We start from the raw sequence: 57,671 nt of genomic DNA on the forward strand, positions 1-57,671 counted from the left end.
AGACCTGAATCAGATTGAAAAATGCTGGTCTTGGTTAAAAAGTCGAATCCGCAAAAAGTTAGACCAGTTTAATTGTTTACGAGATGCCATTGAGGATGTCTTGCATTTTGCGTCCTAACCTCCTTGGCGATTGCTATAGTTAAGTAATTAAGTTTTATGAAGACTTTTGAGTGTAAAGGTCTTTTTTATGCTACGTTAATCGTTGTGTATATAAACACTCTAACTATAATGTTAGTAATTAAACTATCAGGTGAGATGAAAAGCCTAACATTTCAACCCCGTGATAGTGATAGCGTGGTTGAGCCATAAATTAAGTTAAAATCGCCCCACCCATTAACCGCTCATAGCGATACTTCAACTCAGCTTTCATCAGATCCCAACGCTCCAGAGTGACATCTATTTCTATCACCTTCTCCGCCGCTTGTCTAGCTAACAGTAAAACCTCCTCATCTTCCACCAAGCTGGCTAAAGTAAAATCAGCTACACCAGATTGACGAGTTCCCAGCACTTCCCCCGGACCGCGTAACCGCATATCCATCTCCGCAATAAAAAAGCCATCCTGGGACTGTTCCAACACCTTTAACCGTTGTTGAGCATCAGGACTGCGAGAACTACTCATTAACAAACAAAAGGACTTTGCTGCCCCCCGACCCACACGCCCCCGTAATTGGTGCAGTTGTGACAAGCCAAATCTCTCCGCATTTTCTATGAGCATAACGGTTGCATTAGGGACATCAACACCCACTTCTACAACGGTGGTAGAAACTAAAATCTGGGTTTGGCGATCGCGGAATTTAGTAATTGCCGCTTCCTTTTGTGCCGCACTCATGCGACCATGCAACAATCCCACCTGAAACTCTGGGAAAACAGTTTCCTGTAACTTTTGATGCTCCTCCACCGCCGAACGCAAATCTAACTTTTCCGACTCTTCCACAAGTGGTAAAACTATATACACCTGTCTTCCTTGGGCAACTTCCCTGCGGATTAAATCATAAGCTTGGCGGCGTTGTTGACCCGTTAATACAGTAGTCTGAATTTTTTGCCGTCCCGGTGGTAACTCATCAATCTGACTAACATTCATATCCCCATGTATAGTTAACGCCAAAGTCCGAGGAATGGGGGTCGCCGTCATAGTTAACACATGGGGTTGCTCACCTTTTTGCTGTAACAGCGCCCTTTGTTTCACCCCAAAACGGTGCTGTTCATCAATTACCACCAGCCCCAGGTGCTGGAAGTTAACAGTATCTTGAATTAAGGCGTGAGTACCCACCAACAGAGGTAATTCACCGGTTCCTAGCTGCGAGTGAATTTCCCGGCGTTTAGGAATTTTAGTGGAACCTGTGAGTAATTCTACTGGTAAATGCAACAAGTTAAACCAGCTAACTAACTTACGATAATGCTGTTCTGCTAAAACCTCCGTAGGAGCCATTAACGCAGCTTGATAGCCAGACTGAATCGCCGCCAAGATAGCAATTACCGCCACCACAGTTTTACCCGAACCCACATCCCCCTGTACTAAACGATTCATGGGTGTGGATTGTTGTAAATCCTTGAGAATATCATTAATTACCCGTTGCTGCGCCCCTGTGAGTTGAAAAGGCAAAATTTCCGAGAACTTCTCAATTAGCTGACCTTTAGGGGCGATAATAGCACTAGTTTGGATAGCCTTAGCTTGCTGCTGACGTTGTAGTAAGCCCAGTTGCAGGTAGAAAAATTCATCAAAAACTAGACGACGACGGGCAACTTGTAAACTGGCACTCTCATCAGGAAAATGGATATTAGCGATCGCATCCTTCAACTCCATTAAACCATACTTTTCCCGTAACCCCTTAGGTAAAGGGTCTTTCAGGTTAACCACAGCAGGCAAAGCAGCCCTAACCGCCTGTCTGACAGTATTGGCCACCACACCCTCAGTGAGAGGATAAATGGGCACTACCCGACCAATAGTAAGAGAATCAATGGTATCCCCAGGATGTGCTAATACTTCCAGTTCTGGGTTATCGAGAGTCAAACCATATTTACTTTCCTTCACCAACCCGCAAGCCGCCAAAATACTACCCACAGGGTAGCGGCGTTTTAAACCTTCTTGCCAACCGCGACTAGCAAAACGCGCACCAGCAGCAAAGCGACTAATTTTAATTTCGCCTGTCTGATCCTTGAGGACTAATTCTAAAATGGATAATTTCTTATTTTTGGGGCTAGTAAAACAGTTACAACGCTTGACGCTGGCAATTATGGTAACTGTTTCACCCCCCTGTAAGTCTCGGATATTCACCTGACGACCATAGTCAATGTGGTCACGGGGATAGTAGTAAAGTAAATCACGCACCGTGTACAAATTCAGCGCTGCCAATTTTTCAGCATTGCGGATGCCTATTTCTGGTAAATCACTGAGTTTTTGGTCAATCTTAGGCGCTAACCGCCGAGACACCTCTGCTACAATTGGGGTTTTAGGTTGAGGATTTTGGCTTTGGTATTTCTGCTGTGGCTGTGTGGTAGTTTCCTTTGGTTCTTGCTGTAGTTGGTAGAGATACCGGCGAGTTTCAGCCACTAAGTGCTGTCTTTCCTCTAGTTCCAGATGGGGATAATTAGCAAACCTCGCCGCTAGTTCTTCCCAACGGCTACGTTCTGATCGCGATAGGGTGGTAGTTTGTTCCGTAGAGGGCGAAACTGCGGGGAATTTCCCAAAAGTCAAGCACAGAAATTCACTGAAGCGGTATTGTTTGCCCATCAAGTCTGTAAAGCCCTGGTCTGCTTCTATTGCCAAGGCTTTCTGCAATCTTACCCAATCTGGTTGGTCATTGGTCATTGGTCACTGGTCATGGGGAATGGGGTAAATGGGAATATCTCTACTCAAACCAACTCGCGCGCCATGCAGACTCAGCTTGAGCAACTGAGCGCTCCCGTTGCTTTTTTTGATAATCTCGTCCTACGCTCTGAAGTTGAACTAGAATAGGGCGAATTTGTTTACGATCAGATGAAAGTTTTGTATCAGCAAATTCCATTTCTGCCAATCGGAGATTAATCGCCATAACCTGTGTGAGTTTTGAGTTTTCCGGACTTTGTTCATTTTCAATTTCCACCACCAAGTTTAACAGGTTGGGTAGCCCTGGTATAACCTGAGCAGATGCTTCTGATAGCGATAGCGTGGCATTTGGTTCCATAACAGCCGCAGCTGCTTCTAAAAGAGGTTCAGGTATTTTTTCGCTTATAATACAAAATTTTTGTAATAAAAGATTTGTCTCACGGGAGATATTTTTCAGTACACCTTGGATGAATTCTTCTATGCTCTCTTGCCATTCTAATATTTCCATGGGGTTGGATAAATCAGGCGGGGAATTTTTTTTAGTTACATTGCTCATAGGTAAGTCTGATGACTCAGATAACATCTCCCTGACTTCCTCATCTACTTGATCTACTTGATCAGAGCTTATCCCTTGAGCTTGGAGATAAGAACTTAATAACTCTGCACCTTGGGTACCCAAATTGCGGATACCTTGCTGCAACTTTTGGCGCTGGTTCAGGGATAAATTGAGAAACTTTTCGGGATACCCTTGAGTACATAGATAGTAACTTGCCAAAATCAACTGCTTGGTGCAAGCTGTCCCCAAACTATGACAATAACTAGCATAAGCATTTTGGAGCGACCTGGCGATCGCCCGGATAGCCTCTTGTAAAGCTGTAATATCCCGTTCAATTAGCTCAATTGCTCTGGCCATATCTTCCTTACTTATCTGTGTACCCTAGGTCAAGCCGCTAACTTCGACAACCCACCACTACCCCAAAAAAACACAGGCCAGTTAATTATCACTGACCTGTTATTACAGAACCAAAGAGTTATCAAAATAACTCATAACCACCGGTCAAGTTACTTAGCACCCATTTGTGCAGCAACTTCTTCGGCAAAATTACTTTCTTGCTTCTCAATACCTTCACCCAGGATGTAGCGCACAAAGCGACTCACCTTAATAGGTTCCCCTACTTTGCCTTTAACTTGTTTTACCAAGTCTTCCACAGAAATACCCTGGTCGCGAATGAAAGGCTGATCCAACAAAGTCATTTCTTTCAGGCGTTTCTCAATGCGACCTTGAACAATTTTCTCTTTGATGTTATCCGGCTTATTAGCCAAATCATCCCGCCCCATTTCAATCGCCTTTTCCTTTTGAGCAATTTCCGCTGGGATTTCCTCGATGCTAACATACTCAACATTGGGACAAGCAGCCACTTGCATAGCAGCATTCTTCGCCAATGTTTGAAACTCTTCATTCTTAGCTGCTGAATCAGTTTCGGCGTTAAGCTCTACTAAAACCCCAACTCGACCACCAGTGTGAATGTAGCTGTCTACGATACCTTCTTTACCTTCTGGGATGGCAAAATTGACAAAGCGACGTACCTGGATATTTTCACCAAGCTGGGCAATGGTTTGCTTGATAAACTGGTCTACCGTGACGCTTTGATCTTCAAGATAGGGCTGAGTCAATAAAGACTCTACACTATCAGCTGTGGCTGCTTGCCGGGCTAGGTTTTTCACGAGAGCTTTAAACGCTTCGTTACGGGCGACGAAATCGGTTTGGCAGTTAACTTCTATCAGTACACCAACCTCACCACTGGGTTGAATGTAGGTCTCTACTAGACCTTCTGCCGCAATGCGATCGCTTTTTTTCCCTGCCGAAGCAATGCCTTTTTGTCGCAGCCATTCTATAGATTTTTCTATGTCGCCTTCATTTTCCTTGAGGGCTTTTTTGCAGTCCATCATGCCTGCACCAGTTTTTTGGCGTAGCTCTTGGACAAGTTTTGCCGATATTTCCGCCATGTTGCCTTAATTCCTAACTTTACCTTGAGTTGTTATCGCTCACGGGTGTTGAGTATTTCTATCTTACTCAGGGCTGGGGAAGAAAAAGCTGTGAAATCTGATAGAGATGGTGAAAGAAGAACCCCACCCCCACCACCCCCTCCCCTTAAGAGAGGAGGGGTAATCATAATATACTTATTCTCATTAGCATGGCGTTAGCCATACTTGTTTCTTCCCCTTTGAACACTCAGCAACGCCAGATGCTGATTGATGATGATTATTCCTCGTCCTCAGAGGTGGAGTCAGCATCTTCGTACTCCTCGTACTCCTCGTCATACTCAGAACCATCATAATCTTCGTATTCGTCAGTTTCTAGCTGACCGTGACGACCTTCATAAATTGCATCCGCCAATTTGCCAACTATCAATTTAATTGATCTGATGGCATCATCGTTAGCTGGTATGGGAATATCTACTACGTCTGGGTCGCAGTTTGTATCTAACATAGACACAATAGGCAGTCCCAGTTTTTGGCATTCTTGAACTGCATTATATTCCCGCCGTTGGTCTACAATCACCACCACATCGGGGACTTTGCGCATGTTCTTAATCCCACCCAGGTATTTCTGAAGCTTCACCATCTCGCGACGTAACATAGAAGCTTCTTTTTTGGGTAGTAAATCTAGAGCGCCGTTTTCTTCCCGGCGTTCCAAATCTTTGAGACGGTCTGCTCTGGTTTTGATGGTTGCCCAATTGGTCAGCATTCCACCCAACCAACGCTGATTAATGTAGAAAGAGCCACAACGTGCCGCTTCTTGGGCAACGATTCCGGCTGCTTGGCGTTTTGTCCCAACGAACAGGAATTTCTTACCTTGTTCAGACTGCGATCGCATATAGCTATAAGCATCTTCCATCAACTGGGCAGTTTGCACCAAGTCAATGATGTGTACGCCATTGCGGGAAGTATAAATGTAGGGAGACATTTTTGGGTTCCAACGCCGGGTTTGATGCCCAAAATGTACCCCTGACTCCATCATCTGAGCCAATGAAACTACTGGCATATTTTTTTTACTCCTATTCGGGTTCAACCTCCATCCAGTTGTATTTCCCAGGTGAGGAAACACCCGAATTACTGGATGTGCGAGTTTAGACAACCCTCCGAGCATATCACAATAAATGTACTATTTCAACTCAATTTTACTGGTTTCTGACTTGGGCGTAAGCAGCATAAACTCCCTTAACGTTGTACCAATTAAGGAAAATTCGGGCAACTTCCAAGGCTAACTGGGGTTTACCTAAGTTAATTAGCCACCGCAACAAAGGCGCCATAGTCCGCTCATTCAGTAAGCCATTCAGGGAGAGAATACCCCACAGTAAACGATGTAACCAGGTCATTTGAATCATCATTCGCACTTCCCAACAGGGATGCTTTTGATAAAATAAAACTCCCATGCGTCCGCGTTGAATTTCTTGGTCAATCAAACGGGGAATTTGTTCTAAGTTAAATGGTGGATGCCAATGATAGCCCACTGCTGCAGGACATTTAATTAGTTTTAGCCCCAATTTTTTCAGTCTCACACCTAATTCTAAATCTTCCCAACCATACAGTTGGAAGCTATTATCGAACATTCCCGCCTTCTCTAGCCAATGCTTGGGGATGGCTACGTTACCTGTAGCAAAAAAAGCCGCAGAAAAATCTGTGATTTTATAGGGTTCAGCCGTGGGTTCATGGAAATTGCAAGTATTAATTACTGCACCATATGTAAAAAACCGATCTGCTTCCTGTAGCCTTTCCCTATCGCTTCCTAGTTTTTTGCGCCCCTGCACCAGCGCCTCCCCATGGGCTTGCAGAAAATTCTTCACCACCACCAAATCACTATCAATAAAAACTATGATATCTCCCCGTGCTTGGGAAATCCCCAAATTCCGAGCCGCCGCGGGTCCGGCGTGGTCTTGCTCAACCCATCGCACATGGGGAAATTCTTCCTTATGTGCTTTCAACCAGTCCAATGTGCCATCAGTAGAGCCATCATCTACTAAAACAACTTCGTATGCACTTGATCCACTCAACTCTTGCACCTCCAAAGCGCGGAGGCACTTTTCTAGAATTGGTCGGCGATTATAAGTCGGTATAACAACACTGAAAAACACAGTCTCACCCACAACAGAATTACCCATCTCCAGGATAAGACAACAACAGACCAAGATAACTGCGGCGAGCCAGCCCCTGGCTTTAATCAAAAATAGGGGTGTTCAGTTGGAGTCACACAGTTTTGCCTAGTTACTCCAAATCATAAATTAAATAATAAATCAAGTATAGTTTTAGCAGTTTATAGAATAATTTTACTAATATTTATTTAGAGTATTTTTCTATGCACAGAAATTATTCTTAATCAAGATATCTAAATAAATGTTTATCAGTAAAAATTAAATGAGAATTATTTTCAATAAATTAGAAAATATTCATCAATTAAGATAAATGTCAACAAAGGTTAAATACCTAAATTATAAGCCTGTAGCTAAAATTTAGCTGCTGTAATAGCAGTATTTTAATTGATAAATAAAACATAAGTATTCTCAAATATAGCTACTTAATAAACTTAAATTAATCAGTTTATAACCATATTTTAATCTTTATTGCATAAATTGAGGACAAAATATTGGTGCTTATGTTCAGTGAGGAAAATATCTTATTTTCCAATTTCCTCACCTATGGGTAATTGGTTATCACAAGAGTAAAAACCACTCAATGGATATTGCAATTATCCCCTTCAAGTCTTGTTTGAGTGTGCCAACTAAATTGCTTTGGTTATAAAGATTAAACGGAGTCACTATAAATGAAAAGTCATCTTCATCCGAAGAACAACATAACCATCAACCCATCCGGTAATGAGTCAATTCTCGACGTAATTGGACGGGTGAGCATGAAGCGCCGGCGCTTTGTGGTAACAGCAGCCAGTACATCTATATTGGCAGTTCTAGGTGATACCACTGTCAGCGGCTTGCTGCAAACAGCAACTGCTTCCACATCCACAGTACCTGGTGGGCTTGGCTTTGCTGGTATAGGCTTCCAAAGTATTGAACCAAATCTCCGCAACGCAGAAACTGGACTGTTAGAGAAAGATTTAGTTAGTGTTCCCCCGGGTTACACAGCGCGGATTTTATCGGCTTGGGGAGACCCCATCATGCCTGGTGCCCCTGACTGGCTACCCGATGCTTCTCAGGATGCAGCAGCCCAAGAAAAACAAGTGGGGGAGAACCATGACGGGATGCACTTCTTCCCTCTACCAGGAAAAAGCTATTACAACCGGACATCGGGGTTAGATGTCCCTGTAGAAGGTCAGGCTTACAATCGTAGGGGAATACTGTGTATTAACCATGAGTATACCCAAGAACACTTCTTGCATACTGACGGTAATACTGTAATGACCATTGAGAAAGCCAGAAAATCTCAGGCTGCTCATGGTGTATCCATCCAAGAGATATCTAAGGATAGATTTGGCGGTGGTTGGAGTGTTGATCGCAATTCCCGCTATGGTCGCCGCATTACTGGGAATACAGAGATGCGCGTTTCTGGGCCTGCGGCTGGCGATGCGTTAATGAGGTCTAAGAAATTCTCTATTCAACCCAATGGATCAATTGAAATTGGGGTGAATGACGGTTTCACTGCCTATGGTACTCTCAACAACTGCGCCCATGGCATTACACCCTGGGGTACTTACCTCACCTGTGAAGAGAACTTCCAAGGTTATTTCGCTAACAGCACATTTGGATCTGGGCAAACTGCGGATATAGTTAATATTCCAGGTCTGGAGGGTAAAAAGGCTGATATCATCAATGGACAAAGACGTTATGGTATCCCCGCAGCCTCTAGCTACTATCGCTGGGCTGAGGTTGATCCCCGCTTTGACGCTTTTAATAATCCCCTGGAACCCCATTTATTCGGCTGGGTAGTGGAAATTGACCCCTACGAACCCAACAGCAGGCCAGTTAAGCGTACTTCCATGGGTCGCATCAGACACGAGAGCGCTCAATATGTTGTTGATGACAACAATCGTCTAGCTTTCTATACAGGTGACGATAATGTCAACGAATATATCTATAAGTTCGTTTGTTCTCGTACCTACGATCCTAAAGTGCGTGCCAATAACCGTGATATCCTTGATAACGGTACTCTTTACGTTGCCAAGTTCAATGACAATGGTACTGGTGAATGGCTACCTCTAGTGTGGGGTCAACGGGGACTGACACCAGAAAATGGATTTAATAACCAAGCAGAGGTGCTGATTAAAACCAGACAGGCTGCGGACAGAGTTGGCGCTACTATGATGGACCGCCCAGAGTGGATTGCTGTGCGTCCTCGCATTCGTGGATTCAATGAAGTTGAAGTTTACTGCACGTTAACTAATAACTCTCGTCGCGGTACAGGAACCCCATCTGTTAATAATCCAAATGGCACAACCCCTGGAGGTTCTGCTCGTCCTCCTGTGGATGCGGCTAACCCCCGACCAGATAATCGTTACGGTCACATTATCCGTTGGCGGGAGACTGGACGCAGCGTTGCAGCTACCACCTTTAACTGGGATATTTATGTCTTAGCTGGTGATAGCCAAAGACCTGAAGCTAATCTGGTGGGTAATATTAACGGTGATGACTTTAGTTCACCGGATGGTCTGTGGTTTGACTACTATGGTCGTCTGTGGATTCAAACTGACCACGCCGGTGATGGTACTGGTAATTTAGTTAACATTGGTAGTAACACCATGTTATGTGCTAACCCTAATGATCCTAGACAGGTCAAGCTCTTCCTTACCAGCCCCACCGAGTGTGAAGTCACCGGTGTGACTACTACACCGGATCATAGAACCATGTTTATCAATATTCAGCATCCAGGTGATGGTGGTACTACTGCAGAACCCAACAAGGTTAGCAACTGGCCACATAGTCAAGGTCATGGCCCATCCGGTCGCCCCCGTTCTGCTACCGTGGTAATTACCAAGAATGACGACGGTATTATTGGTACTTAAATCCTAGACAGGTGACAAGCGTCAAGATTATTTTCCTATCCTCGACTTAATAATAGTCGGGGATATTTTTTAATGGGTTACAGGTTGGATATCTGACCCTGAGTAAAAGAGATATTTAATTATTTATTTCCTAAATTTTATTCTGGACTTTACCTATTCTTAAATTAAGCAGAAAATTTTCAACATAAATTAAATATATGTTCTTATGTTCAAGAGTTTGAATTATTCAAACTGATTTTTAGTTGAGTTTTGATTGGGCGAACATATGGCGTTGCGCTATTAGTTGGGTTGGGATAATGCTTTCACTTGAATGGTGTAGATGTGGTTGTAATGATGCTTCTCAAACAGTGCCAATAGGTGAGCAAAAAACTAAAGTTCTCCTGGTAACAGCAGCCTTGCTGGGTTTTTTCTTTGTGGCTGAGTGGACTGTCGGGCTGTGGAGTCAAAGTTTATCTTTACAGGCAGATGCTGGACATATGTTTTCTGATGTCACCGCCCTGGGAATATCACTATTTGCTAGTTACCTAGCCCAGCAACCAGCCAGGGGGAAAGCAACTTTTGGGTATGAACGTATTGAAGTTTTAGCGGCGTTGTTAAATGGTTTGAGTTTGTTGGCTATTGCCTCCTTTATTACTTGGGAAGCTGTTCAAAGATGGCAAAATCCGGGGAATATTTTAGGTTTACCGATGTTGGCAATTGCCATTGTCGGTTTAATTGTCAATCTAATTAATATTAGCTTTTTACATCCCCATACTCACAATGACTTAAACCTGAAAGGGGCTTTACTACATATCATGGCTGATACTGCTAGTTCTGTGGGTGTGATTGCTGCGGCTGTGGTTATCCATCTGTGGAATTGGTGGTGGGCTGATGTGGCTATTAGTTTAGTTGTGGCAACTTTTACCGGTGTGAGTGCATTGCCTTTAATCCAAGAAAGTTTAAAGATTTTTCTGGAATATGCACCTAAATCTATTGATCCGGTGGAGGTGAAAAAGTTCATTGAATGTTTCCCAGGAATTGTGGAAATAGAGAGGCTGCATATTTGGACAATTAGCAGCAGAAAAGTCATGCTTTGTGCCAATTTGACGGTGGAATGTGCCACGAATATAGAACGCGATCGCCTACTTGAGAAATTACATACTCACCTCCAGGACAATTTTCAAATTACAGATATAACTTTGCAGTTGGCTAGTCCCGCAAAACCAGGAAAAGTCCGTTTACATCCCTTATTTAATCAAGATTTATCTTTAATGTTAGCCGCAAAAAAATCTGGTTAACCCCATTAAATTTACCTTTACACATGATGCTTATAGCCAGGATTATCAGCATAATCATCACCCATTTATTCGTCCACAATAGGAAGTAAAATGAAGGATTTCTCGGGATTCGGGTCTGTTTGGACTCGATGGCAAACAGCATTAGTAGCAATGCTATTAATGATATTCTACTGGTCATTTACCATAGTACCGGCTCATTCCCAATCCCTAGGGGCTGAACAGGTGAGGATTTGGCCTACTAATAACTCCACTCTGTTAGTAGACCAGCGTTTTGATTTGCGGGTAGAAAGTATCTTCCCTGCGGAAACTCAACAGGAACCGACTTTAACCTCTATTAGAATCAATGGGGTAGACTTTACCAATTCCTTTAGAGAAGGTATTAACCAACAGCTACAATTACCAGGGGGCGAACTGGAAATCGGTAAGCCATCAGACTCTAAACTGTTTGGTCAAACACTGCGGAACTACTCCTTTGATACCCCCGGCGTTTACGAGGTAGAGGCTACGGTCAATATTGATGGTAGAGATGTTTTCGCCCGTAACACCTACAAGGTGCAGCGCTTCCAAACCAGCGGAAACCTCAACCGAATTATCTTCTACGTCGGTGATGGTATGGGGGTTCCTCTGCGCACTGCAGCCCGGATCATGGAATATGGAGTTAAGGATGGTCAACCTGGTGGTTATTTGCAAATTGAGCAGATGCCAGAATTAGGTTTAGTATCTACCCATTCTTTAAATAGTATTATCCCTGACTCTGCCAATACTGCGGCAGCTTGGGCTTCGGGGACTAAAACCGTCAATAATGCGATGAACGCTTTCCCGGATAATACCCCCGGGAATCCCTTTGACAATCCCCGTGCGGAAACTCTACCTCAGTACATGAAGCGGAAATACAACTGGGGAATTGGGTTAGTTACCACTGCGTTCACCACCGACGCTACACCGGGAGCATTTGGTACTAATATTATCGCTCGCGCTCAAAACCCGGCGATCGCTCAAACTTATTTAGACTTCTTTAGTGACGATGGATACTCACTACCTGCGACTGGCTACCAGGGTTGGAAGGAACTAGCCCAACCTGTGGATGTGATTTTAGGACCCGGCGCACGGAACTATGTACCCCAATCACGGATTGCTGAATTTAAAGATACTGCATTCCGCCAGGATGGCAAAGACCTAACGGAAGTGGCTACAAATTTAGGTTACAGCATTGTCAAAGATGTTAACCAGTTAAATAGCGCCCCCAACAATCGCCCTATTTTAGGCCTATTTTTGGGAGATTTCCGTCAGGGTTCGGCTTTGGGAGCTTCTAATATTCCTTCGGAACTAGACCTGTTAATTGCTAGAGGTCGGGCGACAATTGAAGGACGGGGTGCTAGTCAACTTGATCCCCCTATCCCCCCAGAATTTGCTAGTATACCTACTCTGGCACAAATGCACCAAAAGGCGATTGCCGTTTTGGATCAACTGCATCCCGAAGGCTGGATTTTGCTTGTAGAATCTTCTCAAGTTGACAAATTAGCCCATCCTCTGGATACTGACCGCACATTGTACGAAGTTTTGGCGCTGGATGAAGCTGTAGGTCGCGGTAGGGAATATGCTAGACGCTCAGGTAATACCCTGTTAGTGGTAACTTCTGACCACGCCCAAGGTCAAACCGTTGCTGGTACTGTGGATAGCGTTGCTATCCGCGAAGGTAGAGTAGACCTGAGAGATGCTATGCGTTCCTTTGGTAATGCTGGTTTTACTAACTATGTGGATGCTGATCGCAACGGTTTCCCTGATGATGCGACTCCCAGCAGCAAGTTAGCTATTGGTGTTTCCGCTCGTCCGGTGTTCCGCACTGACTTTTTGACCGATGACCTCAACCGCAATCCAGCTACCGGGGTGGATGGTACTCAAGTTAATCCTCTGCGTGACCCCGATGGATTACTGCTTACTGCTGACTTGCAACGCGCCACTACGGTTGCTAACCACACCGCTGATGATGTGGCTATCGCCTCAGAGGGACCTGGTAGCAGATTATTTAACGGTGTGATCGATAATATCGAAGTCTTCCAGCGCATGGGGGCGGCTATTTCTGGTGTTCGCGATCGCAATGACTTAGCTCAGTTGTTAAGCGATGTGAGACCCACTCCCCCCATTCGCTCAATTCGTCCTGTGCGTCCTGTGCGTCCTGTGCGTCCACTTCGTTAATTTAACTAAATTGTCAGGTATCAAATATGTTGAAACTCTTGCGGAATCAAGTTGGGAAATTGCGAGTCAAGCAAGTGCGACGATTTCTGGGTGGTTTGTTGGTGATGGTAACTGCAATGGCGGCGATCGCTATTCAGCCACCTGCTATGGGTTTGTGGAACGCACCCCAAGGGGATAGCGTCATTTACGGTAAGCTCGCGGATACACATCTGTGGAACGGTATACCAGGTAAAGACTTGGTACACAACGCTAAAGTTAGCATCAATACCCTACCTCCCCAGACTACTCGCACTGATGAACAAGGTAATTTCTGGTTTAACAATTTACCAGATGCTGAGTATATCCTCAAGGTACAGTTACCTTATGAGTCTAAGAAGGACTACATTTTTAGAACTCAGGTACATGGTAAGACTGGTACCTTCCTAGATGTAGCCATGGATGAGGCACATAACCTCAAGGAAATCGATTACTAACTGCTCAACGCTAATTTATCAATTGAAACACTAGGGGGTGTTAATCGCAATACACCCCTATTTTTGTTTTTTGATCCTGGATTCCCAGAAGGTGCAATCTGCTGTATTATTTATTTTATAAATCTTAAACTTCTATATAAATAAGTTTTCTCTATTATTAATTTACAATTAACCCAAGTTTTTACGTTTTATATTATAAAGTCGCAGGGCATATAATTAGTTTTGATTTATTATTGATTCATGCAAAGAATGTAGAGACCTTCATGGAAGGTCTCTATAGCTCAATTCACGCACATTTAATTATCGCTCCAGGCAAAGCCTTCTTCTATCATACTTTATTAGCCGTATTTACAAGATATTGATTGACATAACATTTAGAAGTTGTCATTACTTTAAGTAATGGTTAACTAAAGATTATTATCTCTCACAATCAGCCTAGCTTCGACTTAATTGATAATTACTTGACCAAGTAATTGCTTTGGCATAATGTATCTATCTCTGTCATAAGATTTATGCAAGGAAAAACTTAACTTAAAATTAACCTTAAGTAAGCTAAAGTATAACCTCTTTTTTAATCAGATCCTAAATAGTGATGATGGTAGTCATACACAAAATTGATCAAATTTTGTGAGCTAACCCTGTGGTACTAAAAGTAACTAATAGTGAAAATTAGCAAACTACAGACGTTAATGTGCATACATTGCAAGTAGATCAAAGTTGAAATAAGAGGAGTGCAAGTTGATGAAATTCCACAAACAAGTAGCGATCGCCTTAGTTGCAGTTTCCGCTAGTGTATTTGGCTTTGGTTCTATCGCCTCTGCTGGGGAAGGCGCTGCTGCTGGAGCTGTAGCAGCTACACTTGACGAAAATGGTTTAGTAGTTGAAATGACTGCTGCTGGAGCTATTGGTAAAAACGATGCTGCTGCTTTAGCCACCTCTAACTTTGGTGTGATTTCCGCAACTGCTTTAGGAAGCGCTGGCGTGATTGAAATCATCAGCGATACAGGTAATTATACCTTCAGTGAAGGTGGTCAGTCTGAGAGCGAATTTTACAACAATGTTACCATGACAGGTGGTGTTGATTCTGCTTTAGAAACCGCCCAAGCTAACAGCATTGCTACCTTTACAGAACTTCCCATTGGAACCATAGAAACTGGATTTTAAGTAATCTCGGATGGTGGCGCTTTTATTTAAAAAAAATGGTTAGGGTGTCAAGAACTTAAAATTATCAATAGGGGCAGTTAAATTGATACCGTCATCCCATTCTTTCAGCCCTAACTTTTTTTTACGTGAGAAGAAAAATACAAACCATAAATCCCTATGATAATCTTTTAACCAGACTTGATGATTATTTCAGGACTGGGAAAAAATATTTATGCCGATTCTGCACTACAAAAACTTAAAGTTGACAATTAGTTTTTTTTTGAGTTCAGCAATAATATTATTGGCTAAAGCAGCAGTTGCTGAAATACCTACAAATCCAAGCAATAGCCAATTAGAAATTATTCCAATCTCTGAGTTAGAAAAGACAATATTCAATCATCGGGAATCAAGATCGGCCTCTGGTGTGATCAACCAGCTAAAGGTAACCGATTTAGTAAAAGCTAATTCTCGGTTTCCCCTTTGTCCTTCGAGTCATGGTGAACAAGGAGAATTTACCGCAGTCAGGGAATTAGCCACAAGTAATTCTATAATTGTTTCTTGTACACCTATGAGGAATACAAGAGTTGATGAATTAGAGAGTAAGGGAAAATCAGGAACAGAAAAACCACTCCCAGGGGATAATCAAGAATATATCATTCCTCCGAGGATTGCTGATCAGCGAAAAATCCACCCCCGCACAACTACCTTACCTATCAATGGTCTATTTATTGATCACTTAACTGAGAGACAATTAAATTTAGGTTACAATTTTAATAATACCACCAATAATATTTTTATTATAAATGGAATTGTCAAGCTGAACGGAACAGTCAAGGAAAACTTAACAACAAATAATATCTTGACTGTAGACCAAATAGGAGAATATTTACAACTGCAAACCACCAGACAAACTAGAGAAGTTACTGTTAGCTTTAAACAACCACAAACTGTGTTGGGTACAAACCTGCAATTAAGTATGACAGGTTCATGTATTTTTCCTGGGACTAACCCGGAGCAAATATGTACATATATTCCGGCTTTACAATCTGGGAATATTAACTCTGATACTCTACTACCATTTAGAATTTCCCAAACTGCAACACTGGGGGATATAGTAGCCACAACAACAGCAGAAGAAATCAGAAAACCGCAATTTCAATCAGGTGTAGAGAATGGTCAACAAATTGCTATAGATTTGTTAATACCGAACACCGGTGCATTCATTGGTAATAGCAATGGTGACCAAATATCAATCATCAGAAAAGAAGAAGTTGAAAATGCTCCAGTTGCCAGTTATTCTAGAGTCAGGCAGATTGTCAAAGTCAATGACAGGGAAGCTGTCATGGGTAGGACTGTCAGAGGCTTTAGCTTCATTTTAAATGATGATAATACTTTCTTGAATACAGCTTTGCAATTGGGATATACTGTGTTACCTGATATTGTACCCAATATAGCTAGTTCAGAAACCAGATTTAACTCAAGTGGGAAAAACAATTTAGCTTCACCTGGGGATAATCATCACAAACCTTCTGGGAGGAGGACTGTTAACAGAAATTTGTTTTTAGCTGCTAATAACGTAAGAATTCCTGCTAATAGTTTAACTGCTTATCATGGCGGAATTGCTAGAGCCGAGAGTATTCCCCCAGGATTGACAAGTTTATCACAAGTACCTGCTGCTAGTTTTAATGGTATTTGGGTAGGTGCGTCACCCACTATCCAACGTAGTTCTGGTGTTAGTACTCGGTTTGAAGATATTGGTAACCTGAAAATATTATCCTCTCAGGGATCAGAAGGGGGATCTGAGTCTAATATAGATTTTAGAGCTAATATTAATAATCAAAATTTTTCCCCCATAAACGTACCAAATTTTTATGCTCAAGTTTATGTGACTCTTTTTAATCAAGAGGCGAATAGTGTCACATCTAGCAAATATAAACAAGAAACAGTATATGCACCACATTTGAGTTTCACTGGTAATATTACAGGTACTCAGGATGTTTTGAGATATTATACAGGTGTGATCGGCGCAGAACAAATTCAAGCTTACAGCGGTCTAGATTATACGAAAAATACTGCCGACAGATGGCGTTTTTCTGCAGCTATAATTGGTTATGTTAATCCAGATATTGATAATTACAGTCAAGTTACAGGTAGTATTGATAAAGTTATCCCCTGGAATCGGAATAGTAATTTAGTCATCTCTACGGGGGTTAATTATGCTTTTGACAGGGAAACTCGATCCAATGACTTTGTAAATTCTATTAACCTGAGAGCTAGGGCTAATTTAGGTAATATTTGGTTCGGTTTAACTAACTATTTTGGGGATGTTTTACCGGATGCAATTAAAAATACTTTGCTGACAAGTGCAGGTATTCAATTTAGCCAGAATTTGTCATTTTCCGCCTATTATAATCCCGTGAATGAAAATGCCGCTCGTGCTGTTTATGGTGCGGGAGCTAGATGGAGAATGGGTAACAATCAGAGTAGTCCCACATTTAACCTATCCTGGAGTAATAATGAGTACGACTTTGGCACAGATAACAATGGACAGGAATTGAAAATCAACGAGAATGTATTTACTCTGTTTCTCAGAGGGAATTTTTAAACCCTACATACCTTATAATGATGACTCATTCTTTGTTTTTCTAACTGGAGAAACCAATGGGTCGCGCTAAAAAGGTTGTTTTGGCATATTCTGGGGGGGTGGATACCTCTGTTTGTATTCCCTACCTGAAAAATGAGTGGGGTGTGGAGGAGGTGATTACCCTCGCAGCAGATTTAGGTCAGGGAGATGAATTAGAGCCAATACGAGAAAAAGCGCTCAAATCCGGTGCTAGTGAGTCATTGGTGGCTGATGTGAAAGACAGTTTCGTTAAAGATTATGCCTTTGCGGCCATTCAGGCCAACGCCCTCTATGAAAATCGTTATCCTTTGGGGACTGCTCTGGCTCGCCCGTTAATTGCCAAAATATTAGTAGAAACTGCTCATAAATATGGTGCTGATGCGATCGCTCATGGTTGCACTGGTAAGGGTAATGATCAGGTGCGCTTTGATGTCTCTTGTGCTGCACTTGACCCCAAATTGAAGATCCTTGCACCAGCGAGAGAATGGGGAATGAGTCGCGAGCAAACCATCGCTTATGGTGAGGAATTTGGTATCCCCTCACCGGTGAAAAAGTCCTCCCCCTACAGCATTGATAAAAATTTACTTGGTCGTAGTATCGAAGCTGGGGTACTGGAAGATCCAGCGGCGGAACCACCAGCTGAAATTTATGAAATGACTAAGGCGATCGCTGACACGCCGAATGAAGCGGAGTACATTGAAATTGGTTTTACCCGCGGTATTCCCACCAGCCTCAACGGTACACCTAAAAACCCAGTGCAGTTAATTGAACAGCTCAATCAGGTAGTAGGAAATCACGGTATTGGCCGGATAGATATGATTGAAAACCGCTTAGTGGGGATTAAGTCCCGGGAAATCTACGAATCGCCGGCGATGCTAGTGTTAATTCAGGCACACCGGGATTTAGAAAGTCTGACTCTAACAGCAGATGTCAGCCACTACAAGCGAGGTATTGAAGAGACTTACACCCAAATTGTTTATAACGGTCTGTGGTACAGCCCCCTCAAAGGCGCACTAGATGCTTTTATTCAAAAGACACAGGAACGAGTTATGGGAACTGTGCGAGTCAAACTGTTTAAAGGTAGCGCCACCATTGTCGGACGTTGGAGTGACCATTCACTCTATAGCCCCGATTTAGCAACTTATGGTTCTGAAGACCAGTTTGACCACAAAGCAGCTGAAGGGTTTATTTACGTTTGGGGCTTACCCACTCGCATTTGGGCTTCTCAATCTTAATCTGAGGGTATGTGGGGACTGTAGTCCCCGTTTTACTTACTCACCGGCTGCGCCTTTGACCTGGCGGGATTCTAACCAGATGGGTATGACAATTAAGGTAACAAGGATTAGTAAGGCGGCGATCGCAAATTGACTCACCCAAGCAACTAGTTGTTCTAGGGAGACAACTCTACCAGCAAAGAAAGCTAAGGTTACCATGAGACTGGCCCAGGCGGTGGCTCCTGCTAAGTTGTACAAAAAGAATTTTCTGAAAGGCATTTCGGCTATACCAGCCAGTGGTGCGGCAAAAATCCGTAACAATGCGAAAAAACGCCCAAAAAATACGGCTTTAGTAGCATTTTCACTAAATTGATCTTTAATATTCAATAAACGCTCATCGGAAATCCGAAAGAGTTTACCTATTTTTACTAGAAAAGGCCAGCCGCCCAATTTACCAATCCAATAGCCGCAAGCACCACCAATGACAGCACCTGCAACGGCATCACTAAGAACTAACCAATAGTTTAGTTCCTCACTACCGGAGAGAAACCCGCCCACTAGGGTTACGGTTTCACCTGGAAGAGGAATGCCCAAATTTTCTAGCAAAATTCCCCAAAAAATTGCCCAGTAACCATACTGGTGAGCAAATTCCTGGATGTTTTCTAGTGAAATCAGATCAACAGACATCCCGCACCGCCGCCTTTACAATTTTTTACCTTTTATATATCTTGGCGCTTCTATGGCTGAGGTGTCAATCAAGCTGCTTCCACAATTGAAATTTCCAGATTGCCACTTGTCAAGCAGGTTTTCGGATGCAGATTTACTTGTCTCTGTAAACCTTGACTCCATCCTGTAGCATTAAATATATATATGCAACTTTATTTAGCGGTTTTTATTAAATATTTATCAATGGTATGGTAAGATATAAAGATATGGTAAAAGATACTCTTGATACCGAAATTAGGAGACAATCATGCGTATAGTTATATTATTAATAATAAATTATACGGTTTCATTACTGAAATAACCCGTCTCAATCACAAGACTGCAGTAAGTGCCTAATTTTAAAGATAAAACAGTGATTTTGTCGTTGAAACCGAATCAGTATTGATGTCAAATTTCTGTTCTGTCACGTGTTCCAACTAGTTTGTTAAATTCATGATTATCTCACAAGATCAAGTAGTTTTATTTAAGCCCCACGGCAGTATAGACTTGCAAGGTGGAATGGCTTTTAGCAAACAGATGCTTGAAGTGGTACCCCGGCCTCATCAACTCTGGGTTCTTGATATGTCAGAAGTAGATTTCATGGACAGTTCAGGATTAGTCCCCCTCATCAATGGACTAACTTCTGCGCGTGAAAATAATTGTCGTCTAGTTTTGTGTAACGTACAAGCTCCGGTGAGATTGATTTTGGAGCTAACACAGCTGGACTCAGTATTTGAAATTTTTGATACTTATGAGGATATTTTCACTCACAGTCATGATAAAAATCTAGTGGTGGCTTGATATACTACTCACCTTCGGTGAGATTGTACTGTTGGAATTCCCCGAATTAAAAACTCGGGGATTCTTGTTTTCAAGGAATAAACTACGCAAGTGTGACATTAAATATTTGTTGTAGGGTGCGTCAGACTGCATAAATTCTGTGAATCAAGAGATTTTTGATATCTGACCCACTCTACTAATATGTCAGTTGCGTAAATCATAGCCTTGTTAGACAGCAACAGCTTCTGTCTGTTCTGCTTCTGCTTCTGCTGTTTCCTTTGGTAGTTCCTGCTTAATGGTCAAGTAACGAATTACTTCTTCACTCAAACGCATAGCACGTTCCATAACAGCGATGGCATTTCCCGGACCTGTGTAGTTCATTTGAACATAAATGCCATCCCGATGCTTTTTAATTTCATAAGCTAGGCGACGTTTACCACGGTTTTGAATTTCGATGTTTTCAGCACCTTGTTCAGTCAGCAAGTTTTGGTATTTAGCAATTGCTTGCTCTACCTGTTCATCTCCTAGGTCTGGACGGAGAATGTAAATTGTTTCGTAAACTATGGACATGATTTTCAGTCACCTTATGGACAAAGGGCTGCTGATGTGATTTGATACATGAATATCACAAATGATACTAATAATTACCAACATCTCAGCAACAAGGAACTATAATCTTATCAGTTTTTCATCAAAATCATGAGCCAAATGCGCCAATTTTTAGATTTTAGATTTTAGATCCAATCTAAAATCTAAAGCAGCTGGTAATCGCAAACAAAAGGATATTAATCAAATTTATGGCGCAGCGCTATGTGCGAGTTCAAAATCTAGAAGGCAAGATTTACTATGGATTGCTACAACTATCCCTGAGCGTGCAGGTGTTAGATGCTCCACCTTGGTTAGAAGGACAACCCACAGATTTAATTCTCAAACCGGAAAACTATCAAATTCTCACCCCATGTGCGCCCTCAAAAGTAGTGGCGGTAGGCAAGAATTATGCAGACCATGCTCAGGAAATGGGATCTACAGTCCCCAAAGAACCATTAATATTTCTCAAGCCATCAACGTCTATTATTCCTACGGAAACACAGATTAAGTATCCTCCCCAGTCCCATCGGGTGGACTACGAGGGTGAGCTAGCACTAGTAATTGGCGATCGCACTTGTGACTGCACACCAGAAGAAGCCCAAACTAAAATTTGGGGCTATACGATCGCTAACGATGTCACGGCACGGGATTTACAACAACAGGATGGCCAATGGACTCGCGCCAAGGGTTTTGATACCTTCTGTCCCCTAGGTCCTTGGATTGTGCGCGAAGTAAATCCCGGGGCGAGGTTACAGACTTTCTTGAATGACGATCGCACTCCTGTACAATCTGCTTGTATTGATGAGATGGTATTTCCCCCTGATCTCCTAGTTTCCTACATTAGTCAGGTGATGACACTACTACCAGGGGATATAGTGCTCACCGGTACTCCATTTGGTGTAGGACAATTACACATCGGCGATCGCATTCGGGTAGAAATTGAAGGCATTGGTCGCCTAGAGAACACAGTCACCAAACGTTAACACTTACCGTATTTGCATATGCACTGCATCGGAAATAGCGGGAATTTCTGCATAACGCCCCAACAAGGATTGGGCTACAGAATATACAAATGCTGCTAATATGCCGATAAAGATGGTGTTTGTGAGGGTTTCTGTGGCCAAGCCAGCACCAGGAACCAAACCCACAACTTCCAGTAGGATGGAACACAAAAATAAAACAATGCTCAGAAGAATTGCTTGCATAGCATTGAAACGAATAAAGTGATTTATTTTTTCGTTTCTGATTACCAGGGCAAACAAAGCCAAGAAAATAATCAGACTAGCAAAGGGAATACTGCCATAAATTGCTACTATGGGACTCAAAGGGATAAACAGCAATTTTAGTACAGGAAACTGTCCAAACAAAAAGCTACCAAAGCTGAGACTTTCAACCAGGGGGAGTAAATAAGGTAAACAAGCAAAAATCCGGTCAGGAACCGTTGTAGACCCGCGCCAAGTCATTGTGGGTTCTCCTATGGCTAAATTTCAATAGTTACTTGAGCCTAGGATAACGCAGTTATGTAGTCTAGCGGCAAAATCTGATTATTCAATATCGGCAATCCGGAAACCCATCATACATTCATATTGCTGTGCTTGCTGTGCCGCCAGTTTGTGAATAGCTTGACCACATCGCAGTTGACCGCCATACCAACGGGGTTGACCGCTACCGTCAGCCAGTAAACAAGATTGGCAAACTTTCCCAGGAGCAAGGATTTGATTATCCATTAAAATGACTAACATCGCATCCGATTCCAAAATGCTAACAATGGCTCACCTCATAAAAAATCGCGATCGCACTCAAAAATCCGGTGAACTTTAATTTATTGTATGTATAACGACCTAAAAAACCAAAGTATGTAACGAAAGGTAAAATAACCTATTCCCCATGAAAGGTAAAATTTGAGATTCAGGAAACAGCTATGGGTTTTCTCCTCAGTGTACCGGGGTAAACACGCCCTCACCCCTCCTCCACAGGAACTAGAAACAGATTGTTTGGCAAATTTCTACCAAGGATAACTTTAAGTGACTAAAACCAATTCCGAAATTTTGGCTAACTCCGATCCCGCCATCGCTGAGTTAATTAACCAAGAGCTACAGCGTCAACGCCAGCACCTAGAATTAATTGCTAGTGAAAACTTTACCTCAGCTGCTGTACTAGCGGCTCAAGGTTCAGTATTGACTAATAAATATGCCGAAGGTTTACCAAGTAAACGTTATTATGGCGGTTGTGAATTTGTTGATCAAATCGAACAAATAGCCATCGACCGAGCTAAAGAGCTATTTGGTGCGGCTCATGCTAATGTCCAACCCCATTCCGGCGCTCAGGCAAATTTTGCAGTTTTCTTGACATTACTGCAACCAGGTGATAAAATAATGGGGATGGATTTGTCCCACGGTGGACATCTGACCCACGGTTCGCCGGTAAATGTTTCCGGAAAGTGGTTCCAAGTTTGCCACTATGGTGTTAGTCAAGAAACACAACAACTAGACTACGAACAAATCCGCGAGCAGGCGCTAAGGGAGCGCCCTAAGCTCATAATATGCGGATACTCGGCTTATCCCCGGGTGATTGACTTTGAAAAGTTCCGCAGCATTGCGGATGAAGTAGGGGCTTACTTACTAGCAGATATTGCCCATATTGCCGGGTTAGTGGCTAGCGGTCTGCACCCAAACCCGATTCCTTTCTGTGATGTAGTGACAACCACGACCCATAAAACTCTCCGCGGTCCCCGTGGTGGTTTGATTTTGACCCGGGATGCTGAGTTGGGTAAGAAGCTAGATAAGTCAGTTTTTCCCGGTAGCCAAGGCGGACCCCTAGAACACGTCATCGCAGGTAAGGCAGTGGCTTTTGGGGAAGCACTAAAACCAGATTTTCAACAGTATTCGGCTCAAGTAATTGATAATGCCCGGGCTTTGGCTAGTCAACTGCAAACCCGTGGGTTAAAGCTGGTGTCTAATGGGACAGATAACCATTTAATGCTAGTAGATTTACAGAATATTGGACTCACAGGTAAACAAGCTGATCAACTCGTGAGTGAGGTAAATATTACCGCCAATAAGAATACAGTTCCCTTTGACCCACAATCACCATTTGTTACTAGTGGTCTAAGATTGGGTTCCCCAGCTATGACTACACGGGGTATGGGGATCGCAGAATTTACCGAGATTGGTAACATTATCGCTGATAGACTACTTTCTCCCGGTTCTGAGACAGTAACACAAGATTGTCGCCAACGGGTAGCGGCATTGTGCGATCGCTTCCCCTTGTACCCACATCTGCACATTCCCGTACCAGCCTTAGCTTAGTTAAATTCGCGCAAAGGTAGAAGTTGTATCGGTTGAGAAAGCCGCCAAAAACAGAGGGGATAAAAAATCAAACCTTGAACTCCCGATACCTTTGCGCCTTTGCGACTTGACCTAAAAAAACCTCTCTTTAACCCCATTCACCTCCATGAGTGCAGAAATTATTTGTGTTGGTACAGAACTACTCCTAGGGGACATCCTGAATAGTAACTCCCAATATATAGCCCAACAACTAGCCCAACTAGGAATACCCCACTACTATCAAACAGTAGTAGGCGATAACCCAGAAAGAGTCAAAAAAGTCATAGAAATTGCCATATCAAGGGCGCAAATTCTGATTTTCACGGGTGGGTTAGGTCCCACACCCGACGACCTCACCTGTGAAACCATCGCCGATTTTTTTGGCGTTCCTTTGATAGAACATCCAGAAATCATTGCAGACATTACCGATAAATTCGCCCAACGAGGTCGGGTCATGAGCCCCACCAACCGCAAACAAGCATTAATTCCCCAAGGTGCAGAAATTTTACCTAATCCCAGTGGTACAGCACCGGGGATTATTTGGCAACCCCGCCCTAATGTCACTATTTTCACCTTTCCTGGGGTTCCCTCAGAAATGCATCAGATGTGGTCAGAAACAGCAGTACCTTTTCTAAAAAATCAAGGTTGGGGAAAAGAAATTATTTACAGCCGCAGTTTAAAGTTCTGGGGTATTGGTGAATCAGCTCTAGCAGAAAAAGTTGCCCCGTATTTTAACTTACCTAACCCCACCGTCGCCCCTTACGCAGGTAAAGGCGAAGTCAGATTACGCATTTCCGCCAAAGCCACCACAAAAGAAGCCGCAGAGGCTTTAATTAGCCCTGTGGAGAAACAGCTAAAAGACATTGCTGGGTTAGATTACTACGGTAGCAACAATGATACTTTAGCGGCTGTTGTTGGTAACTTATTGCGTATTAATACTCAGACTATTTCCGTAGCCGAGTCCTGTACAGGTGGAGGACTGGGACAAGTGTTAACGGATATTTCCGGTAGTTCTGATTACTTTTGCGGTGGGGTAATTGCTTATGATAACTCCGCCAAGGTCAAGTTACTGGGAGTGAACCCAGAGGATTTAGATAAATTTGGCGCTGTCAGTGCTACTGTTGCTGAACAAATGGCTATGGGGGTGAAAAACCGCCTGTCAACTACCTGGGGATTAAGTATTACTGGTATTGCTGGCCCCACTGGAGGAACTGATACTAAGCCCGTGGGTTTAGTTTACATCGGTTTAGCCGGACAGCAGGATGAAGTGACTAGCTTTGAGTATCGCTTTGGAGCGATGCGGGGACGTGCTTTAATTCGTCATGTCAGTGCTAATACAGCTTTGGATTTGCTGCGGCGCTTAATAGTTAGGATTTAATTCATTACTCAGAGATGATTTATCAACTAAAACTTAAATTTTAAATTTTAAATTTTAAATTTTAAATTTAAAGTTTAAGGTTGCGTTATAGCAACGCTCTCCCCACAAGAGTTCTAACACTCTTATTTCCACCAGATTTCATTTAATTGGCCTAGAGAATTAAGCTAGAAGGGGGTTTTTCACCCCCTTTGAAGTTTTAATCGGTTTCGATGAAGTCTATAGTTTCCACAAAATCCAAAATACTCTCCTTAATCTCCTCGGCTCCTTCTTTAATAGAACTGGGTTTTTCACCCCTATCAAAGCTTTCCTGACTGCTAACTATATATAAATAGTTAGAATGCATAAATGCTAAAAGCCCTCGGTATGCGTCTAGTCTGCTGGTATTACCGTTATTTTGTGCTTGGGAAATTGTTGACCCCTGGGGCATATCAATTAACGCAAAGAAAGAACCTTCAATAGCGTTTTTTAAATACTCAGTATATATGACTTCTGCCTTGGGCAGATTAGTAAAAATTACTTCTGGAACATACTTGTTGAGCAAAATTGACTGCAAATATTCTTCCTGCCCAATAGATTCTACCTGTTCTAGTTGTTCTGAGGATATGGGGTAATGATCAATTCTCAGCATAGTACCGAAACTATCAAAAAAGCCTACCACCCCGTCTTCACTTTTTACCTGACCTCCCTGCTGTGGGTCAACAGGAATGGGAACTGAAAAATTACCAGAGGGCGATTCATATACATCTTCGCCATAATCTCTGTCTATGATTATGTCGTTTTCGTCTTGTAGGTAAAGTGCTTCTTCTCCTTCTTGATAGGCAGCAATTACTTCTTGTATAATTTCATAGGCTTCTTCATCTTCCAAGTCTAAGGCTTTCTGTAATTGCTTGAGATACGGCTGTTTGTCTTTGGGGATAATTAAATCGTCTTCATCTATAATCACCATTACCCCCACAGCAAAAGCATCTAGCACTAGTTCCAGGGTAAGGCTTTTACTAGCAACATTAAATAGGCTTCCCAGTCCCTCATTTGCGGCAATGTCTATGAGTCTATGAACTATTTGGGCAATTCCATCTTCTGAGTATTCCTCAAAAACTTCAAGGTCCCAAAGGATACTCGCTAAAACTCCTGCATCCGCTTCCTCTACGGAATAATGAGCAATTTCTGTCACCACTGCCATCGCTGCTACTGCTTCTTCTGGAGTCAGTGATTCTTTGGTGGTCTTTGTAGAATTAAAAATCTGGTCATATTTAGTCATAATTACTACCTCCTCTCTTTTGAGTAGTACTAGCATATTGAAAGTAACAATGGTCACTTTTGTAATTTAGCTAACCTCTTGTACCAAGGATTCGCTATTGTTTAGTTAACTGGATATCTCATGAGTAACAAAGAGTGCCAATTAAGCCTACCATCTTTGTCAAACTCCTGATTGGCCTGATCCTAAATTTCCGTCATACTAAGATCCACGGCATATATAGTAATATTGGTGTTTTGTTTAACCCTGGGATTCTTAAATATTTTATCCTTAATATTTACTCTACAATTAATCTACAATTCAATTACCATAGCAGTAATTATCTTTTGCTGGAATGATCTGGTAAATTAATTTCATCTATGGTTAGAATTTTTAACCAGCTAGCAATAGATTTCTATACCATGAGCAAGATGTTACCTTCATATTATTGTTAATAATACATGATAATTACGAAGGTGTACGGACGGCTCGGCTTTAGTTTCTGGGTGGGGACACCCGCGCCTCAATATCTTCGAGAGTTTGTAATAATAAACGCTTCGCTTGTAATTGCCATCCCCACTTTTGGATTCGGAAAGCCGCTACACTCCCCAGCACACCTGCTAATAAAAGCACCGGTTGATTGACGGAAATTCCGAATAACAAACCTAACCCTGCAATACCCCAAAATGGTAAAGCTACTGCTTGCCTTTGTTCTTCCACTAGATTAGTAATAATACTAGGTTTCATGGTAGCTAATAGTTCAGCTTTGACTTGCCTCTGTTCCACTACCGATACAGACAGACCGATTTTACGGCGCATTTTTTCAATTTTGCGGGCATCAGTACTGTATTGAGTCAGTTCATCTTCGGCCATTTGTAGTAGTCTTTCTAGTTGTGCCATTGTGTGATCAATCTGGGATTGTGCTCTAGTTATGATCTCGAAAATTTAATTTTTCTAACTATATTGTTGCATTTAATAGCACAATCTCAAGTTTTAAGGATAAAATTAGACATGGGAAAAATATTTTAAGAATTACTGACAACCAAAGCGTCTACTTGAGAGGTAATACAGATGGTTACAGTATCTCAGAATACAGGTTTTCAATCTGATAAAGCGCGATCGCTCATTCTCTGGTTTGATGAAATTGGTATTAGTGATATACCCCTAGTGGGTGGGAAAAATGCCTCACTGGGAGAAATGATTCAACAACTGACACATCAAGGGGTAAACGTCCCCACGGGATTTGCTACCACCGCCTATGCTTATCGCTATTTCATCGCCTCAGCAGGGTTAGAAGCCAAATTACGCCAACTGTTTGCTGACTTGGATGTTGAAGATGTCACAAATTTAAAAGCACGAGGCAAAAAAGCCCGATTGCTAGTCATGGAAACACCGTTTACTCAAGACTTACGGGATGCGATCGCCACCGCCTACCTAAAATTATGTGAGAAATATCACACAGCCACAGATGTAGCAGTCCGTTCTAGCGCCACTGCCGAAGACCTTCCCGACGCTAGTTTTGCAGGACAGCAAGAAAGCTACTTAAATGTTGTCGGTGTAGAGGGAGTCCTAGCAGCTTGTCATCGTTGCTTTGCATCCCTATTTACAGATCGCGCCATTTCCTATCGCCACACCAAGGGATTTGACCACTTTAGCATTGCCCTCACCGTCGGCGTTCAAAAAATGGTTCGTTCCGACCTAGCCACCTCCGGGGTGATGTTCTCCATTGACACCGAAACCGGGTTTAAAGATGCAGCACTAATTAACGCCGCCTACGGTTTAGGAGAGAACGTAGTTCAAGGAACCGTCAACCCCGATGAATACTACGTATTTAAACCGACATTAAAAGCAGGTTTTCGCCCCATCATCGATAAGAAATTGGGCAGCAAAGAGCTAAAAATGATTTATGATGATGGCTCAAAACATACAAAAAATGTCCCAGTCCCGGAAACAGAACAAGGTAAATTTGCCCTCAGTGATAGCGAAATTCTCCAACTGGCACATTGGGCTTGTTTAATAGAAGACCACTATACCCAAGCCAACGGTAATTACTCCCCCATGGATATTGAATGGGCTAAAGATGGTATTACTAATCAATTATTCATTGTCCAAGCCCGTCCCGAAACAGTCCAATCACAGAAAACAGGGAATATATTACGCAGCTATCATTTACTCACAACCGATAAACAAGCCAACGCACCCCAACCCCTAGTGACTGGTCGCGCCATTGGCGAAGCCATTGCTCAAGGTAAAGTTAAGCTAATTTTAAATGTCAATAAGATTGAACAGTTTGAACCAGGAGACATATTAGTAACAGAGAGAACAGACCCAGACTGGGAACCAATTATGAAACGCGCCGGGGCGATTATTACTAATGCTGGTGGGCGCACCTGTCATGCGGCCATTATTGCTCGAGAATTGGGAGTACCCGCAATTGTGGGATGTGGCAATGCTACAAAAGTATTAAAAACCGGTGAAGAAGTCACCATCTCTTGCGCCGAGGGTGATGAAGGTAAAGTTTATCATGGCTTGTTACCCTTTGAAATTAAAGAGGTTGCTTTAGAAAACTTACCCCGCACCCGTACCCAAATTTTAATGAATGTGGGTAACCCCCAAGAAGCATTAAGTTTATCTGCAATTCCCAATGATGGCGTAGGTTTAGCACGCACAGAATTTATTATTGCTAACCACATCCAAGTTCATCCTATGGCCTTGATTCACTATGAAAAGTTAGAAGATGAATTTGTCAAAACCAAAATTAATCAAATTACCGCCCTTTACGAAGACAAACCCCAATATTTTGTCGATAAATTAGCCCAGGGTATAAGCAGAATTGCGGCGGCTTTTTATCCCAAGCCAGTAATTGTCAGAATGTCAGATTTCAAGACCAATGAATATGCTAATCTCTTAGGCGGTCAGCAGTTTGAACCCAAGGAAGAAAACCCCATGCTGGGTTGGCGCGGTGCATCACGTTACTATGACCCGGGTTATAGAGAAGCTTTTGCTCTAGAATGTCAAGCCATCAAGGGAGTACGAGATGACATGGGTTTGACTAATGTCATCCCCATGATTCCCTTCTGTCGCACTCCCGATGAGGGGCGTTTAGTGTTGGAAGAAATGGCAAAAAATCATCTCAAACAAGGTGCCAATGGCTTACAGGTTTATGTTATGTGTGAGTTACCTAGTAATGTGATTATGGCTGAGGAGTTTGCACAAGTGTTTGATGGCTTTTCCATTGGTTCCAATGACTTAACCCAGCTAACCCTAGGATTAGATAGAGATTCGGCATTAGTAGCACATTTGTTTGATGAGCGCACCCCAGCAGTTAAGGAAATGGTGAAAATGGCTATACAATCCGCTAAAAAACAGCACCGTAAAATCGGCATTTGTGGACAAGCACCCAGCGATTACCCAGAATTTGCCCGGTTTTTAGTGGAACAGGGAATTGATTCTATTAGTCTTAATCCCGATTCGGTTTTAAAAACACTATTGGAGATAGCAAAGGTAGAGGAAAATATCTAAAATCGGCATTTAACCAAATAAGTTTGCTTAAAGACGTGGTAAATGTAATTTCAGGTAGATAACCACGTTAACAATTACTACAAGAAATTTATGTCCACTCAAGATAAATGCTGTACCATTGTCCCCTACTTCAAAGTTAATAGTGGTAAGCTAGACGCTTTCAAGGATTTGTGTGAGCAGTTTGTCAAAAAAACTAGTGAGGAATCTAGGTGTCTCTATTATGGATTTAGTTTTGATCAAGACCAAGTTCACTGTCGTGAAGGGTATGAAGATGCAGAGGGACTGCTAACTCATCTTGATAATGTTGGTTCCTTACTCGAAGAAGCTCTGAAAATTGCCCAGCTGACTCGTTTGGAAATTCACGGACCAGAAGCCGAACTAAGTAAACTCAGGGAACCCTTAGCCGAATTGAAGCCGCAGTTTTTTACCCTTGAGTATGGTTTTCGACGTTGACAAAGCCCCAAGGCTAATTAATGGGCTTTGTTGACGGAAATATCAACACTAAGCAGGGCAATATGGTTATTGTCCTGGTATACTACACCCTAGCCAAAAGTCGGTGGTAAATGTTTCCGCGATGAATTTACAGATGTTGTCAAACCAATACGTTAGCCAAAAAAAGAGCCTTGATAATTTCCGGCAAAACTGGCAAAAATAAGCATACATAAGCGTTTAGATTAAAAGATAGTTGAGAATATGAAACCCTTATCCTACGGTCAATACATTAAAAAACCCTTGTGGGAAACCTTAAAGGAATTTTTAGGAATGATTTTTGCCAAGTATCAGATAAATGGGAGTTAATGGTTAAAGCATGATCATCTCACCCTCGTAAATTGGCCAAGCTACTGCTTGCGTGAAAATTTTAGTGTATGATATAGTGAGGTATCAACAAGTAATTTAGTAAGCATGGTTTACCAAGATAAGGCTTTAAAAACTAGCCTGACTGACAATTTTGACTATCCTGAATTTTGTTTACAAGCTAGTTTGGACTATTCAAAATTTAGAAGTTTTCGTCAAAATCAAATATACAATGTCGCATTAGAACATGACTCCTTCGATCAAGGTTTAGAGTATTTGCAAGCAACCAAAGAGTCTGGATATAATGTATTGAGTAAGATTGATGAATTTCGGAAAAATGATCTGATTGGAAATCCTCAAGTTTTTGATTACGACGGCATTGGTACAATAGCACCACCTACCCTGCGATACATCAAAATCCTGTCAGATTTAGAATGTGAATTTGGGACGCTAGACAACTTTAATATATGTGAAATTGGAGTTGGTTATGGAGGAATGTGCAGAATTATCAGCAGTTATTTTAATGTAACAAGCTATACATTAGTTGACTTAAAACCTGTACTATCACTAGCGCAAAGATATCTGGATCATTACCCGTTAAACACAACCCTGATTTATAGGACAATGAATGAACTGCACAAAGACAGTTATGACCTTGTAATCAGCAATTATGCCTTTACAGAAATTAGAAGAGAAATACAACAGGTGTATTTAGAAAAAGTAGTTATTCCTGCCAAAAGGGGCTACATTACATACAATGAAATCAATCCAGAAGACTTTAATTCTTATACAAAAGAAGAGTTGATGGAGATGATTCCTCAGATCAGAATTAAGCCAGAAGTTGGCATATTACATCCTAAAGATTGTACTTTGGTCTGGTAAAATTATTCAGCAAACCCTATGTATTCCATATCCCCAACTTCTACAAAAATTTCGGGATATAAGAGGATGTTTGGAAAGTATTAAACAGGTAATTTTTATATTAGGGAACAGGGAACAGGGAACACCGGAAGGATTGGGAAGGATTGGGGAACACATAAAAAACAATAAAATCCAGTCTCCTCCCCTTACAAGGACAAGACTTGGTGGACAAGGTGGACAAGGTGACAAGGGAGAAAAACAGTACAAAGTCTGTATTTTTAGTAAGAAAAATAGCCCCTTAAAAGACCATTGTCCGTATAAAATCTTCCTTTTCCACTTTCCTTCCTTGTCTTCCTAGTCTTGCCTTCACAGATCATATTAAAAACCTACCCTTGCAAGGAGAGGGTGGGGTCAAACAATAGTTGATACAGTAATCATGACTTATCAAACATCCTCTTAGGACTATGCAGCAGTTTAGGTCAATTTCCGATACAATTGTGAAATTGATGTGCTTCTAGGCAGAATATCAAATATTACGCATGATTTACAATACCTTAGCTAAAAAAAGAGTATAAAAAGAGGGCTGATGTACAATACCTTAGCCAAAAAAAGAGCCTTGATAATTTCCGGCAAAACTGGCAAAAATAAGCATACATAAGCGTTTCGATTAAAAGATAGTTGAGAATCTGAAACCCTCATAGCATTTCCCATGCTCGTGATGTACAATTTTTTTTAGTTTGAGGGAACAGGGAACAGGGAACAGGGAACAGGGAACAGGGAACAGGGAATAGGGAATAGGGAATTGGTGTGTAGTTCATGAGCCTGAAAAAGGCTTTATCCTACGGTCAATACATTAAAAAACCCTTGTGGGAAACCTTAAAGGAATTTTTAGGAATGATTGTTTTTGCCAAGTATCAGATAAATGGGAGTTAATGGTTAAAGCATCATCATCTCACCTTCGTAAATTGGCTAAGGTATTGTCAAACATCACCAAATTCTATCATGGCTGGTATTCTTGCTGTAATTTTTGTACTACTTCTACAGATAATCCAGTAACTCGGGCGATCGCTTCTATTGTCATCCCTTCCCCTAGCAAGTTGAGGGCTATTTGCTTTTTACCTTCCTGTATACCCTGTTGCATACCCTGTTGCATACCCTGTTGTATACCCTGTTGTATACCCTCTTGTTTCCCTTCAGTTCTAATCAACTGATAAATCACTGATTCGCGCATAATATCCTGCCGTAATAAGCGTTGAATCACTTCTTGCTTTAATACTAACCCAGCTAAAACTGCTGTGGATGCTGTGAGATTACTTTGCATTCTCTTGTCAGCTACTTTATTGATTTCATCAGCCACCCTTTGTAATGTTGTAGCTTGATTATTAGTATTACTTAGCACTGCAAATGGTAGTAATCCACTGCTCCCTAAAAATACTGCTGTTGGTTGCTCCCACAGCCGAATTACCCTAAATTCATGTTGTAAGCTGTCAATTTCAAATCTGTCTTTATATACCTCTGGTGATTTAGTCTCTGTTAAATAAATCACTACTTGCTGCATACTTTTCTGGGGAAAGCGGCGATAAACGCGCAGGCGATAATCCGCCATCCGGAAGGGAATGGACGCATCTGGCTGGGTTTGGAATTCTAGATGTAGAATTACCTCCTCTGATTGCAGTAAAATCAGAGCATCAGCACGGATAGGCTCACTAGATAGTTCTTTGGGACTTAACTGGGTTAAGTCTACAGGTTTTCCCAGTAGCCATGTTGCTAAGTCGGTGGTAAATGTTTCCGCGATGAATTTACAGATGTTGTCAAACATCTGTAAATTCTATCATGGCTGGTATTCTTGCTGTAATTTTTGTACTACTTCTAAAGATAATCCAGTAACTCGCGCGATCGCTTCTATTGTCATCCCTTCCCCTAGCTTGAGGGCTATTTCCTGTTTACGCAGATCGCTCAAGAATTGCGTGTACCACTTAACTTTGAAATCTCCAGACTACAATCTAAATGGGTATCTGTGTTTAAGCGTGTTTTACGGTTTTCAGTTTGGCGAATTGTCATACAGAATTACTATTAGATGTTCTTAAACTTGGTAATGAGTACAATAACCCCACCAAAACGATTAGACCCTCAATTGTGGCAAAAATTTCTCAAGCTAGCCAAACCCTACTGGTTTTCAGAAAAAAAATGGCAAGCTAGGGGATTACTAGGATTGTTGCTACTATTGGCACTAGCTGTTAATGGTATTAATGTCAGTATTAGCTTTATTTTCCGGAATGTTGATACTGCTTTGGCGACTTTTCCCCAAACGCAAGATACATCAACTTTTTGGCGATTTATTACCATTTATGCGGGGCTATTAGTCGTTGGTACTCCCATTGTTGTCATGTTTGGCTATCTGCAAGACAAATTGGGTTTACAATGGCGGGAATGGTTGACTAACCATTTCCTTGATAAATATTTCCAAAATCGCGCTTATTATCAGATTAATTTTAATCAGAAAATTGATAACCCAGACCAGCGGATTGCTGAGGATATTAGGTCATTTACCCGGACTAGTCTATCTTTTTCATTACTGATTCTGACATCAGTTATCACCTTAATTTCTTTTACTGGGGTTTTATTGTCTATTTCTGTTTCCCTATCGCTGGCTCTGGTTGTGTATGCTATATTTGGGACGGTGGTAACTGCTTGGCTCGGTCAAAGGTTAATAGGGATTAATTTTAATCAACTCAAACGCGAGGCTGATTTTCGTTATGGTTTGGTTCATGTGCGGGATAATGCCGAATCCATCGCTTTTTACCAAGGTGAAACAGAAGAAATACTACAGCTTAAACAGCGTTTTTTACAAGCCATTCGTAACTTTGAGTTGTTGATAAATTGGCAACGGAATTTAGGCTTTTTTACTACCAGCTATAATTATTTTGTTTCAGCCCTTCCTTATTTGGTGATTGCACCAATTTACTTTGCGGGTGATACTGAATTTGGGACATTTACCCAAGCTGCGATCGCCTTTAGTCAGATTTTCGGGGCTTTATCTGTGGTGGTGAGTCAGTTTGAAAATTTAACAGCTTTTGCAGCTGGGATTGAACGGATGGGGGACTTAGCCGAAGTCCTGGAAACCACAAACCAAACCCCCTCAGGAATGACGACTATTGATGTCACAGAAGATTCTCAGCTAGCGTTGCGTCGTGTTACCCTGTTGACGCCCAACTATGAACGCACTTTAGTTCGGGATTTACCATTCAGCTTACAACCCGGTGAGGGTCTGGTAATTGTGGGTCATAGTGGTAGTGGTAAGAGTTCCTTATTAAGGGCGATCGCCGGATTATGGAATGCGGGGACTGGTCAGATTATCCGTCCTGCTTTATCGGAGATCATGTTTTTACCCCAACGTCCTTATATGGTTCTAGGTTCGTTGCGCAGTCAGCTACTTTACCCCAACCCTGACAATGATATCAGCGAAAGTAAAATGCGCGATGTCTTAGAAGAGGTGAACTTAGCAGAGTTACCAGAAAGATTTGGAGGCTTTGAAATTGAGTTAGATTGGGCTAATGTTCTCTCCTTAGGGGAACAACAGCGCCTAGCCTTTGCGCGACTCCTACTAAGTAGGCCTAGCTATGTCATCCTAGATGAAGCTACAAGTGCGCTGGATTTAGCTAATGAGAAGAAGCTCTATGAACAACTTAAAGCCAAGGAAACCACATTAATTAGTGTGGGACACCGCCCCAGTTTGTTACAATATCATGAGTATGTATTAGAACTCGATGGCAGCTCTAATTGGCGGTTTTTACCCATATCCGAATATACTCTTGATTTCAATGCTTTTAGTTAATTCTTAACCACTCCTGATGCACATTCACCTCAGACAAAATTAAAAATGTCTCAGAGGATGTTTGATTGCGAAAAAACCCTGTTCAACAGCACAAATGCTGTTGAACTATGGGTTAGATAGGAGTAAATCAACAAGGACTTATGATTCTACGTGTCCCTTTTGCGAGAAGAAGGGATTGGTGGAGATCACTACAGAGAATCTAGCAGCAATCTTCAAGTCATAGAGCAGAATTAACAGAAGTATCGGAATTACTACCGCGGTTAATGCTCTTGAAGTGTAGTAAAGCTTGGACTATAAAGCCCACAAGTCTTTTACAATCAATACTTTAACAAATAAAATCCCATTCATGTGGCCAAATTGGCGTTTTTTTTATCGTTACCGGATTAATCTCACCAATTTTCACACCCCAAGTCTAAGAATAAAGAAAAATACTGCAATAATTCGTCAAAAAGTATTAATATAAACAGAATACCACTTGGCTGACGGCACTAGCTACTGGTGATTTCATATTACTATCGCTGCATCCCACAACCTACGGGTGTCATCAGGCAGAAAAATGGGGTTGTCATTAGGCGAGCCTGTGGGCGACAGTAAACAAGCATTTATTTATACTATTACTTAGACCTTACTAATTACCCAGAAAACTTAAAATGTCTCCACTCGGTATCACTACCAGTCACTTAACCCATATCCTAAAAAAGGCAGAGGCAAAATTTTGGCTGTTGTTGGTAGGAGTAAACAAATACCAAGACAAGAGACTACCCTCACTACGCTACTCCGCTGTAGATTGTCAGGGTTTAGCCGCAGCTTTGACCGACGCTAGCCAAGGACTGACCCAGACTCAGCAGAGGGTTTACCATGATTTAACTTCCGAAATACCGACCCTGTCCACACTACGGGGTAGCTTAAGGGAAATTACGGGTACTGCTCAACAACAGGACACAATTTTATTTTATTTTTCTGGACATGGGATGCTAGACCCCAATTCACAACAAGCATTTTTGTGTTTAGCAGATACTCAAACAGATGACTTACTCAACACAGGTTTAGCTTTACAGGAAGTGTTGCACCTGTTGGGAAATAGTCAGGCGCAAACTCAGTTAGTCTGGCTAGATGCTTGTCATAGTGGTAGTCTCACATTCCGCAATTCTAGAAGTAATATAACTACAGCATCCCTACCCAACCCCACATCCCAGATGGTGGAATTATTACGCCAAAGAGCAAAACAGAGTAAAGGATTTTATGCCTTACTGTCCTGTGATACTAATCAACAATCCTGGGAGTTTACCGAACTGGGACATGGCGTATTTACTTATTACTTAATGCGTGGGTTGCGCGGTGAAGCGGCTGATCCCCAAGGATTAATTGATGCTGATGCACTTTATAGATATGTTTATCATCAAACCAGCCAATACATTGAGGACACTAATCAGCAATTACGACTGATTAATCAGCAAAACAAAAGTAGAGGCGACACTCATCTGTATTCGGAATATCCGCAGCAAACACCCAAGCGTATTGTAGAAGGAGTGGGGGAAGTAATTCTGGGATTAAAACCAGCCTTTGTAGAATCCCCCACTCCCCGACAAGCATTAATAATCGAGGGACTAGCCACAAATCAGACCACCCTAGCTGTAAGTAAATTATTCCGGGGTGTGGGTGGTTTTGAATTAGAGTATTGGACTGGCTCCATAGAAGCTAGCACTAAAGATTTACACTCTACTATTCAAACTTGTTTACAAACAATAGAAGCAGCACCGCCCAACCACCCGAAAGTTTTTTCTACAGTGTTGTTATATTTACGTGGCCGACTCGAAGAAACTGAAGCTGGTGAACCGGCTTTAATTTTAGGAGAAAATATCCGACTGAGTCGTTCTTGGTTAAGACAAGAACTGAGGCGTTCAAGTTATACTCAACAAATTATCATTTTAGATTGCCCCGGGGTAGCCAATGACAAGCCCTCCCTACAAGACTGGGTAGAAGATTTACAACTAGGATTTGAGCAAGGACAATGTATAATTGCTGCGACTTCACCTAAAAATCATGCCGAAAAATTTGCCCAATCCCTCCACTCTACCTTAGAAGCAGCCCTACCCCAGGGTAGTCTATCAGCTGCGGCTTGGATTACCCAATTGCAATTATTTTGTCAGCATGACATACCTCTACATATCTGGCTATCTGGGTCTCAAGGTGTAATTGAAATTATACCCACGGGCAATACAGGCACTCAATCAACAGCAGCTATTGATTTAGGGCTTTGTCCCTACCGGGGTTTACGGGCTTTTCGGGAAGAAGACGCTCAGTATTTTTACGGTAGAGAAGCTGTTGTCCAGCAGCTAATTAGTGAGTTGGGGCAAAAGTCATTTATTGCGGTTGTGGGAGCCTCCGGTAGTGGTAAATCTTCGGTAGTACAGGCGGGATTAATCGCCCAACTGCGACAAGGTAAACTATTACCAGGTAGTGAAGACTGGTGGATGAGAAGCTGTCGCCCTGGTGCAAATCCTCTGCTAGCTTTATCACAGCGCTTGCTAGATAGCGGTACGGAAAAAGAAAAAGCTTACCAGCAGGCGGAATTAGAAGGGATGTTGTCCCAAGGGGTAGAAGGGTTTGCCCAGTGGATAGGTCAACGCCCGGAACCAATGGTAATTTTGGTAGTAGACCAATTTGAAGAATTATTTACTCTTGCATCTGGTGAAGATAGACAACGCTTTTTAAAAGTTGTCCTAGGGGCGCTGGAACTGATGCCAGATAAGTTTAAATTAGTTATTACTTTGCGGGCTGATTTTATCGCCCCCTGTTTAGAAGTACCAGTATTAGTGAAGTTATTGCAGCAGTCGAGTGTGCTGTTAACTCCCTGCTTGACTGAAGAAGAGTACCGACGTGTGATTATTAACCCGGGGCGACAAGTTGGTTTAACAGTGGAGGCGGAATTAGTAGAAGTGCTAGTACAGGAGTTACACCAATCACCGGGTAATTTACCACTGTTAGAATTTGTTCTAGAACAGTTGTGGGAATATCGCGAAAATGGTGCGATTACTTTACAAGCTTACCAACAGCATTTGGGTGGAATTAAAGGAGCTTTGGAAAGTAAAGCTCAAACAGTTTATACTAGTTTAGATGCGGAAGCTCAAGACTGCGCGCGGTGGATTTTTCTGTCCCTGACACAGTTGGGTGAGGGCACAGAAGATACTAGGCGACGGGTATTCAAATCTGAGCTAATTGTGCAAAAATACCCGGTTGCATTGGTAGAAAGAACATTACAAGTGTTAATTGCTGCCAAGCTGGTGGTGGTGAATTTAGAAGAAGATGCAGGGGTGTCCGATGAGGTGAGAGCACAAGGTAAAATTTCGGACTCATCCCCCTGGTCTTCCCCTGTAACTATAGAAGTAGCTCACGAGGTGCTGATTCGCCATTGGTCAAAATTGCGCTGGTGGTTGGAGGAAAATCGGGCGCTGTTGCGATCGCGTCGTCAAGTTGCCCAAGCAGCAGCTTTGTGGAAGAATAACAATCAACAGCCTGATTTTCTCTTGCAAGGTGTTCGCCTTGCAGAAGCTGAAGAGATTTATCTTAATTACACTGATGAAATATCTGTTGATGTCCAAGGTTTTATTCAAGCTTGTTTAGTAGAAAGACAACGCCAACAACAAATAGAAAAAAATCGACTGCGGAAAGCTCAAAGAACAGTGGGGATTATGAGTATTCTGGGACTGACTGCTTTTGGGTTGGCTGTTTTAGCTTACCAACAAGGTCAAAAAGCCCAGTTACGAGAGATACAGGCCTTAAATGCTTTGTCACAAAACTTTCTGTTTTCCCATCAGGAGTTAGAAGCATTGGTTACAGGACTCCAAGCAGGTAGGGAAGTCCAAAAAAATACTTATGGAATCCCGAGTAATATTCAAACTCAAACTGCAATGATCCTACAACAAGCAGTTTATGGAACTCAGGAACGTCATCGGTTAACTCATAATTCCTGGGTGACTAGTGTTAGTTTTGCGCCCGATGGTCAAATATTGGCCGCGGGTTATGCTGATAACAGCATTAAACTATGGAATCGTGATGGCAGTGTTATGGCAACTCTGACAGACCATCAAGGTGAAGTCAATAGCGTCAGTTTCTCACCGGATGGTCAAATATTTGCTTCTGCTAGTAATGACAATACCATTAAAATCTGGAGTCGTGATGGTAAGTTAATCACAACTCTCACAGATCATGAAGATGGTGTAAATAGCGTCAGTTTCTCACCGGATGGTGAGTTATTAATCAGTGGGAGTACTGACAAGACTGCCAAATTATGGAGCCGTGAGGGTAAATTGCTCCTCAATTTTAGAGAACATAGCCGAAGTATCAATAGCGTCAGCTTTGCACCAGAAGGTGATACTATTGCTTCAGCTAGTGATGATGGCACGGTTAAACTTTGGAGTTTGGATGGTCGTTTGTTATCAACTTTGCCCGCAAGTACCAAAGAAGTCTTGGATGTCAGTTTTAGCCCCGATGGCCAAACAATTGCTTCAGCCACCAATGAATATACAATTAAACTCTGGAGTCGTGACGGTAATTTACTCAGAACTCTAGAAGGGCATACTCTGGGGGTCCGACAAGTCAGGTTTTCTGCTGATGGTAAAATCATAGCATCTGTGAGCCGTGATCAAACTATTAAACTCTGGTCTCGTGCTGGTGACTTATTAGATACTTTACAAGGACATAGCCATGAGGTTAATAGTCTGAGTTTTAGCCCAGATAGCCGCAGACTAGCCTCAGCTAGTGATGACAATACTATTAGATTATGGGAACTGAGAAGAAATTTACCTAAAATTTTCTATGGTCATCAAGGTAGTGTGAATGAAATCAGCTTCACCGCCGATGGAAATACTATCACCTCCATGGGTGATGACAAAACTATGAGAACCTGGAACTTGGACGGTCAATTACTGGAAACATTGCCTTCCCCCATAGAAGATGTTAGCAGTGTTGGCTTGACTAAAGATCAAAATATAGCGGCCTTGGGACGTACAAACCACAGTATCGACATTCGCCAACGAGATGGGACTTTACTGCATACCCTGAAGGGACATAATAGTTGGGTAACGAGTGTGACTTTCAGCCCTGATGATCAAATTCTGGCTTCTGCTAGTGTAGACAAAACTATTAAACTCTGGAGTCGCGACGGTCAGCTGCTACAAACTCTTTCCGGTCATAAGGGTTGGGTAACTCATGTCAAATTTAGCCCCGACGGTAAATTTATCGCCTCTGCTAGTGTGGACAAAACTATCAAACTCTGGGACTTAGAGGGTCGCCTGTTGAACACTTTTTCAGGTCATAACGCTAGTATATGGAGGATTAATTTTGCTCCCGATAGTCAAACTATTGCCTCAGCTAGTGATGATAAAACTGTTAAACTGTGGAGGTTAGACGGTTCACTAGTTCACACCTTCCAGGGCCATACTGGTTTAGTACTTCAAGTTAGTTTCTCCCCCGATGGCAAAGTTTTGGCCTCAGCTAGCGATGATGGTACTATCAAACTCTGGAATATTAGTAATGCTATGTTGTTAAAAACCTTCTTTGCTCATAACCAGGGTGCTCACACCGTTAGTTTTAGTCCTGACGGTACTAAGCTAGCTTCTGCGGGTAGGGATGCCACGATTAAATTGTGGAACCTAGAGGAGGTAGAATTGCAAACATTGAAACTCAATGAACTGGTGAGCAATGCTTGCGATCGCCTGGGTGATTATCTCAAAACTAACCCTGATGTGACCACACAAGAGTATGAACTTTGTTTTGACTAGTAAATAGTGGGTAATGTAGGCTGTGTAGACAAAATTGCTTAGGTTACAATTGAGATCATGAACAGACGCTATTTTTTAGAAGGTAGTACCGCAATTGTCGGCACTGCAGTTTTATCACACAATTTATTTAACATCTTCTATTGGGGGGATTCCAAAACCATGACGACTTCTAAAAGCCAGTTTGCAATTACTAAACCTGAAGAAGAGTGGCGCAGTATTTTAACGCCCGAACAGTTTCGCGTTTTACGAAAACATGGTACTGAACCGGCTTTTAGCAGCTCCCTAGATAAGCAATATCAAGAGGGTACTTTTGTCTGTGCTGGGTGCGGACAAGCACTGTTTACATCTGATACTAAGTTTAACAGTGGTACTGGTTGGCCGAGCTTTTTCCAACCAATTGAAGGTGCGATCGCTACTACTGTAGACCGGTCATTTTTTATGACTAGAATCGAAGTACATTGTAGTAACTGTGGTGGACATCTAGGTCATGTGTTTGATGATGGTCCAGCACCGACTGGTAAGCGCTATTGTATGAACGGTGTCGCCATGAATTTTGTCCCGGCTTAATGTTACCCCACTGTCTTGCTGACAGCAATGTTAAGAAAGATGTGAGCTAGTCCTAAGAGGATGTTTGATAAGTTTTATAAGGTGATTTTAGACACTTCTTGATCCCCCCTAACCCCCCTTCTCAAGAGGGGAACTAGAGTCAAAGTCCCCCTTCTCAAGGGGGATTTAGGGGGATCTAAAAATATTAGATACACCATGAGGGACTTTCCAAACATCCTCTAAGCTGGGGAAACAGTCAAGGCGAGATGCTAAAATTCCCCCTCCCTTCCAGAGGGGAGGGGGTTAGGGGGTGGGGTTCTCATCACTCAACCAACTATAGTATAATTTATCAATAGCAAATCTTTTACCCTGATTGCTGCCGTATCAACAGTTACCCTACCGCACCATGAAAGCTATATCACAACAGTTGCAACCACTCATCAACAACCAAGACCCAAATAGTCGAGTTGAAGCACTACAGCAACTGTTAGGATATCCATTTAAACAACTTGACCCAGAGGGTTCACAGTTTTGGTATCTACACCCCGGTAAAAACCAGTCAGAAGCTCAGGAAACCTCCCCCATAGCAGTGGGATTTTATCCACAGCTTACAGGGATGACAGACACCGAGGCGAAGCAATTTTTCACCTCCCCAGCACAGCAACAAGAAATCTACGGTCATTATACTAACCGCATATTTGAAGCCCAACCTGTGATGTATTTACTGTTACCCAGTCCCCAAGCATCAGGACGGGTAGCTTTTATACTTCCCACAGAAGGGGGGTTACGTCAAACACAGATCCAAACCTTTAACTGGGGTGATAGTCAGTTAGTAGCAAGGTTAAAACGACTCACTCAAAGTGAATTACCCATAGCAGTTGATAATTTAACCTCTACCCCCGTTCCCCTAGTCGAGTGGGTATTTTATGAACCTATTCAGACATCTCAGGAATTAGCCCAACTCTTAGCTAAATCAGCGCGGGTAATTGAGCAAATTATCCCAGAAGTTTACCACCAAGAATCAGAAACCGGGTATTTGCACAACCTACTCAAGAGCTTTCAACGGGAATTACTCCCCTCATTAAAACTTAGTTCCGACAACGACAAAGATTACAGCTTTGCTGATATTTACGCTCAAACCATCGCCTATGCTTTATTTACCTCCAGGGTGTTTGGTTATGTCAAGGATAGGAAACAAGGACGCAATCAACAAACCCTATTTGACAGAAAAACAGCTTGGGAACAGTTACCAGAAACCAATCCTTTCTTACGAAAACTCTTTGAAGACATATCACAGCGGACAGCTTCAGAGTTAGGTGATGAGTTAATTGGGGCAATTGCTGAGATTTTTGGTATCCTCCGGGCTGCTAAAATGGAAGCAATTCTCAGTGACTTTGAGATGAAGATGAACCGGGAAGATATTGTGATTCGGTTCTATGAAGACTTTTTAGCAGCATATAAACCACAAATGCGGGAACGTCGGGGGGTGTACTACACACCGGAACCGGTGGTTTCTTATATGGTGCGGTCTGTAGATATTTTGGTACAGGAGAAATTTCATAAACCCTTGGGGTTAGCAGACCCAGAGGTAATGATTCTTGACCCTGCTTGTGGTACTGGGACATTCTTATTATGGATATGTCAACTTATTTATCAACGGTTTCAGGAGTCAGGGGAAACCATGACCGCGGGTTTAGTTGAGCGGTCCTGGTCTGGGTATGTTAAGGAGAGGTTATTACCGAGGATATTTGGGTTTGAGTTGTTAATGGCTCCCTATGCAATTTGTCATCTTAAGTTAGGTTTGTTTTTGGAAGAGACGGGATATAAGTTTGATGGTGGGGTGCGGTTAGGGATTTATCTTACAAATACGTTAGATGATGCCATAAAAAAATCAGAAACATTGTTTGAAGAATACATCGCAGAAGAATCCAATCAGGCTGCAAAGATAAAAGTAGAACAACAGATTTCAATAATTATTGGAAATCCACCATATTCAGGGATTTCTTCTAACTTAACCGATGCTGCTATAAAACTAGTTGAAGCATTTCGCTATGTTGATGGGGTTAAAATAGTCGAAAAAAGTGCTTTGCAGTTTGAAAAAAATATCAATGACGATTATGTAAAATTTTTCGGTGTATCTCAGAAGATTCTTGCAAAAGAAAAGAATAAAATTCTCTGCTTAATAACAAACAATGGATATATTGATAGTCTTACTCTCAGAGGATTAAGGAATAATTTGATTATACATTTTGATACAATAAATATCACTAACTTACATGGAGATATAAAACGAAAGCAATCTCCAAATGATCAGAACGTATTTGATATTTCTCAAGGTGTTGCAATTGGTTTTTTCTTAAAAGATAAAAGTCATAAAAAATCTTTTTCTAGAATTGATTTAATAGGTTCTAGAAATGAAAAATATTGTATTTTAAATCGAGAAACTATATCTTCTTCTGATAATTACCAGATCAATCCAAGTTCCCCTTTTTATTTTTTCACTAATCAAAATCAAGAAATAAAAAATGAGTACGAATCTTACGCTTCTATTGATTCTATATTCTCAGAGTTTTCAAGTGGAACAGAGACAGGGTTTGATAAATTGATGATTGGCTTTGATAAATTAGAGCTTGAAAATAAGATTCAAGATTTTCTTAATCCTATGTGTGAAAGAGAAGCCATCATTGATAAATGGTCTATTAAAGGTGGTACATCTCAGAAAATATTAGATATTAGGGATGAGTTTAGAAAAGATTTTCAAGAGAGTTATTTTTCTAAATACTTATATCGCGTATTTGATAATAGATTTATATATTATAAAAAAGATTATCTAAAAACTAATAGTGAAAAAATAATGAGTCATCTTTCTATTCATGGAAATTTGGCAATGATTTTGTTTAGACAACAATCTCAAGATGGTTTTGCTCATGTTTTTATAACAAACTGCATGGGCGACAAAAATGCTGTTTCATTGCGAACCAGAGAAATTAATTATTATTTTCCTTTATATGTAGATATTCAGGCTAACTCATCAATTTTTTTTCAATATCAAGATTCAAAGCGGTCTAATTTAAAATCAGAATTTGTTTCAAAAATTAGCGAAAATCTTTGTTGTTCATTCAAACCCGAAACAATTTTTTATTATATTTACAGCATATTTCATAGCCCTACCTACCGCACCCGTTACGCCGAATTTCTCAAAATCGACTTCCCCCGCGTCCCCCTCACCAGCAACAATGAGCTATTTTGTCAACTTGCAGAATATGGACAAGAACTAGTAGCACTACACCTGATGAAATCACCCCAATTAAACAACCTCATCACCGAATTTACAGAAAATGGCGGAAGTCAAATAGTAGATCCTGGACATCCTAAATATATTCAAGGTGCGGTAGTCATTAATAAAAAGGGGGATAAATTCACAGGGGTACCAGAGCAAGTGTGGAACTTTTATATTGGTGGTTATCAAGTTTGTCAAAAATGGCTCAAGGACCGCAAAGGACGCACCCTAAATCATGAAGATATCCTACATTATCAGCGTGTGGTGGTGGCGCTGCAAGAAACTATTAAGTTAATGCAGTTAATTGATGAGAGTATTCCTAGTTTCCCTGTGGTTTAGAACCCCACCCCCAACCTCCTCCCCTCAAGATGGGAGGGGGTTAAAGGGTCAAGGGGTGGGGTTACGATCATGGTTTTCAACCAAAGTAATATGATGTATCGTGGTTGGCTTTCCATTCAGGTTTATAACTAGCAAGCGATCGCATATACTGGACACGTTCAAAGGCGCTAGGATTGGGGCAATTTTTTTGACTCATACTCCCCTGCATTTGTTGTACTGACTCGTACTCGTGTTTTTCCATCCATTCGCGCATTTCCCGCTCGATCACACGAATCTGGTCGATTCCATGCTTAAGTAAGACTGAGCAAAGCATAGTAATTCTCGCCCCAGCCATGAGCATTTTTAATACATCTTCTCCCCTGTGAATACCGCTAGTTGCTGCCAAATCAGCATGAATGCGACCATAGAGGATAGCAATCCAGCGCAGGGGTAACCGCAGGGATTGGGGTGTACTTAACAATACATTAGGTTCAACATCCAAGACATTGAGATTAATATCCGCTTGGTAAAAGCGGTTGAATAAGACTAATGCATCAGCCCCAGCAGCATCCAAACGTTGAGCCATATTTGCCATATTAGTAAAATAAGGGCTGAGTTTCACTGCTACAGGGATAGTAACTACTGCTTTGACCGCATCGAGAATATTAATATAAGTCTGCTCAATTTCATTACTAGTTAGTTCCATATCAGTAGGAACATAGTAAATATTTAACTCCAGCGCGTCTGCTCCCGCTTGCTGAATTTCCTTGGCGTAGTTTGTCCATCCACCCAGGGATGAGCCGTTGAGACTAGCAATAATAGGAATACTCACCCTTTCCTTAGCTTTGCGGATATGCTCTAAATAAGTTTCTGGTCCTACCCGGAAGTTAATGGAATCAGGTAAGTAGGTTAGGGCTTCCGAAAAACTTTCTGTCCCTTGGGTGAGATGATCGTGGAGTTCATGACTTTCTAGGCGCAATTGTTCCTCAAATAATGAATGCATCACCACCGCACCAGCACCTGCTGTTTCCATACGCTGGATATTATCAATGTCTTCCGATAGGGGCGATGCGGAGGGAACAAGAGGGGACCTCAATTTTATCCCCATATATGTTGTTGTTAAGTCCATACTCATTACTCCTGTTGTTAATGTTCTCAGGGGTAATTAACCACAGAGAAACGCGAATAATCTTGTATTCATTTCTGGGTATAATCTCTAGCAGCCAAATATCGATAGGTTTCCCAACGAGTTTTGACATCAGCTTGAGCTTCTTTGAGTAATTGCTGTGCTGCTTGGCTGTCCCTTTTGGTTAACATTTTAAAGCGGTTTTCTAGATACATATATTCCTGTAGTGGTAACTTGGGCGTGCGGGAATCCAGTTGTAATGGGTTTTGTCCTTCCTTGATGCGGTCTGGATGAAATCTATATAGTAGCCATTGACCTGAATCTACGGCCGCCTTTTGATTCTGCATAGCTGTGGTCATGTTGATGCCGTGGGCAATACAATGGCTGTAGGCGATAATTAGGGATGGCCCTTGATAAGCTTCCGCTTCCAGAAATGCTTTTAGGGTGTGTTCATCACGTGCGCCCATGGCGACACTAGCAATATAAACATTACCGTAGGTCATTGCGATTAAGCCCAGGTCTTTTTTAGGTGCGGCTTTACCTCCAGCGGCAAATTTAGCTACAGCTGCTTTGGGCGTGGCTTTAGACATTTGTCCGCCTGTATTCGAGTAAACCTCAGTATCCAGAATCAGAATATTAACGTTGTGTCCACTGGCTAGAACGTGGTCTAATCCTCCGTAGCCGATATCATAACCCCACCCATCACCGCCAATAATCCATACACTCTTTTTGACTAAGTAGTCAGCTAGAGATTTAAGATGCTGGCTGGCTTGATTATTCGGGATTTGCTCTAACCGTTGTTTGAGTAATTCTACTCGCTCTCGTTGTTCCCAAATATCAGCTTCATCTTTTTGTGGCGCATTTAAAATACCCTGTGCTAGTTCTTCCCCTATATCTGTTGCTAGTTGTTGCAGCAATTGGGCGGCAAATTCGGCTTTTTTATCGATGGAAATCCGAAAACCTAAGCCAAATTCCGCGTTATCTTCAAATAGGGAATTTGACCAAGCTGGCCCACGTCCGGCGCTGTTGTGTGTCCAAGGTGTGGTGGGTAAATTACCCCCATATATTGAAGAACAACCCGTGGCGTTAGCAACAATCATGCGATCGCCAAATAACTGTGTGGCTAACTTAATATAAGGTGTTTCCCCACAACCAGCGCAAGCCCCAGAAAACTCAAATAATGGTTCTTGCATTTGCTGTTGGTTGATATGGGTCAACTTCAACTTACTTCTATCACGGTGGGGAATACTTAAAAAGAAATCCCAATTTTCCCGTTCTTGCTCCCGCAATGGTAACTGTGGTGCCATATTAATGGCTTTACGCCGTGGTTCTGATTTATCCTTAGCCGGACAAACATCTACGCAAATACCGCAACCAGTACAATCTTCCGGCGCTACTTGGATAGTATACTTTAAACCTTGCCAATCATGGTCTTTAGCATTGGCACTCTTAAAGGTTAGGGGTGCATTTTCTAACTGCTGGGCTTCGTAAACCTGACTACGAATCACACTGTGAGGACACACCATCACACACTTACCACATTGAATACAAACATCCGTATCCCAAACAGGTATTTCCTGAGCAATGTTACGCTTTTCCCATTTCGCAGTCCCTGTAGGATAAGTACCATCAGCGGGTAAAGCACTCACCGGGAGTTCATCCCCTTGACGACAGATCATTTTACCTAAGACATCACGGACAAACGCCGGCGCAGTATCGGGAATTGGTGATCGGGAAAACTGCTCCCCGGTGACTTCTGACCCTATTTCTACCTCCCACAAATTTTCTAATGTGGTATCCACCGCCCTGATATTCATCTGTACAATTTCCTGGCCTTTTTGGCCGTAACTCTTGCGGATAGATTTTTTAATTTCTTCTATGGCTTCTGCTCTGGGTAACACCCCCGACAAAGCAAAGAAACATACCTGCATTACCGTGTTAATTCTCCCCGCCATCCCAGCTTCACGAGCCACCTTATAGGCATTGATGACATAAACTCTCAGCCCCTTGTGAATAATTTGCTCTTGTACTGATGCCGGTAGATGATGCCAAACTTGATCTTTGTCATAGGGGGAGTTGATTAATAATGTCCCACCTGGTATAATGTCCTTCAGAATGGGCAACTTTGACAAAAATTCCCATTGATGACAGCCGATAAAATTAGCTTTACTAATTAAATAGGTAGAACGAATCACTTGGGAACCAAAGCGCAGGTGAGAAACTGTCACCGAACCTGATTTTTTAGAGTCGTAGACAAAATAACCTTGAGCGTAGTTGTTAGTTTCTTCCCCAATAATTTTGATAGAGTTTTTATTTGCCCCCACAGTACCATCAGCACCTAAACCATAAAAAATAGCTCTAATAATCTGGTCGGATTCAATATTAAAATCAGGGTCATAACTTAAACTGGTGTGGGTGACATCATCCGCAATACCGATGGTAAAATGATTTTTCAGTTGAGTTGCAGCCAAGTGGTCAAAGACTGCTTTAATCATAGCTGGGGTGAATTCTTTAGAAGATAAACCATAACGACCACCCACAACTTGAAGTTTTTCCCCTGTTTCCCATACTTCATGAATTGCAGCCACCACATCTAAATATAATGGTTCACCAGATGCGCCTGGTTCCTTAGTGCGGTCAAGTACGGCAATGCTGCGGGTAGTTTTGGGTAAACTAGCCACAAAGCGCACAGCATCAAAGGGGCGATATAGTCTGACCTTCACAACCCCCACCTTTTCACCATAGCCTTTGAGATAATCTACCGTTTCATGTACCGCCTCGCAACCGGAACCCATAAGCACCATCACCCGTTCCGCCCCGGGGTGACCGTAGTATTCAAACAGTTGGTACTGTCGTCCCGTCATAGCTGCAAATTCATCCATGACCTTTTGGGTGATGTCTGGACAAGCTAAATAATAAGGATTGACAGTTTCCCTAGCTTGGAAGTAGACATCAGGATTTTGTGCTGTTCCCCGCAGAACTGGTTGGTCGGGGGTGAGGGCCCGTGAACGGTGGGCGAACACTAACTGATCGGGGATAAATTCCCCTAGGTTATCTTCCGTTAAAGTTTCTACTTTGTTAATTTCGTGGGAAGTACGAAAGCCATCAAAAAAATGTATAAATGGTATCCGTGATTCTAGGGTTGTCCTAGTTGATATCAAGGCGAAATCCTGTGCTTCTTGCACCGAAGCGGCGCATAACATGGCAAAACCTGTACCCCGTGCTGCCATGACATCACTATGATCACCGAAAATAGAGAGGGCTTGTGCAGCGAGCGATCGCGCTGCTATATGAAAAACCGTCGGTGTGAGTTCCCCGGCAATTTTATACATATTCGGGATCATCAGCAATAATCCCTGAGAAGCTGTAAAAGTAGTTGTCAGTGAACCCGTTTGTAAAGACCCGTGTAAAGCACCTGCAACACCCCCCTCACTCTGCATTTCCACCACAGTGGGAACGGTACCCCAAATATTATTGTGAGCTTCACTGGCCCAAGCATCCGCCCACTCAGCCATAGGGGAAGAAGGAGTAATAGGATAAATAACAATAACCTCATTAAGTCGATAAACCACTTCGGCTACAGACTGATTGGCGTCTATGGTTGCAAAACTTCTCTTATTCATGTTCATGCACCTGTAAAAACTTATCAGCGCTAATCATAATGAAGGTAAATCTATTTACATATTAGTTTCCTGAACTTGCGAATAATTGATACTCCGATAATTGAAATATTTATTTACATATAGTCATCCTATTTGAGTTGAGAAATTATCAGTGAGGAAAGGGAACAGGGAACAGGGAACAGGGAACACACCGAACAGAAATTGTTCATGAATCATTTAGGATTGCTATATTTCTAGGGGTGGAAAATTATCATTTATTTCACAGGATAGGAGGATGAATTGTTAAGGTGTATAATCAGTGAGAGACTTGCAATTGAAAATCAGCCAACAAAACAAAACCCTCAACACGACAATTTAACTTTTTTAGCCACACAACCAACTCATGATTACTGTTGTGACACAAAGTATAGTCTAGGTCGTCTTGGACAAAAATCATGTGATTTTGGGGGTTAAAAATGGCCGTGTGAATATTGTCCTCAAAGCGTTGATCTAAAAACTGGTTGAGAGCAGTAACCTTATCCCTAGCAACTGCAAAACTTAAGATAGTAGTATCAGAACCGACAGACTGCTGTAACCCAGAAAAATTAGCGTATCTTCTCCTTCCCAAACTTCCCTGAGTAGGAATCAGCAGCGCCCTAACACCACTACCCAAACCTTGCTGATTCAAAGCAAAATAACGCCAATCACCGTAAGCATATTGAATTAATCCCTGATCGCAATCAGGTAAAACCAATCTAGAATGTAAACCCAAATCAACCACATAAACAGTAACCGGATCCACAGGGTCACAGGGGGGTATAATAGTAGCCGGAGAAGCAATCAAAACTACAAAGACAAAAGCGAGTATTCCCAGAAAAAATAGAGATATACGACTTAACATACCCCCCAAAAAACTTTGCGACCCTTTGCGTTTAAAACTGTAATGAAACCTGCGATCGCCTGTTAACTTCCGACCAATTGACCACACCCCACCAATTATTTAAATACTCACCGCGGCGGTTGCGATACCTCAAGTAATAGGCGTGTTCCCAGACATCATTACCCATAATTGGGTATGCACCATTCATAATCGGGTTATCTTGATTAGCTGTAGTGACGATTTGCAATTCACCCGTTGAGTTACGCACCAACCAGACCCAACCACTACCAAAGCGATCGCTTCCAGCTTGGTTAAACTGTTGTTTAAACTGATCAAAACTGCCAAAAGTTTGGTTAATTTCTGCCGCAATTTCTCCTGTGGGTTCTCCACCACCTTCAGGGGTCATAATTTCCCAGAAAATTGTGTGATTCAGATGTCCACCAGCATTATTGCGAACCTTGGTGCGGATATTTTCAGGAACACTATTTAAATCCCGCAGTAAAGCCTCAACGCTCTTTTTCTGTAAATCTGGCTGTTCCTTGAGAGCATCATTGAGATTATTCACATAACTAGCATGATGTCCATCATGATGTAGTTTCATAGTTTCCGCATCAATAGCTTTTCCCAGCGCTGCATAATCATAGGGTAATGGTGGTAACTTTGCAGGTCCTGCGCTGAGTTCCCCATCAGGAGAAGCTACGGGGGGAAATATAGCAGCAATAGCGGTTTGTCCAGGAGATTGTGATGCAGCTATGGGTAATGCTTGATAAGAAAGTAGCACTATCCCCATCAGCATCGCTGTGAGTAGCAAGACAATTTTTTTGAGAAAAAATTTAGACATAAACATTCACACCACCATGATTTTTTGTATTCTGAAAAAGTGGACTTTTTTTAACTCCAGGTTCTGACAATAGCTAGGAGGATAGAATTAACAATTGCCAAGGCGATCGAGCCGATTAATGCACTCCAAAAACCCCATCTCAGAGTAAAGCCTGGAACCAAAGCAGCAGCCAGAGCAAAAATAATTGCATTCAAGATGAAGAAAAACAACCCAAAACTCAGAAGAATAACAGGAAAGGTGAAAAATGCTAGAATCGGTAGTAAAATTGCATTCAATATGCCGAAAACTGCTGCAGAAATTGCTGCTTTACCCAAACTATCGATTTCAATACCTATAGGTAGTCGAGAAATGATTAAAAAGCTAATTGTAGTGACTAACCAAGCGAGAATAATGTCTAACATTTGTGATTTGTCAGTATATTTAATTAATGGTTAACTTGAATCATATTTTTATCTTCCTATCTGGTGATTAATCTAGTTTGATTAACAGTGGTATTTTGGTAAATTTTATCATAAAATCACTCCTTATTAAACCGATATATTAATATATTTCTTTCGATATATAACTAAAAATTATAAACAAAACTATCGGCAGATATAGGGTAAATTTTATTCTGATAAATATATAATTAAACCATAAACTATATTGAGGATTTCGGAGCTTAATGTAAGTTAATAAGATCAGCGCATTTTCAACAATAGATTTTATCTAGACTATAAAAAATGAATATTACCGCATCAATTATACTCTGTAGCTTCTAGACTGTTTATTTCCCATCCAGGTGCAAAAATTTTCTGGGAATTCTCAAACTGAACTAGGGGTAAATTTACCCTGACTTGTTAATTAGAGTTTTGCCCAAATTATCATAAATCAATCATTAACCGCCGATGAAAACCTAGGGTTATGCTGAGATTCAAAATTCAGAGTGTATCAAAAACAAGATATTGTAGATAGCTGAGGATAAAAAATATGTCTGTTGAAGTAATTACCCCGCAGGAAATGGGAGAAAATAGGAATATTTCTCAAGTAACTCAAAGTGAAGTTAAACAAGAGCAAATGCAACCAGATGGTATAAATATCCCAGATGTAGCTTTAAGTTTATCTCCCATAGCTTTGCTATTCAGTTGGGTGATGTTTTTCCTGATATTACAAAAAATCCGCACTGTTTTAGACAATAAGATGGTTTTTACCCTCAATGGTATACATAAGGTTCCGTGTAAGAACTGTCGGTTTTATTCAAATAACCATTATCTCAAATGTGCTGTAAAACCTTCTATTGTCCTGACTGAAGAGGCAAAAGATTGCTCGGAATATTCACCCAAAAATGGCAAATTCTCACCAAATAGCCTCTTCAAATAATTTTATGCTTATTAAATGCTTAATTTTAATTTTTAGTCAATCCTTAGGTAAGCTCACCTAAATCTCGTTGTCGCTGTAACCAGTAAGCTAAATCATTGGCTGTAATGATACCTTTAAGTAAATCATTGTGAATCACCAGTACACGGCGAACCCCTGAATCTTGCATTTTTTGCAATACTTGAGACATCTGTTCTTCTGGACGAGCAGTAACACCGTTTTCCGTGGGTATCATTGTATCTTTGACAGTACAATATTGCCATTCTTCCCTGGGGATATCCTTCACCTGATTTAAAGTAATAATACCTACAGGATGTCCGTCTTGTGTAACTGGAAAAGAATGATAGCGACGACTGAGAAAATATCTATCTACTAACTCTTGAAGTTTCATGTCAGGACTGACAGTTTCTGGGTGAGGAGTCATAATTTCCTGGGCCCTTACCCCTTGTAAACTGGTGCGCAGCAAAAGTTCCTCATAGCTAGTTTCGGCGGCGTTGTACAAGAACCAACCGATGAGAATTAGCCACAGTCCCCCCAAAATCGCCCCAGCAAACATCTCTAAAATACCGAAGAAAATTAACAGATAACTCAGCCATTTTCCCCCGTTAGAGGCGATTTTTGTGGCTTTTTTGAGATTACCCGTATACTTCCAAAGAAGAGAACGAAAAACGCGACCGCCATCTAAGGGAAAGCCCGGTAACATATTGAAGATAGCTAGAGCCAGATTAATTACCGCCAGGTAAGCAAAAACACCAGTAAATACCACACTCAAACCGGTATTTGTTCCTACATACCAAATCAAACCAAAAACAGCAGCTAGCAGCAGACTCACAACCGGACCGACCCCTGCTATTTGGAACTCATCCCCAGGGGTTTGTGCATCCATACGAGTCCGGGAAACTCCACCAAAAATAAATAGGGTGATACCTTCTACGGGAATTCCCTTGGCTCTGGCCACGAAGGAGTGAGAAAGCTCATGTGCTAGCAGGGATGCGAAAAACAGCAGCGTTGCTACTATACCCATACCAAAATAGGTACTACTATCAAATCCGGGATAGTTGGTGGGGAATATCCCAGCGCTTAAAGTCCACAGGACGAGAAAGAAAATTATCAACCAAGACAAATCAACTCGAATTTCAAATCCGAAAATAGAACCAAGACGAAAACCTTCCATAATAATTTTTAATTAAGAAAGTTTTATTTTCACCACCGCAACTATAGACCAAGGTAATTTATTTTGCTTCTGACAAATGATAGAGAGGTAAAATCTATCTTTTGACTGTTGCTATTGTGTGGGTAAAGCTTCTGGTTTGAGTGTGATGTTCTGTCTACTCCCATCGCGGTTGATGGTGATCACCATGGTATTACCGATGTTGGTGGTTTCTACTTGTTGCTGTACTTGCTTGATATCTTGAATACCTACATTATTGATACTTTCAATAATGTCACCGGGACGCAAACCAGCGCGAAAAGCAGGGGAGTTGCGGACGACTCCCATAATAATTACACCGGTATCCTGAGTAATTCTAATCCCCGCATCACTTTGATTGATTTTCCCACGCAACTCAGGGTTTAACTGGGCCATTTGAATACCCATGTAGGGGTGAGATACTTTTCCCGTGGCGATTAATTGTTCTGCAATGCGTTGAGCAGTGTTGATGGGAATGGCGAAACCTAACCCTTGGGCTCCCTGGATGATCGCGGTGTTCATCCCAATTACTTCTCCTTGAGCATTCAGCAGGGGACCGCCAGAGTTACCTGGATTAATTGCTGCGTCGGTTTGGATAAAGTCCACTCGTTCTGCAGGTACACCCAGAGCTGCTACAGAACGCTGTGTAGCGCTGATAATTCCTTGGGTGACTGTATTATCTAACCCTAAAGGATTACCAATGGCGATCGCCCATTCTCCTGGTATTAAATTATCCGAATTACCCAGCTTCACCGTCGGTAAATTCGTAGCCGCAATTTTGACAACAGCAACATCAGTTACTGAATCAGCCCCCACCACCTCCCCTTGAAAACGGCGGCCATCCTTCAATATAACTGTGACATTATCCGCATTTGCTACCACATGGGCATTAGTAAAAATTAGCCCATCTGCAGTAGTAATAAATCCTGAGCCGAGACCCTGTTGTACTTCTTCCCTAGTGGGTAATTCTCCCCGGAAAAACCTTTCTAAGATCGGGTCTGGGGATATTTCCACAGTGCGGGTAGAGTCAATGCGCACCACTGCAGGACCTACCTCTTGGACAACCCGAGAGATGTAATTTACATCACTGTTAACCGTTGATTGTACTAATGTATTTCCTGGGATTGGTGCTTGAGCATTCCTGACATCTCTAGTAGGGATACATCCAGTAACGAATAAAACTAAGCAAAAAACTGCTCGTTGGAGAAGTCCTTTCATTTATATGCTTGAGGACTGGGGAATGAATACCCAATCACCTCCTATTTTACTCAGGACTCAGAGCCTGGTTAATTAGACAGATCAAAATATAATCGAGATCATGTCTTGTGAAGAATCAACCATGCAAATCTTATCTTTGAGAAATAAATTTTTAGCTTGGAGCTTTGTAGTGTTTACATCCTTAATTGGGGGAGCTTTGACAGCTTGTTCCACAACCACCTCCGAAAACCCCAACCCCAATACCACCGCAAGTGAAACCAGTAATCACCACAGTCACATAGATCATGCTATGGATTTAGGTCCAGGGGATGCTAATTATGATTTACGCTTCATTGATAGCATGATTTTACACCATCAAGGAGCTATAGATATGGCTCAGGAAGCACAGGAAAAATCACAACGTCCTGAAATCAAACAGCTAGCAGAGGAAATCATTACCGCCCAAAAGCAAGAAATTTCTCAAATGCAGCAGTGGCGCACAGCTTGGTATCCTCAGGCCGGTGATCAACCCATGGCTTATCATGCTCAAATGGGTCACATGATGCAGATGACAGCAGCACAAAAGCAAGCCATGATGATGACCATGGACTTGGGTGTTGCTGATGATAAATTTGATTTGCGTTTTATCAATGGGATGATTCCCCACCACGAAGGTGCTGTAGTCATGGCCCAAGATGCTTTACAGAAGTCTCAGCGCCCAGAAATGCGGGAATTGTCCCAAGAAATTATCAAAGCCCAAGCAACAGAAATCAATCAAATGAAACAGTGGCGACAAGCTTGGTATAAATTGAATCTGTAATAGTCAGCCTCCGCGCCCCTCTGCGTTTAAAAAAACCAACATACTCAACTATTCCACCCGGGATAGTTTGGTGCATAGTCATAATTACCGCTCGGTCTTACCTCAAGGGAATGGTGACAATAAAAGTAGTCCCCATCCCCACCTCACTCTTCACAGCAATTGAACCTGTGTGTAGTTCAATACATTTGCTCACGATGGATAACCCTAAACCCATCCCGTGAAGATTACCTACATTGGTGCCGCGGTGAAAAGATTCAAACAATTTAACTTGGTCTGCTTCAGGAATACCAATACCTTGGTCTTGAACAGTAAAACTTACATTTGACTTGCTAATCTTGAGGTTAAACTCTACTGTAGTTCTATCAGGTGAATATTTGATTGCATTAGCCAGCAAATTGATTAAAATTCGCCTGAGTAGTTTTTTATCTAAATTCCCAATTACGCCAGATTGTGCATTAGTAGCAAAGACAATATTATGATGTGGCGCACTTAATTGCATCTCTTCCCCTAATTCCTGACAAAAACTAATTAAATCTAAAGGAGCAGGTTTAAATTCTAACTGGCTATTTTCCCCTTGATTAATTAATAAAATATTATCTAATATTTCTGTTGTATATTTCACATAATTTAGAATAAAATCTAAATGTTTTTTCTTTCTCTCCTCCTCGAGTTGATCACCAAAATCTTTTAAAATACCGGCGGAGGAAGCAATTACAGATAAAGGGGTGCGAAACTCATGGGAACTCATAGCTATAAAACGCGACTTCAATTCACTCAGTTCTCTTTCTCGCTCTAAGGTTTTCTTGATAGCTGGAACCACTAAGGGTAATTCTTCTGAATCTATGGACTCTATAAAAGATTGGGAATTTTCATAGACAGATTCACAGGAACTGACTGTTACTAAACCCACAACCTCATTCTGTTCATCAACAATAGCTAGATTGTCAGTTTTGTGTTGATGTAAC

General features: G+C 41.8%; 41 protein-coding genes and 1 pseudogene (1 of these 42 running past the window's edge). 21 read left to right on the top strand and 21 right to left on the bottom strand.

Going from position 1 to position 57,671, the window contains the following annotated elements; genetic code table 11:
- Positions 1 to 118 (top strand): annotated as a pseudogene (locus PN447_RS09890) (IS630 family transposase); the annotation flags it as partial.
- A 192-nt stretch (positions 119 to 310) separates the two neighbouring features.
- Here the strand turns inward: PN447_RS09890 and recG are convergent.
- From recG to PN447_RS09915, 5 genes are all read right to left on the bottom strand, one after another.
- Positions 311 to 2,809: an ATP-dependent DNA helicase RecG gene (recG, locus tag PN447_RS09895; RefSeq protein ID WP_271762743.1), complete on the bottom strand. Its 2,499-nt coding sequence runs from the start codon at positions 2,807 to 2,809 to the stop codon at positions 311 to 313.
- A gap of 40 nt (positions 2,810 to 2,849) precedes the next feature.
- Positions 2,850 to 3,719 carry a hypothetical protein gene (locus PN447_RS09900; protein ID WP_271762745.1) on the bottom strand — a complete coding sequence of 290 codons (870 nt, stop codon included), beginning with the start codon at positions 3,717 to 3,719 and terminating at the stop codon, positions 2,850 to 2,852.
- Positions 3,720 to 3,868: 149 nt separating this feature from the next.
- Entirely contained in the window at positions 3,869 to 4,813 is a 945-nt protein-coding gene (gene tsf, locus PN447_RS09905) for a translation elongation factor Ts (protein ID WP_271762746.1), read from the bottom strand.
- 256 nt (positions 4,814 to 5,069) lie between these two features.
- Complete coding sequence (gene rpsB / locus PN447_RS09910) at positions 5,070 to 5,852, bottom strand: 30S ribosomal protein S2 (protein ID WP_271762748.1); 783 nt, start codon at positions 5,850 to 5,852, stop codon at positions 5,070 to 5,072.
- A 136-nt stretch (positions 5,853 to 5,988) separates the two neighbouring features.
- The gene (locus PN447_RS09915; protein WP_271762750.1) at positions 5,989 to 6,969 is read right to left on the bottom strand and encodes a glycosyltransferase family 2 protein; all 981 of its coding nucleotides are present in this window, start codon (positions 6,967 to 6,969) and stop codon (positions 5,989 to 5,991) included.
- 659 nt (positions 6,970 to 7,628) lie between these two features.
- Between PN447_RS09915 and PN447_RS09920 the strand changes: the two genes are divergently transcribed.
- The 7 genes from PN447_RS09920 (at position 7,629) to PN447_RS09950 (ending at position 18,765) form a co-directional block, all read left to right on the top strand.
- Complete coding sequence (locus PN447_RS09920; RefSeq protein WP_271762752.1) at positions 7,629 to 9,818, top strand: PhoX family protein; 2,190 nt, start codon at positions 7,629 to 7,631, stop codon at positions 9,816 to 9,818.
- 296 nt (positions 9,819 to 10,114) lie between these two features.
- Positions 10,115 to 11,095, top strand: a complete 981-nt coding sequence (locus PN447_RS09925) for a cation diffusion facilitator family transporter (RefSeq protein ID WP_271762754.1) — start codon at positions 10,115 to 10,117, stop codon at positions 11,093 to 11,095.
- A gap of 90 nt (positions 11,096 to 11,185) precedes the next feature.
- The gene (locus PN447_RS09930; protein WP_271762756.1) at positions 11,186 to 13,291 is read left to right on the top strand and encodes an alkaline phosphatase; all 2,106 of its coding nucleotides are present in this window, start codon (positions 11,186 to 11,188) and stop codon (positions 13,289 to 13,291) included.
- Positions 13,292 to 13,317: 26 nt separating this feature from the next.
- Positions 13,318 to 13,764, top strand: a complete 447-nt coding sequence (locus PN447_RS09935) for a carboxypeptidase-like regulatory domain-containing protein (protein WP_271762757.1) — start codon at positions 13,318 to 13,320, stop codon at positions 13,762 to 13,764.
- A 741-nt stretch (positions 13,765 to 14,505) separates the two neighbouring features.
- Positions 14,506 to 14,928 (top strand): hypothetical protein, encoded by a 423-nt coding sequence (locus PN447_RS09940; RefSeq protein ID WP_271762759.1) that lies wholly within the window; start codon positions 14,506 to 14,508, stop codon positions 14,926 to 14,928.
- A gap of 280 nt (positions 14,929 to 15,208) precedes the next feature.
- Positions 15,209 to 17,512: a hypothetical protein gene (locus tag PN447_RS09945; protein WP_271762761.1), complete on the top strand. Its 2,304-nt coding sequence runs from the start codon at positions 15,209 to 15,211 to the stop codon at positions 17,510 to 17,512.
- Positions 17,513 to 17,568: 56 nt separating this feature from the next.
- On the top strand, positions 17,569 to 18,765 hold the full coding sequence (locus PN447_RS09950; RefSeq protein ID WP_271762763.1) for an argininosuccinate synthase: 1,197 nt from the start codon (positions 17,569 to 17,571) through the stop codon (positions 18,763 to 18,765).
- Positions 18,766 to 18,801: 36 nt separating this feature from the next.
- On the opposite strand, the gene PN447_RS09955 is transcribed toward PN447_RS09950, so the two are convergent.
- Positions 18,802 to 19,431 carry a DedA family protein gene (locus tag PN447_RS09955; RefSeq protein WP_271762764.1) on the bottom strand — a complete coding sequence of 210 codons (630 nt, stop codon included), beginning with the start codon at positions 19,429 to 19,431 and terminating at the stop codon, positions 18,802 to 18,804.
- 471 nt (positions 19,432 to 19,902) lie between these two features.
- Between PN447_RS09955 and PN447_RS09960 the strand changes: the two genes are divergently transcribed.
- The gene (locus PN447_RS09960) at positions 19,903 to 20,250 is read left to right on the top strand and encodes an STAS domain-containing protein (RefSeq protein WP_271734189.1); all 348 of its coding nucleotides are present in this window, start codon (positions 19,903 to 19,905) and stop codon (positions 20,248 to 20,250) included.
- A gap of 207 nt (positions 20,251 to 20,457) precedes the next feature.
- On the opposite strand, the gene rpsF is transcribed toward PN447_RS09960, so the two are convergent.
- On the bottom strand, positions 20,458 to 20,799 hold the full coding sequence (rpsF, locus tag PN447_RS09965; protein WP_271762765.1) for a 30S ribosomal protein S6: 342 nt from the start codon (positions 20,797 to 20,799) through the stop codon (positions 20,458 to 20,460).
- A 227-nt stretch (positions 20,800 to 21,026) separates the two neighbouring features.
- Here rpsF and PN447_RS09970 point away from each other — a divergent pair, with 227 nt between their 5' ends.
- Positions 21,027 to 21,800, top strand: a complete 774-nt coding sequence (locus tag PN447_RS09970; RefSeq protein WP_271762766.1) for a fumarylacetoacetate hydrolase family protein — start codon at positions 21,027 to 21,029, stop codon at positions 21,798 to 21,800.
- 3 nt (positions 21,801 to 21,803) lie between these two features.
- Here the strand turns inward: PN447_RS09970 and PN447_RS09975 are convergent, their stop codons facing one another.
- Together PN447_RS09975 and PN447_RS09980 are read right to left on the bottom strand one after the other, a co-directional pair.
- The gene (locus PN447_RS09975; protein WP_271762767.1) at positions 21,804 to 22,280 is read right to left on the bottom strand and encodes a Tic20 family protein; all 477 of its coding nucleotides are present in this window, start codon (positions 22,278 to 22,280) and stop codon (positions 21,804 to 21,806) included.
- A gap of 81 nt (positions 22,281 to 22,361) precedes the next feature.
- On the bottom strand, positions 22,362 to 22,559 hold the full coding sequence (locus PN447_RS09980) for a hypothetical protein (protein WP_271762768.1): 198 nt from the start codon (positions 22,557 to 22,559) through the stop codon (positions 22,362 to 22,364).
- A 282-nt stretch (positions 22,560 to 22,841) separates the two neighbouring features.
- On the opposite strand from PN447_RS09980, the gene glyA reads away from it, so the two are divergent.
- Together glyA and PN447_RS09990 are read left to right on the top strand one after the other, a co-directional pair.
- The gene (gene glyA, locus PN447_RS09985) at positions 22,842 to 24,125 is read left to right on the top strand and encodes a serine hydroxymethyltransferase (RefSeq protein ID WP_271762769.1); all 1,284 of its coding nucleotides are present in this window, start codon (positions 22,842 to 22,844) and stop codon (positions 24,123 to 24,125) included.
- Positions 24,126 to 24,270: 145 nt separating this feature from the next.
- A complete protein-coding gene (locus PN447_RS09990) occupies positions 24,271 to 25,521 on the top strand; it encodes a competence/damage-inducible protein A (RefSeq protein ID WP_271762770.1) in 1,251 nt (416 codons plus the stop codon).
- A gap of 196 nt (positions 25,522 to 25,717) precedes the next feature.
- On the opposite strand, the gene PN447_RS09995 is transcribed toward PN447_RS09990, so the two are convergent.
- Positions 25,718 to 26,779 (bottom strand): tellurite resistance TerB family protein, encoded by a 1,062-nt coding sequence (locus PN447_RS09995; protein ID WP_271762771.1) that lies wholly within the window; start codon positions 26,777 to 26,779, stop codon positions 25,718 to 25,720.
- A gap of 471 nt (positions 26,780 to 27,250) precedes the next feature.
- Positions 27,251 to 27,655: a hypothetical protein gene (locus tag PN447_RS10000; RefSeq protein WP_271762772.1), complete on the bottom strand. Its 405-nt coding sequence runs from the start codon at positions 27,653 to 27,655 to the stop codon at positions 27,251 to 27,253.
- A gap of 171 nt (positions 27,656 to 27,826) precedes the next feature.
- Here PN447_RS10000 and ppsA point away from each other — a divergent pair, with 171 nt between their 5' ends.
- From ppsA to PN447_RS10015, 3 genes are all read left to right on the top strand, one after another.
- Positions 27,827 to 30,277, top strand: coding sequence for a phosphoenolpyruvate synthase (gene ppsA / locus PN447_RS10005; RefSeq protein ID WP_271762773.1), 2,451 nt, complete (start codon positions 27,827 to 27,829; stop codon positions 30,275 to 30,277).
- Between the two features lie 90 nt (positions 30,278 to 30,367).
- Positions 30,368 to 30,730 (top strand): putative quinol monooxygenase, encoded by a 363-nt coding sequence (locus PN447_RS10010; RefSeq protein WP_271762774.1) that lies wholly within the window; start codon positions 30,368 to 30,370, stop codon positions 30,728 to 30,730.
- Positions 30,731 to 31,180: 450 nt separating this feature from the next.
- A complete protein-coding gene (locus tag PN447_RS10015) occupies positions 31,181 to 31,954 on the top strand; it encodes a putative sugar O-methyltransferase (RefSeq protein ID WP_271762775.1) in 774 nt (257 codons plus the stop codon).
- Positions 31,955 to 32,933: 979 nt separating this feature from the next.
- On the opposite strand, the gene PN447_RS10020 is transcribed toward PN447_RS10015, so the two are convergent.
- Together PN447_RS10020 and PN447_RS10025 are read right to left on the bottom strand one after the other, a co-directional pair.
- The gene (locus tag PN447_RS10020; RefSeq protein ID WP_271762776.1) at positions 32,934 to 33,752 is read right to left on the bottom strand and encodes an Rpn family recombination-promoting nuclease/putative transposase; all 819 of its coding nucleotides are present in this window, start codon (positions 33,750 to 33,752) and stop codon (positions 32,934 to 32,936) included.
- Positions 33,753 to 33,764: 12 nt separating this feature from the next.
- On the bottom strand, positions 33,765 to 33,893 hold the full coding sequence (locus tag PN447_RS10025; RefSeq protein ID WP_271762777.1) for a hypothetical protein: 129 nt from the start codon (positions 33,891 to 33,893) through the stop codon (positions 33,765 to 33,767).
- 135 nt (positions 33,894 to 34,028) lie between these two features.
- On the opposite strand from PN447_RS10025, the gene PN447_RS10030 reads away from it, so the two are divergent.
- The 4 genes from PN447_RS10030 (at position 34,029) to PN447_RS10045 (ending at position 45,716) form a co-directional block, all read left to right on the top strand.
- Complete coding sequence (locus PN447_RS10030; RefSeq protein WP_271762779.1) at positions 34,029 to 35,768, top strand: ABC transporter ATP-binding protein/permease; 1,740 nt, start codon at positions 34,029 to 34,031, stop codon at positions 35,766 to 35,768.
- A 650-nt stretch (positions 35,769 to 36,418) separates the two neighbouring features.
- Positions 36,419 to 41,551 (top strand): nSTAND1 domain-containing NTPase, encoded by a 5,133-nt coding sequence (locus tag PN447_RS10035; protein WP_271762781.1) that lies wholly within the window; start codon positions 36,419 to 36,421, stop codon positions 41,549 to 41,551.
- Between the two features lie 57 nt (positions 41,552 to 41,608).
- Positions 41,609 to 42,118, top strand: a complete 510-nt coding sequence (msrB, locus tag PN447_RS10040) for a peptide-methionine (R)-S-oxide reductase MsrB (protein ID WP_271762782.1) — start codon at positions 41,609 to 41,611, stop codon at positions 42,116 to 42,118.
- 385 nt (positions 42,119 to 42,503) lie between these two features.
- On the top strand, positions 42,504 to 45,716 hold the full coding sequence (locus tag PN447_RS10045) for a type ISP restriction/modification enzyme (protein ID WP_271762783.1): 3,213 nt from the start codon (positions 42,504 to 42,506) through the stop codon (positions 45,714 to 45,716).
- Positions 45,717 to 45,792: 76 nt separating this feature from the next.
- Here the strand turns inward: PN447_RS10045 and PN447_RS10050 are convergent, their stop codons facing one another.
- The 5 genes from PN447_RS10050 to PN447_RS10070 form a co-directional block, all read right to left on the bottom strand.
- Complete coding sequence (locus tag PN447_RS10050; RefSeq protein ID WP_271762784.1) at positions 45,793 to 46,824, bottom strand: dihydroorotate dehydrogenase-like protein; 1,032 nt, start codon at positions 46,822 to 46,824, stop codon at positions 45,793 to 45,795.
- Positions 46,825 to 46,892: 68 nt separating this feature from the next.
- Positions 46,893 to 50,444, bottom strand: coding sequence for a pyruvate:ferredoxin (flavodoxin) oxidoreductase (gene nifJ / locus PN447_RS10055; protein ID WP_271762785.1), 3,552 nt, complete (start codon positions 50,442 to 50,444; stop codon positions 46,893 to 46,895).
- A 295-nt stretch (positions 50,445 to 50,739) separates the two neighbouring features.
- A complete protein-coding gene (locus tag PN447_RS10060) occupies positions 50,740 to 51,324 on the bottom strand; it encodes a DUF2459 domain-containing protein (protein WP_271762786.1) in 585 nt (194 codons plus the stop codon).
- A gap of 31 nt (positions 51,325 to 51,355) precedes the next feature.
- A complete protein-coding gene (locus PN447_RS10065) occupies positions 51,356 to 52,144 on the bottom strand; it encodes a superoxide dismutase (protein ID WP_271762787.1) in 789 nt (262 codons plus the stop codon).
- Positions 52,145 to 52,194: 50 nt separating this feature from the next.
- The gene (locus tag PN447_RS10070; protein WP_271762788.1) at positions 52,195 to 52,545 is read right to left on the bottom strand and encodes a phage holin family protein; all 351 of its coding nucleotides are present in this window, start codon (positions 52,543 to 52,545) and stop codon (positions 52,195 to 52,197) included.
- Between the two features lie 568 nt (positions 52,546 to 53,113).
- Here PN447_RS10070 and PN447_RS10075 point away from each other — a divergent pair.
- Entirely contained in the window at positions 53,114 to 53,503 is a 390-nt protein-coding gene (locus tag PN447_RS10075; protein WP_271762789.1) for a hypothetical protein, read from the top strand.
- Between the two features lie 43 nt (positions 53,504 to 53,546).
- Here the strand turns inward: PN447_RS10075 and PN447_RS10080 are convergent, their stop codons facing one another.
- Both PN447_RS10080 and PN447_RS10085 read right to left on the bottom strand, forming a co-directional pair.
- Positions 53,547 to 54,674 carry a site-2 protease family protein gene (locus PN447_RS10080; protein ID WP_271762790.1) on the bottom strand — a complete coding sequence of 376 codons (1,128 nt, stop codon included), beginning with the start codon at positions 54,672 to 54,674 and terminating at the stop codon, positions 53,547 to 53,549.
- Between the two features lie 111 nt (positions 54,675 to 54,785).
- Positions 54,786 to 55,907, bottom strand: a complete 1,122-nt coding sequence (locus PN447_RS10085) for an HhoA/HhoB/HtrA family serine endopeptidase (protein ID WP_271762791.1) — start codon at positions 55,905 to 55,907, stop codon at positions 54,786 to 54,788.
- Positions 55,908 to 56,028: 121 nt separating this feature from the next.
- Here PN447_RS10085 and PN447_RS10090 point away from each other — a divergent pair, with 121 nt between their 5' ends.
- Entirely contained in the window at positions 56,029 to 56,706 is a 678-nt protein-coding gene (locus PN447_RS10090) for a DUF305 domain-containing protein (protein ID WP_271762792.1), read from the top strand.
- Between the two features lie 97 nt (positions 56,707 to 56,803).
- On the opposite strand, the gene PN447_RS10095 is transcribed toward PN447_RS10090, so the two are convergent.
- Positions 56,804 to 57,671: the 3' portion of an ATP-binding protein gene (locus PN447_RS10095; protein ID WP_271762793.1), read on the bottom strand. It continues 344 nt past the right edge of the window; only the last 868 of its 1,212 coding nucleotides appear in the window; its start codon lies off the right edge, out of view; the stop codon is at positions 56,804 to 56,806.

It is taken from the genome of Anabaena sp. CS-542/02 (genome assembly GCF_028331085.1).
Taxonomy (GTDB): domain Bacteria; phylum Cyanobacteriota; class Cyanobacteriia; order Cyanobacteriales; family Nostocaceae; genus Anabaenopsis; species Anabaenopsis arnoldii.

Coding starts and splice junctions, on each gene's coding strand:
- recG (WP_271762743.1), bottom strand. CDS start 2,809: ATGACCAATGACCAACCAGATTGGGTAAGATTGCAGAAAGCCTTGGCA.
- PN447_RS09900 (WP_271762745.1), bottom strand. CDS start 3,719: ATGGCCAGAGCAATTGAGCTAATTGAACGGGATATTACAGCTTTACAA.
- tsf (WP_271762746.1), bottom strand. CDS start 4,813: ATGGCGGAAATATCGGCAAAACTTGTCCAAGAGCTACGCCAAAAAACT.
- rpsB (WP_271762748.1), bottom strand. CDS start 5,852: ATGCCAGTAGTTTCATTGGCTCAGATGATGGAGTCAGGGGTACATTTT.
- PN447_RS09915 (WP_271762750.1), bottom strand. CDS start 6,969: ATGGGTAATTCTGTTGTGGGTGAGACTGTGTTTTTCAGTGTTGTTATA.
- PN447_RS09920 (WP_271762752.1), top strand. CDS start 7,629: ATGAAAAGTCATCTTCATCCGAAGAACAACATAACCATCAACCCATCC.
- PN447_RS09925 (WP_271762754.1), top strand. CDS start 10,115: ATGCTTTCACTTGAATGGTGTAGATGTGGTTGTAATGATGCTTCTCAA.
- PN447_RS09930 (WP_271762756.1), top strand. CDS start 11,186: ATGAAGGATTTCTCGGGATTCGGGTCTGTTTGGACTCGATGGCAAACA.
- PN447_RS09935 (WP_271762757.1), top strand. CDS start 13,318: ATGTTGAAACTCTTGCGGAATCAAGTTGGGAAATTGCGAGTCAAGCAA.
- PN447_RS09940 (WP_271762759.1), top strand. CDS start 14,506: ATGAAATTCCACAAACAAGTAGCGATCGCCTTAGTTGCAGTTTCCGCT.
- PN447_RS09950 (WP_271762763.1), top strand. CDS start 17,569: ATGGGTCGCGCTAAAAAGGTTGTTTTGGCATATTCTGGGGGGGTGGAT.
- PN447_RS09955 (WP_271762764.1), bottom strand. CDS start 19,431: ATGTCTGTTGATCTGATTTCACTAGAAAACATCCAGGAATTTGCTCAC.
- PN447_RS09960 (WP_271734189.1), top strand. CDS start 19,903: ATGATTATCTCACAAGATCAAGTAGTTTTATTTAAGCCCCACGGCAGT.
- rpsF (WP_271762765.1), bottom strand. CDS start 20,799: ATGTCCATAGTTTACGAAACAATTTACATTCTCCGTCCAGACCTAGGA.
- PN447_RS09970 (WP_271762766.1), top strand. CDS start 21,027: ATGGCGCAGCGCTATGTGCGAGTTCAAAATCTAGAAGGCAAGATTTAC.
- PN447_RS09975 (WP_271762767.1), bottom strand. CDS start 22,280: ATGACTTGGCGCGGGTCTACAACGGTTCCTGACCGGATTTTTGCTTGT.
- PN447_RS09980 (WP_271762768.1), bottom strand. CDS start 22,559: ATGTTAGTCATTTTAATGGATAATCAAATCCTTGCTCCTGGGAAAGTT.
- PN447_RS09990 (WP_271762770.1), top strand. CDS start 24,271: ATGAGTGCAGAAATTATTTGTGTTGGTACAGAACTACTCCTAGGGGAC.
- PN447_RS09995 (WP_271762771.1), bottom strand. CDS start 26,779: ATGACTAAATATGACCAGATTTTTAATTCTACAAAGACCACCAAAGAA.
- PN447_RS10000 (WP_271762772.1), bottom strand. CDS start 27,655: ATGGCACAACTAGAAAGACTACTACAAATGGCCGAAGATGAACTGACT.
- ppsA (WP_271762773.1), top strand. CDS start 27,827: ATGGTTACAGTATCTCAGAATACAGGTTTTCAATCTGATAAAGCGCGA.
- PN447_RS10010 (WP_271762774.1), top strand. CDS start 30,368: ATGTCCACTCAAGATAAATGCTGTACCATTGTCCCCTACTTCAAAGTT.
- PN447_RS10015 (WP_271762775.1), top strand. CDS start 31,181: ATGGTTTACCAAGATAAGGCTTTAAAAACTAGCCTGACTGACAATTTT.
- PN447_RS10020 (WP_271762776.1), bottom strand. CDS start 33,752: ATGTTTGACAACATCTGTAAATTCATCGCGGAAACATTTACCACCGAC.
- PN447_RS10030 (WP_271762779.1), top strand. CDS start 34,029: ATGAGTACAATAACCCCACCAAAACGATTAGACCCTCAATTGTGGCAA.
- PN447_RS10035 (WP_271762781.1), top strand. CDS start 36,419: ATGTCTCCACTCGGTATCACTACCAGTCACTTAACCCATATCCTAAAA.
- msrB (WP_271762782.1), top strand. CDS start 41,609: ATGAACAGACGCTATTTTTTAGAAGGTAGTACCGCAATTGTCGGCACT.
- PN447_RS10045 (WP_271762783.1), top strand. CDS start 42,504: ATGAAAGCTATATCACAACAGTTGCAACCACTCATCAACAACCAAGAC.
- PN447_RS10050 (WP_271762784.1), bottom strand. CDS start 46,824: ATGGACTTAACAACAACATATATGGGGATAAAATTGAGGTCCCCTCTT.
- nifJ (WP_271762785.1), bottom strand. CDS start 50,444: ATGAATAAGAGAAGTTTTGCAACCATAGACGCCAATCAGTCTGTAGCC.
- PN447_RS10060 (WP_271762786.1), bottom strand. CDS start 51,324: ATGTTAAGTCGTATATCTCTATTTTTTCTGGGAATACTCGCTTTTGTC.
- PN447_RS10065 (WP_271762787.1), bottom strand. CDS start 52,144: ATGTCTAAATTTTTTCTCAAAAAAATTGTCTTGCTACTCACAGCGATG.
- PN447_RS10070 (WP_271762788.1), bottom strand. CDS start 52,545: ATGTTAGACATTATTCTCGCTTGGTTAGTCACTACAATTAGCTTTTTA.
- PN447_RS10075 (WP_271762789.1), top strand. CDS start 53,114: ATGTCTGTTGAAGTAATTACCCCGCAGGAAATGGGAGAAAATAGGAAT.
- PN447_RS10080 (WP_271762790.1), bottom strand. CDS start 54,674: ATGGAAGGTTTTCGTCTTGGTTCTATTTTCGGATTTGAAATTCGAGTT.
- PN447_RS10085 (WP_271762791.1), bottom strand. CDS start 55,907: ATGAAAGGACTTCTCCAACGAGCAGTTTTTTGCTTAGTTTTATTCGTT.
- PN447_RS10090 (WP_271762792.1), top strand. CDS start 56,029: ATGCAAATCTTATCTTTGAGAAATAAATTTTTAGCTTGGAGCTTTGTA.